At 57.5% G+C, this 57671-nt stretch carries 47 protein-coding genes (2 of these 47 only partly in view); 15 read left to right on the forward strand and 32 right to left on the reverse strand.

Annotated features, from left to right (window positions below; genetic code table 11):
- Positions 1 to 752 carry the final stretch of a phosphoenolpyruvate carboxykinase (ATP) gene (gene pckA / locus IM282_RS08765; RefSeq protein ID WP_046620356.1) on the forward strand. 865 nt of this gene lie to the left of the window's left edge, so 752 of the gene's 1617 nt are visible here — the last part of the coding sequence; its start codon lies beyond the left edge, outside the window; its stop codon occupies positions 750 to 752.
- Between the two features lie 529 nt (positions 753 to 1281).
- Here pckA and envZ read toward each other — a convergent pair.
- Together envZ and ompR are read right to left on the reverse strand one after the other, a co-directional pair.
- On the reverse strand, positions 1282 to 2628 hold the full coding sequence (gene envZ, locus IM282_RS08770; RefSeq protein ID WP_003861615.1) for a two-component system sensor histidine kinase EnvZ: 1347 nt from the start codon (positions 2626 to 2628) through the stop codon (positions 1282 to 1284).
- A complete protein-coding gene (gene ompR, locus IM282_RS08775) occupies positions 2625 to 3344 on the reverse strand; it encodes a two-component system response regulator OmpR (protein ID WP_001157751.1) in 720 nt (239 codons plus the stop codon). Before ompR ends, envZ begins: the two co-directional genes overlap by 4 nt.
- A 228-nt stretch (positions 3345 to 3572) precedes the next feature.
- On the opposite strand from ompR, the gene greB reads away from it, so the two are divergent.
- From greB to feoC, 5 genes are all read left to right on the forward strand, one after another.
- Positions 3573 to 4046, forward strand: coding sequence for a transcription elongation factor GreB (gene greB, locus IM282_RS08780; protein ID WP_022649631.1), 474 nt, complete (start codon positions 3573 to 3575; stop codon positions 4044 to 4046).
- A gap of 87 nt (positions 4047 to 4133) precedes the next feature.
- Positions 4134 to 6464: a Tex family protein gene (locus IM282_RS08785; RefSeq protein WP_063850332.1), complete on the forward strand. Its 2331-nt coding sequence runs from the start codon at positions 4134 to 4136 to the stop codon at positions 6462 to 6464.
- 336 nt (positions 6465 to 6800) lie between these two features.
- Complete coding sequence (feoA, locus tag IM282_RS08790; protein ID WP_022649633.1) at positions 6801 to 7028, forward strand: ferrous iron transporter A; 228 nt, start codon at positions 6801 to 6803, stop codon at positions 7026 to 7028.
- 30 nt (positions 7029 to 7058) lie between these two features.
- Positions 7059 to 9377, forward strand: coding sequence for a Fe(2+) transporter permease subunit FeoB (feoB, locus tag IM282_RS08795; protein WP_192970325.1), 2319 nt, complete (start codon positions 7059 to 7061; stop codon positions 9375 to 9377).
- Between the two features lie 11 nt (positions 9378 to 9388).
- The gene (feoC, locus tag IM282_RS08800) at positions 9389 to 9625 is read left to right on the forward strand and encodes a [Fe-S]-dependent transcriptional repressor FeoC (protein WP_017384148.1); all 237 of its coding nucleotides are present in this window, start codon (positions 9389 to 9391) and stop codon (positions 9623 to 9625) included.
- Here the strand turns inward: feoC and bioH are convergent.
- The gene (gene bioH / locus IM282_RS08805) at positions 9600 to 10382 is read right to left on the reverse strand and encodes a pimeloyl-ACP methyl ester esterase BioH (RefSeq protein ID WP_023298786.1); all 783 of its coding nucleotides are present in this window, start codon (positions 10380 to 10382) and stop codon (positions 9600 to 9602) included. The genes feoC and bioH overlap by 26 nt on opposite strands.
- A 36-nt stretch (positions 10383 to 10418) precedes the next feature.
- Here bioH and gntX point away from each other — a divergent pair, with 36 nt between their 5' ends.
- From gntX to gntT, 3 genes are all read left to right on the forward strand, one after another.
- Positions 10419 to 11099: a DNA utilization protein GntX gene (gntX, locus tag IM282_RS08810; RefSeq protein WP_023298787.1), complete on the forward strand. Its 681-nt coding sequence runs from the start codon at positions 10419 to 10421 to the stop codon at positions 11097 to 11099.
- Positions 11100 to 11160: 61 nt separating this feature from the next.
- Entirely contained in the window at positions 11161 to 11736 is a 576-nt protein-coding gene (nfuA, locus tag IM282_RS08815; RefSeq protein ID WP_003861601.1) for a Fe-S biogenesis protein NfuA, read from the forward strand.
- Positions 11737 to 12041: 305 nt separating this feature from the next.
- Positions 12042 to 13358, forward strand: a complete 1317-nt coding sequence (gntT, locus tag IM282_RS08820; RefSeq protein WP_022649637.1) for a gluconate transporter — start codon at positions 12042 to 12044, stop codon at positions 13356 to 13358.
- Positions 13359 to 13445: 87 nt separating this feature from the next.
- Here the strand turns inward: gntT and malQ are convergent, their stop codons facing one another.
- A complete protein-coding gene (malQ, locus tag IM282_RS08825) occupies positions 13446 to 15524 on the reverse strand; it encodes a 4-alpha-glucanotransferase (protein ID WP_192970326.1) in 2079 nt (692 codons plus the stop codon).
- Between the two features lie 9 nt (positions 15525 to 15533).
- Positions 15534 to 17927 carry a maltodextrin phosphorylase gene (gene malP / locus IM282_RS08830; RefSeq protein ID WP_032626817.1) on the reverse strand — a complete coding sequence of 798 codons (2394 nt, stop codon included), beginning with the start codon at positions 17925 to 17927 and terminating at the stop codon, positions 15534 to 15536.
- Positions 17928 to 18500: 573 nt separating this feature from the next.
- On the opposite strand from malP, the gene malT reads away from it, so the two are divergent.
- Positions 18501 to 21206 (forward strand): HTH-type transcriptional regulator MalT, encoded by a 2706-nt coding sequence (malT, locus tag IM282_RS08835; protein WP_022649640.1) that lies wholly within the window; start codon positions 18501 to 18503, stop codon positions 21204 to 21206.
- A 97-nt stretch (positions 21207 to 21303) separates the two neighbouring features.
- Here the strand turns inward: malT and IM282_RS08840 are convergent, their stop codons facing one another.
- Genes IM282_RS08840 through glpE form a run of 3 tightly spaced genes read right to left on the reverse strand, consistent with a single transcriptional unit; the run spans position 21304 to position 23289 of the window.
- Entirely contained in the window at positions 21304 to 22062 is a 759-nt protein-coding gene (locus tag IM282_RS08840) for a DeoR/GlpR family transcriptional regulator (protein WP_022649641.1), read from the reverse strand.
- Positions 22063 to 22078: 16 nt separating this feature from the next.
- Positions 22079 to 22909, reverse strand: coding sequence for a rhomboid family intramembrane serine protease GlpG (gene glpG, locus IM282_RS08845; protein WP_022649642.1), 831 nt, complete (start codon positions 22907 to 22909; stop codon positions 22079 to 22081).
- A gap of 47 nt (positions 22910 to 22956) precedes the next feature.
- On the reverse strand, positions 22957 to 23289 hold the full coding sequence (glpE, locus tag IM282_RS08850) for a thiosulfate sulfurtransferase GlpE (RefSeq protein WP_022649643.1): 333 nt from the start codon (positions 23287 to 23289) through the stop codon (positions 22957 to 22959).
- 285 nt (positions 23290 to 23574) lie between these two features.
- Between glpE and glpD the strand changes: the two genes are divergently transcribed.
- Positions 23575 to 25083 carry a glycerol-3-phosphate dehydrogenase gene (glpD, locus tag IM282_RS08855; RefSeq protein ID WP_023298790.1) on the forward strand — a complete coding sequence of 503 codons (1509 nt, stop codon included), beginning with the start codon at positions 23575 to 23577 and terminating at the stop codon, positions 25081 to 25083.
- A gap of 90 nt (positions 25084 to 25173) precedes the next feature.
- Here glpD and glgP read toward each other — a convergent pair whose 3' ends face one another.
- From glgP to asd, 6 genes are all read right to left on the reverse strand, one after another.
- Positions 25174 to 27621, reverse strand: coding sequence for a glycogen phosphorylase (glgP, locus tag IM282_RS08860; RefSeq protein ID WP_023307123.1), 2448 nt, complete (start codon positions 27619 to 27621; stop codon positions 25174 to 25176).
- An 18-nt stretch (positions 27622 to 27639) separates the two neighbouring features.
- Positions 27640 to 29073, reverse strand: coding sequence for a glycogen synthase GlgA (gene glgA / locus IM282_RS08865; RefSeq protein WP_022649646.1), 1434 nt, complete (start codon positions 29071 to 29073; stop codon positions 27640 to 27642).
- The gene (gene glgC, locus IM282_RS08870; RefSeq protein ID WP_003861582.1) at positions 29073 to 30368 is read right to left on the reverse strand and encodes a glucose-1-phosphate adenylyltransferase; all 1296 of its coding nucleotides are present in this window, start codon (positions 30366 to 30368) and stop codon (positions 29073 to 29075) included. Before glgC ends, glgA begins: the two co-directional genes overlap by 1 nt.
- Positions 30369 to 30385: 17 nt before the next feature.
- Positions 30386 to 32359 carry a glycogen debranching protein GlgX gene (gene glgX, locus IM282_RS08875; protein ID WP_192970327.1) on the reverse strand — a complete coding sequence of 658 codons (1974 nt, stop codon included), beginning with the start codon at positions 32357 to 32359 and terminating at the stop codon, positions 30386 to 30388.
- Positions 32356 to 34542: a 1,4-alpha-glucan branching enzyme gene (glgB, locus tag IM282_RS08880; RefSeq protein ID WP_023298793.1), complete on the reverse strand. Its 2187-nt coding sequence runs from the start codon at positions 34540 to 34542 to the stop codon at positions 32356 to 32358. Before glgB ends, glgX begins: the two co-directional genes overlap by 4 nt.
- 239 nt (positions 34543 to 34781) lie before the next feature.
- On the reverse strand, positions 34782 to 35885 hold the full coding sequence (asd, locus tag IM282_RS08885; protein WP_048966827.1) for an aspartate-semialdehyde dehydrogenase: 1104 nt from the start codon (positions 35883 to 35885) through the stop codon (positions 34782 to 34784).
- A 178-nt stretch (positions 35886 to 36063) separates the two neighbouring features.
- Here asd and yhgN point away from each other — a divergent pair, with 178 nt between their 5' ends.
- Positions 36064 to 36657 (forward strand): NAAT family transporter YhgN, encoded by a 594-nt coding sequence (yhgN, locus tag IM282_RS08890; protein WP_003861574.1) that lies wholly within the window; start codon positions 36064 to 36066, stop codon positions 36655 to 36657.
- Positions 36658 to 36762: 105 nt separating this feature from the next.
- Here yhgN and gntU read toward each other — a convergent pair whose 3' ends face one another.
- From gntU to IM282_RS08915, 5 genes are all read right to left on the reverse strand, one after another.
- Positions 36763 to 38103 carry a gluconate transporter gene (gene gntU / locus IM282_RS08895; protein WP_003861572.1) on the reverse strand — a complete coding sequence of 447 codons (1341 nt, stop codon included), beginning with the start codon at positions 38101 to 38103 and terminating at the stop codon, positions 36763 to 36765.
- 3 nt (positions 38104 to 38106) lie between these two features.
- Entirely contained in the window at positions 38107 to 38634 is a 528-nt protein-coding gene (gntK, locus tag IM282_RS08900) for a gluconokinase (protein WP_003861569.1), read from the reverse strand.
- 126 nt (positions 38635 to 38760) lie between these two features.
- Complete coding sequence (gntR, locus tag IM282_RS08905; RefSeq protein ID WP_003861567.1) at positions 38761 to 39756, reverse strand: gluconate operon transcriptional repressor GntR; 996 nt, start codon at positions 39754 to 39756, stop codon at positions 38761 to 38763.
- A gap of 91 nt (positions 39757 to 39847) precedes the next feature.
- Positions 39848 to 40543 (reverse strand): pirin family protein, encoded by a 696-nt coding sequence (locus IM282_RS08910; RefSeq protein WP_003861565.1) that lies wholly within the window; start codon positions 40541 to 40543, stop codon positions 39848 to 39850.
- A 123-nt stretch (positions 40544 to 40666) separates the two neighbouring features.
- Positions 40667 to 41704: an oxidoreductase gene (locus IM282_RS08915; RefSeq protein ID WP_022649651.1), complete on the reverse strand. Its 1038-nt coding sequence runs from the start codon at positions 41702 to 41704 to the stop codon at positions 40667 to 40669.
- Between the two features lie 257 nt (positions 41705 to 41961).
- Between IM282_RS08915 and yhhY the strand changes: the two genes are divergently transcribed.
- A complete protein-coding gene (gene yhhY, locus IM282_RS08920) occupies positions 41962 to 42450 on the forward strand; it encodes an N-acetyltransferase (protein WP_023298796.1) in 489 nt (162 codons plus the stop codon).
- Between the two features lie 100 nt (positions 42451 to 42550).
- Here the strand turns inward: yhhY and ggt are convergent, their stop codons facing one another.
- Complete coding sequence (gene ggt, locus IM282_RS08925) at positions 42551 to 44296, reverse strand: gamma-glutamyltransferase (protein WP_192970328.1); 1746 nt, start codon at positions 44294 to 44296, stop codon at positions 42551 to 42553.
- A gap of 122 nt (positions 44297 to 44418) precedes the next feature.
- Here ggt and IM282_RS08930 point away from each other — a divergent pair, with 122 nt between their 5' ends.
- A complete protein-coding gene (locus IM282_RS08930) occupies positions 44419 to 44790 on the forward strand; it encodes a DUF2756 family protein (RefSeq protein WP_023298798.1) in 372 nt (123 codons plus the stop codon).
- On the opposite strand, the gene ugpQ is transcribed toward IM282_RS08930, so the two are convergent.
- The 10 genes from ugpQ to livK all read right to left on the reverse strand — a co-directional run bounded on the left by ugpQ (position 44780) and on the right by livK (position 54846).
- Complete coding sequence (gene ugpQ, locus IM282_RS08935) at positions 44780 to 45520, reverse strand: glycerophosphodiester phosphodiesterase (protein ID WP_192970329.1); 741 nt, start codon at positions 45518 to 45520, stop codon at positions 44780 to 44782. The two genes, IM282_RS08930 and ugpQ, sit on opposite strands and share 11 nt — an antisense overlap.
- Positions 45517 to 46587 carry a sn-glycerol-3-phosphate import ATP-binding protein UgpC gene (locus IM282_RS08940; RefSeq protein WP_192970330.1) on the reverse strand — a complete coding sequence of 357 codons (1071 nt, stop codon included), beginning with the start codon at positions 46585 to 46587 and terminating at the stop codon, positions 45517 to 45519. The genes ugpQ and IM282_RS08940 overlap by 4 nt, the downstream gene beginning before the upstream one ends.
- A 1-nt stretch (position 46588) precedes the next feature.
- The gene (gene ugpE, locus IM282_RS08945) at positions 46589 to 47434 is read right to left on the reverse strand and encodes a sn-glycerol-3-phosphate ABC transporter permease UgpE (protein ID WP_023298800.1); all 846 of its coding nucleotides are present in this window, start codon (positions 47432 to 47434) and stop codon (positions 46589 to 46591) included.
- Positions 47431 to 48318, reverse strand: coding sequence for a sn-glycerol-3-phosphate ABC transporter permease UgpA (gene ugpA, locus IM282_RS08950; RefSeq protein ID WP_022649658.1), 888 nt, complete (start codon positions 48316 to 48318; stop codon positions 47431 to 47433). Before ugpA ends, ugpE begins: the two co-directional genes overlap by 4 nt.
- Before the next feature lie 129 nt (positions 48319 to 48447).
- Positions 48448 to 49764 carry a sn-glycerol-3-phosphate ABC transporter substrate-binding protein UgpB gene (gene ugpB, locus IM282_RS08955; RefSeq protein ID WP_022649659.1) on the reverse strand — a complete coding sequence of 439 codons (1317 nt, stop codon included), beginning with the start codon at positions 49762 to 49764 and terminating at the stop codon, positions 48448 to 48450.
- Positions 49765 to 50010: 246 nt separating this feature from the next.
- Complete coding sequence (livF, locus tag IM282_RS08960) at positions 50011 to 50724, reverse strand: high-affinity branched-chain amino acid ABC transporter ATP-binding protein LivF (RefSeq protein ID WP_023298801.1); 714 nt, start codon at positions 50722 to 50724, stop codon at positions 50011 to 50013.
- A 1-nt stretch (position 50725) separates the two neighbouring features.
- Positions 50726 to 51493, reverse strand: coding sequence for a high-affinity branched-chain amino acid ABC transporter ATP-binding protein LivG (livG, locus tag IM282_RS08965; RefSeq protein WP_022649661.1), 768 nt, complete (start codon positions 51491 to 51493; stop codon positions 50726 to 50728).
- Positions 51490 to 52767, reverse strand: a complete 1278-nt coding sequence (locus tag IM282_RS08970; protein ID WP_006812275.1) for a high-affinity branched-chain amino acid ABC transporter permease LivM — start codon at positions 52765 to 52767, stop codon at positions 51490 to 51492. Before IM282_RS08970 ends, livG begins: the two co-directional genes overlap by 4 nt.
- The gene (gene livH / locus IM282_RS08975; protein ID WP_022649662.1) at positions 52764 to 53690 is read right to left on the reverse strand and encodes a high-affinity branched-chain amino acid ABC transporter permease LivH; all 927 of its coding nucleotides are present in this window, start codon (positions 53688 to 53690) and stop codon (positions 52764 to 52766) included. The genes IM282_RS08970 and livH overlap by 4 nt, the downstream gene beginning before the upstream one ends.
- Before the next feature lie 46 nt (positions 53691 to 53736).
- A complete protein-coding gene (gene livK / locus IM282_RS08980; protein ID WP_022649663.1) occupies positions 53737 to 54846 on the reverse strand; it encodes a high-affinity branched-chain amino acid ABC transporter substrate-binding protein LivK in 1110 nt (369 codons plus the stop codon).
- Positions 54847 to 55270: 424 nt separating this feature from the next.
- On the opposite strand from livK, the gene panM reads away from it, so the two are divergent.
- Positions 55271 to 55654 carry an aspartate 1-decarboxylase autocleavage activator PanM gene (panM, locus tag IM282_RS08985; RefSeq protein ID WP_022649664.1) on the forward strand — a complete coding sequence of 128 codons (384 nt, stop codon included), beginning with the start codon at positions 55271 to 55273 and terminating at the stop codon, positions 55652 to 55654.
- Between the two features lie 200 nt (positions 55655 to 55854).
- Here the strand turns inward: panM and livJ are convergent, their stop codons facing one another.
- The gene (gene livJ / locus IM282_RS08990; protein WP_015571474.1) at positions 55855 to 56955 is read right to left on the reverse strand and encodes a branched chain amino acid ABC transporter substrate-binding protein LivJ; all 1101 of its coding nucleotides are present in this window, start codon (positions 56953 to 56955) and stop codon (positions 55855 to 55857) included.
- A gap of 197 nt (positions 56956 to 57152) precedes the next feature.
- Positions 57153 to 57671: the 3' end of a 4-aminobutyrate--2-oxoglutarate transaminase gene (locus IM282_RS08995; protein WP_192970331.1), read on the reverse strand. 747 nt of this gene lie beyond the right edge of the window; 519 of the gene's 1266 nt are visible here — the last part of the coding sequence; its start codon lies off the right edge, out of view — the gene reads right to left on this strand; the stop codon is at positions 57153 to 57155.

Here is a 57671-nt window from a genome sequence, read left to right on the forward strand (position 1 = left end):
TTCGCCTGTCTGAAGAGGCAGAGCCGGATATCTACCACGCGATTCGCCGCGATGCGCTGCTGGAAAACGTCACCGTGCGTGCCGATGGCTCTGTCGACTTCGACGATGCGTCCAAAACCGAAAACACCCGCGTCTCTTACCCGATTTACCACATCGACAACATCGTGAAGCCGGTGTCGAAGGCGGGCCACGCCACGAAGGTGATTTTCCTGACCGCGGACGCGTTCGGCGTGTTGCCGCCAGTTTCCCGCCTGACCGCCAGCCAGACGCAGTACCATTTCCTCTCCGGCTTTACCGCTAAGCTGGCGGGTACCGAGCGCGGTGTGACCGAGCCAACCCCAACCTTCTCCGCCTGCTTCGGCGCGGCGTTCCTGTCGCTGCACCCGACGCAGTACGCGGAAGTGCTGGTGAAACGCATGCAGGCATCCGGCGCACAGGCGTACCTGGTGAACACCGGCTGGAACGGGACGGGCAAACGTATCTCCATCAAAGATACACGCGCCATCATCGACGCGATTCTGGATGGTTCATTGGATAACGCCGAGACCTTTACGCTGCCGATGTTCAATCTGGCGATCCCAACAGAGCTGCCTGGCGTGGATACGCGTATCCTCGATCCGCGTAACACCTACGGTTCACCGGAACAGTGGCGCGAGAAGGCAGAATCGCTGGCGAAACTGTTTATCGAAAACTTCGAGAAGTATACCGACACCCCGGCGGGTGCTGCGCTGGTGAGTGCGGGACCAAGGTAAAAGCAAAAAGGCAACGAAAGTTGCCTTTTTAATGTTTTCTCCCTCTCCCCGTGGGCTGAGGGATCCCCAGTAATTTTTTTATGCAGAAGCAATAAAGTTGCTTTCTAAATGACTGAGGGCTGTCAGCGATGCCCTGGTCCGGCTGTAAATCGCTGAGGCGTTTCCTGCAGGCCGGGGCGAGGCGCAGGGATGCGCCGAGAGGGCGGCTTTACAGGGACGTTGCATCCGCCCGTACCCGATAAGCCGGAAGGAATAAGCCGAGGGCACCGCGAAGCGGCGATTTACCGCCGGGAGCCCGGGTCGCCAGGGTGGTGGCGACTGAGCCACCCTGGCACGTTCACCGGTCATGTCGTTACAGAGTAGCAAGGAACATAAAGTGAACGGAATGACCACCACCGCCGTATATTCCCCTCACCCTAACCCTCTCCCCGGAGGAGCGAGGGGATTGCTCAGTGCTCGCATTAATTTGTGGGGAACCCTCAGCCCCGTGGGAGAGGGCCGGGGTGAGGGCATCAGGCCCCACCCTTTTTTAACTCTCTTTCACCTGCCCCCGTAAAACCGGCACCGGTAACCATGCGCGAATGCTCAAACCACCCCGTTCGCTGGTGCCAATTTCCAGCAGTCCGTTATGGTTATCAACAATACGCTGCACAATCGCCAGGCCTAAGCCGGTTCCGCTGGTGCTGCGCGCGCTGTCGCCGCGCACAAACGGCTGGAACAGGTGCTTACGCTGCTCAGGCTTGATGCCCGGGCCATCGTCTTCCACCTGGAACCAGGCGCGGTTGAGTTCCGTACCGCTGCTGACTTTGATCCAACCGTTGCCGTAGCGCGCCGCGTTGACCACCATATTCGCCACCGCGCGTTTGATGGAGAGCGGGTGCATACGTACCTGAATCTCGCCCGCCTGAAGGTCGGTCGCAATTTCACGTTCATAACCGCTTTCGGCAGCAACAACTTCGCCCAGAACCGCGTTCAGATCCGCCATCTCCATCGGCATCTCCTGCCCGGTACGCAGGTAGTCGATAAACTGCTCGATGATGGCGTTACACTCTTCGATATCCTTGTTGATGGACTCTGCAAGATAACCATCCTGCTCGCCCATCATCTCTGTTGCCAGCCGGATACGTGTCAGCGGGGTGCGAAGGTCATGGCTAACCCCCGCCATCAGCAGCGTACGGTCGTCAGCCAGCTGTTTAACGCCTGCCGCCATGTGGTTAAAAGCACGCGTTACCGAGCGCACTTCCGATGCGCCATACTCGCGCAGCGGCGGTGGGATAATACCTTTACCAACCTGCAATGCCGCATGCTCCAGGTCGACCAGCGGTCGGTTCTGGATACGAATAAACAGCCATGCGCCGCCGATAGCCAGCAGCATGATCGCCAGGGTGTATCGGAACAGCGGTGAGAAGTCGCCCTGATGAATCTCGGTGAGCGGAACACGCACCCAGATGTTGGGTGACAGCCAGGTTTTCAGCCAGACAACCGGCGAGCTTTTATTGACCTCAACGCGCACTTCCGTCGGGCCGCCAAGCTGCTGCGCCATCTGCTGGCTAAGGAATTCATAGTGCTGCGCCCAGCGCAGGCCGGCATCTTCCGCCGCTTCGTTCGAATAGAGAGAAATGCCCAACTCACGGTAGATTTCCCGACGGAATGCCGGGGGAACAACCAACTGCGTGCCGTCCTCCAGTTGCAGTTTGTCGGTCATCAGCATACGCACTTCGTATGCCAGCACCTTATTAAACTGCTGAAGGCTCGGCAGGATCGCAAAGTTCAGCACCACCAGGTAGGTCGTCACCAGGCTGACAAACAGCAGGGTGACGATCAATAACAGCGTGCGGGCAAACGAACTTCGCGGCGAGAAGCGCATTCGCCTCATGCTTTAGAGCCGTCCGGGACAAACACGTAGCCCAGACCCCACACGGTCTGAATATAACGAGGATGCGCCGGATCTTCTTCCACCATGCGGCGCAGACGAGAGATCTGCACGTCGATAGAACGTTCCATTGCGGAGTATTCACGACCGCGCGCCAGGTTCATCAGCTTGTCACGTGAAAGCGGTTCACGCGGGTGGCTGACCAGCGCTTTCAGTACCGCAAACTCGCCGCTGGTGAGCGGCATTGGCTCATCTTCACGGAACATTTCACGGGTGCCGAGGTTCAGCTTGAACTTACCGAATGCAATGACGGCCTCTTCCTGAGACGGCGCGCCCGGCAGCTCGTTCGCCTGACGACGCAGCACGGCGCGAATACGCGCCAGCAGTTCACGCGGGTTGAACGGCTTAGGAATGTAGTCATCAGCGCCAATCTCAAGGCCGACGATACGGTCAACTTCTTCACCCTTCGCCGTCACCATGATGATTGGCATCGGGTTGCTCTGGCTACGCAGACGACGGCAAATAGAGAGCCCATCTTCGCCAGGCAGCATCAGGTCCAACACCATCAGGTGGAAGGATTCACGCGTCAGCAGACGATCCATCTGTTCCGCGTTCGCGACGCTACGAACCTGGAAGCCCTGCTCGGTCAGATAACGTTCCAGCAGCGCACGCAGGCGCATGTCGTCATCTACGACCAGAATTTTGTAGTTCTCTTGCATTGTGTGTACTCCCAAAGGTTCGGATAAGCCTGGAACAGCGTATTCTAAAAAAGTGCACGGGTTCGACCAGCAAATTCTGGTATAAATTCTAGACGAAATTGTTACAAAGCATATTTAACAGCAGCTTATCTGTTCATTTCATCACATAAATCATTATTAATCTTGTCTGTTACACTGTGCGCTACGTATTGTGCGCAAAGACAGTTAACCGGCATTAAAGGCAGCACCATGAAAACGCCTCTGATCACCCGCGAAGGGTACGAAAAACTCAAAAAAGAGATGGATTACCTGTGGCGCGAAGAGCGTCCGGAAGTGACCAAAAAAGTCACCTGGGCCGCAAGTCTGGGCGACCGCAGCGAGAATGCGGACTATCAGTACAATAAAAAGCGACTGCGCGAAATCGATCGCCGGGTACGCTACCTGACGAAGTGCCTCGAGAATCTCAAAATTGTCGATTACTCCCCGCAGCAGGAAGGTAAAGTGTTTTTCGGCGCGTGGGTCGAAATTGAAAACGACAACGGCGACACCCTGCGTTTTCGTATCGTTGGCTATGATGAAATTTTCGGTCGTAAGGATTATATTTCTATCGATTCACCCATGGCCCGCGCCCTGCTGAAAAAAGAGGTGGGCGATTTAGCCGTTGTCCAGACGCCCGCGGGTGAAGCAAGCTGGTACGTCAACGAAATCGAGTATGTTAAATAGTCCGAGAGCGCCCTCCCCGGCTGGCATTTTTTGGTGTCAGCCCGTATAACTATCCCCCTGATTTTCGATCCACAAGATGAACTGACCATGATGAAAGAGTCGCTCTGCCGCATTATTGCGGGTGATATTCAGGCCAGAGCCGAACAGGTAGAAGCTGCCGTTCGTCTGCTTGATGAAGGGAACACCGTGCCGTTTATTGCACGTTATCGTAAGGAAGTCACCGGCGGTCTGGATGACACGCAGCTGCGTAACCTTGAGACCCGTCTGGGCTATCTGCGCGAGCTGGAAGACCGACGTCAGGCGATCCTCAAATCTATCGGCGAGCAGGGCAAGCTGACCAGTGACCTGGAAAAAGCCATTAACGGTACCCTGAGCAAAACCGAACTTGAAGATCTCTATCTGCCGTACAAACCGAAGCGCCGCACGCGCGGGCAGATTGCGATCGAAGCCGGCCTTGAGCCGCTGGCCGACCTGCTGTGGAACGAGCCGTCTCACGATCCGGAAACCGAAGCCGCCAGATTTATCGACGCCGAAAAAGGCGTAGCGGACACCAAAGCCGCGCTGGACGGCGCTCGCTACATTCTGATGGAGCGCTTCGCCGAAGACGCGGCGCTGCTGGCCAAAGTGCGTGATTACCTGTGGAAGAACGCCCATATCGTCTCCACCGTGGTGTCCGGCAAAGAGGACGAAGGCGCGAAATTCCGCGACTACTTCGATCACCACGAACCCATTTCTACCGCGCCGTCTCACCGCGCGCTGGCGATGTTCCGCGGTCGTAACGAAGGCGTGCTGCAGCTCTCCCTGAATGCCGATCCGCAGTTTGACGAGCCGCCTAAAGAGAGCCACTGTGAGCAGATCATTATGGATCACCTCGGTCTGCGCCTGAACAACGCCCCGGCGGACAGCTGGCGCAAAGGCGTGGTGAGCTGGACCTGGCGCATCAAGGTGCTCATGCACCTCGAAACCGAGCTGATGGGCACCGTGCGCGAGCGCGCCGAAGACGAAGCGATCAACGTCTTCGCCCGTAACCTGCACGACCTGCTGATGGCTGCGCCGGCTGGCCTGCGCGCCACCATGGGTCTCGATCCGGGTCTGCGCACCGGCGTGAAGGTGGCCGTGGTTGACGGCACCGGCAAGCTGGTTGCCACCGACACCATTTACCCGCACACCGGTCAGGCAGCGAAAGCGGCTATCGTGGTCGCCGCGCTGTGCGAGAAGTACAACGTTGAGCTGGTTGCCATCGGTAACGGTACGGCGTCCCGCGAAACCGAACGTTTCTATCTCGACGTGCAGAAGCAGTTCCCGAAAGTGACGGCGCAGAAAGTGATCGTCAGCGAAGCGGGGGCATCTGTCTATTCCGCCTCTGAGCTGGCAGCGCAGGAGTTCCCGGAACTGGACGTTTCCTTGCGCGGTGCGGTCTCTATCGCCCGTCGTTTGCAGGATCCGCTGGCGGAGCTGGTGAAAATTGACCCGAAATCCATCGGCGTGGGCCAGTATCAGCACGACGTGAGCCAGACGCAGCTGGCGCGCAAGCTGGATGCGGTGGTGGAAGACTGCGTTAACGCCGTCGGCGTGGACCTGAACACCGCTTCCGTTCCGCTGCTGACCCGCGTAGCAGGCCTGACCCGTATGATGGCGCAGAATATCGTCGCCTGGCGTGATGAGAACGGTCAGTTCCAGAACCGCCAGCAGCTGCTGAAGGTGAGCCGTCTGGGGCCGAAAGCTTTTGAGCAGTGCGCGGGCTTCCTGCGCATCAACCACGGCGATAACCCGCTGGATGCCTCTACCGTTCACCCGGAAGCCTATCCGGTTGTCGAGCGTATCCTGGCCGCCACCCAGCAGGCGCTGAAAGACCTGATGGGCGACAGCAGCGCGCTGCGTAACCTGAAAGCGGTGGATTTTACCGACGAACAGTTCGGCGTGCCGACGGTCACTGACATCATCAAAGAGCTGGAAAAACCGGGCCGCGATCCGCGTCCTGAGTTTAAAACCGCGACCTTTGCTGACGGCGTGGAAACCATGAACGACCTGCTGCCGGGCATGGTGCTGGAAGGGGCGGTAACCAACGTCACCAACTTTGGCGCGTTTGTGGATATCGGCGTGCATCAGGACGGTCTGGTGCATATCTCTTCCCTCGCCGACAAGTTCGTTGAAGATCCGCACACCGTGGTCAAAGCGGGCGACATCGTGAAGGTGAAAGTGCTGGAAGTGGATCTTCAGCGTAAGCGTATCGCCCTGACCATGCGTCTGGACGAGCAGCCGGGCGACACTAACGCGCGCCGTGGCGGTAATGGCGGTGGCCGTGAACAGCAGCGTCCGGCAGCGAAAGCCGCGAAGCCACGCGGACGTGACGCACAGCCAGCAGGCAACAGCGCGATGATGGATGCTCTGGCAGCGGCGATGGGTAAGAAACGCTAATCCTGTAAATGCCCCTCACCCTAACCCTCTCCCCAAAGGGGAGAGGGAACTTGAACACCCTCGCCCCTTTGGGGAGAGGGCCGGGGTGAGGGGAAAAATTATATCGTAAAATATGAAACCGATTGCATATCCATATTTAAACCGCTATTTATCACTCCATTAACAAATACGCTTTTTATTCCTTCCCGGGTATTCCCGCAAATATTGAGCAAGGTCAAGCAGACCGCAAATTAATACGATTAACAACATCCCGTCACATTTTTATTATTGCTGATAAAAACTATTCTCATTATCATCGCAGTGTTGATTATTTAACCTCTCGTGGAATCAGGCGCTATGCAATTCACTCCAGAAAGTGCGTGGAAAATTATCGGTTTTACCCGTGAGATAAGCCCGGCCTATCGGCAGAAGCTACTGTCACTGGGCATGCTACCCGGCTCATCATTCCAGGTGGTGCGCGTGGCGCCGTTGGGCGATCCTGTTCATATCGAAACCCGACGCGTTAATCTGGTTCTGCGTAAAAAAGACCTCGCATTAATTGAAGTTGAATCTTTATCCCGTTAACAAGCCAGCGGTTTCAGTGAGTCTAAAACAATGAAAAAATTAACTATTGGCTTAATTGGCAATCCTAATTCCGGCAAGACAACCTTATTTAATCAGTTAACCGGCGCACGCCAGCGTGTGGGAAATTGGGCAGGCGTAACGGTTGAACGCAAAGAAGGCCAGTTCACAACGACAGATAATCAGGTCACGCTGGTTGATTTACCGGGGACCTATTCACTCACCACAATTTCATCTCAGACCTCTCTCGATGAGCAAATTGCCTGCCACTATATTCTGAGCGGCGACGCGGATCTGCTCATCAATGTGGTGGATGCCTCCAATCTCGAACGAAATTTGTACCTCACGCTACAGCTGCTGGAGCTGGGGATCCCCTGCATCGTGGCGCTTAACATGCTCGACATCGCCGAGAAGCAAAAGCTGCGCATCGACGTCGACGCCCTCTCCGCCCGTCTGGGCTGCCCGGTGGTTCCGCTGGTTTCTACCCGCGCGCGCGGCATTGACGCCCTGAAGCTGGCAATTGACCGCCACACGGGCAATGCCGACGTCGAACTGGTGCACTACGCCCAGCCGCTGCTGCGCGAGGCCGGGCAGCTGGCGCAGGAGATGGACAACGCCATGCCCGCCAGACAGCGCCTGTGGCTTGGCCTGCAAATGCTGGAAGGCGATATCTACAGCCGCGCCTACGCAGGCGATGCGGCGGATAAACTGAGCGTTGCACAGGCTCGCCTGAGCGACGAGCTGGATGACCCGGCCCTGCATATTGCGGATGCGCGCTATCAGGCCATCGCCGCTATCTGTGACGTGGTCAGCAATGCATTAACCGCTGAACCCAGCCGCTTCACCGCCGCCGTGGATAAGATTGTGCTCAACCGCTTCCTCGGTTTGCCAATCTTTTTACTGGTGATGTACGTAATGTTCCTGCTCGCTATAAACATCGGCGGTGCATTACAACCCATCTTTGATGGCGGCTCTGTCGCTATCTTCGTGCACGGTATTCAGTGGCTGGGCTACACCCTCCACTTCCCGGAATGGTTGACCATCTTCCTTGCGCAGGGGATCGGCGGCGGGATCAACACCGTCCTGCCGCTGGTACCGCAGATCGGCATGATGTACCTGTTCCTCTCCTTCCTTGAAGATTCCGGTTACATGGCACGCGCCGCCTTCGTGATGGACCGCCTGATGCAGGCGCTTGGGCTGCCGGGGAAATCCTTCGTGCCGCTGATTGTCGGTTTTGGCTGTAACGTGCCGTCAGTCATGGGCGCGCGTACGCTGGACGCACCGCGCGAACGCCTGATGACCATCATGATGGCGCCGTTCATGTCCTGCGGCGCACGTCTGGCGATCTTCGCGGTCTTTGCCGCGGCGTTCTTTGGTCAGGAAGGGGCGCTGGCCGTCTTCTCCCTGTATGTGCTGGGTATCGTGATGGCTATTCTCACCGGCCTGATGCTGAAGCACACCATCATGCGTGGCGAAGCGTCGCCGTTCGTGATGGAACTGCCGGTTTATCACGTTCCGCACCTGAAAAGCCTGATTATTCAAACATGGCAGCGCCTGAAAGGCTTTGTTCTGCGCGCCGGTAAGGTGATTGTAGTGGTCAGCATTTTCCTGAGCGCCCTGAACAGCTTCACCCTGAGCGGCCAGGCAGCGGACAACATTAATGACTCTGCCCTTGCCTCCGTTAGCCGGATCATTACGCCGGTCTTCAAACCGATTGGCGTACAGGAAGACAACTGGCAGGCAACCGTGGGCCTGTTCACCGGCGCGATGGCAAAAGAAGTGGTTGTCGGCACCCTGAACACGCTCTACACCGCGGAAAACATCCAGGAAGAGGAGTTCAACCCGGCAGAGTTCAGCCTCGGTGACGAACTTCTGGGTGCAGTAGAAGAGACCTGGCAGAGCCTGAAAGACACCTTCAGCCTGAGCGTGCTGGCGAACCCGATTGAAGCCAGCAAAGGCGACGGCGTAATGGCGACCGGAGCAATGGGCGTGATGGGCCAGAAATTTGGCAGCGCGTCGGCGGCCTACAGCTACCTGATCTTCGTCCTGCTCTATATTCCGTGCATCTCGGTCATGGGCGCCATTGCCCGTGAGTCCAGCCGCGGCTGGATGGGCTTCTCCATTCTGTGGGGGCTGAACATTGCCTACTCGCTGGCGACCGTGTTTTATCAAACCGTCAATTACAGCCAGCATCCGCGCTACAGCCTGGTCTGTATCCTCGCGGTGATCCTGTTTAACGTGATGGTGATTGGCATGCTGCGCCGGGCACGTAGCCGCGTTGACGTTAACCTGCTGGCAACGCGCAAAACCCCAACGACCTGCTGTAGTAGCCCTGCGGGCGACTGTCACTGAGGGGAAAAAAGATGGCATCGTTGATTCAGGTCCGTGACTTACTGGCGTTACAGGGACGAATGGAGGCGAAGCAGCTCAGCCTCAGCCTGCATACGCCGCAGCCGATGATCGATGCCATGCTGGAAAGGCTGGAGGCGATGGGGAAAGCCGTGCGCATTCAGGAAGAGCCGGACGGTTGTCTGTCCGGCAGTTGTAAAAGTTGTCCGGAAGGTAAAGCCTGCCTCAGGGAGTGGTGGACGCTTCGCTGATAAAATTGGACAGCGCCGAACAAAACTCAGCAGGATGAGAGATGAACGGCGCATGTGCCGCTTTGGCAACCACCATTGATTCACTCTCCGGCCACAGCGCATCCAGCAGCGGAACCACCTTGCGCGGGACCAGCCCATCCAGATAGCCATAAATACGCAGATGCGGCACCGTCAGTGACGCCAGCGGCTCACGCAGATCGGCCGTTTTCAGGATCTCCAGTCCACCGTTCAGCACCTCAACCTCCGGCATCGGCAGGGAAAGCACCGTCTGCTTCAGCATCCGCGCGTCCTGACGGGCGGTTTCAGTTCCCATCGTCTGCAACGCCAGGAAACGCTCCACCGTCCGCTGGAAATCTTCGCTCAACTGGTGCTGGAACCCGGCCAGCACCTCGGGTTTGATGCCCGGCCACGCCTCGCGGGCGCTGAAACAGGGTGATGAGGCAACGGTGATCAGCGCCTGCACCCGCTCAGGATGGCGCAGCGCAATCTGGCTTGCCACCAGCCCGCCCAGGCTCCAGCCGAGCCAGACGGCTTTTTGCGGCGCCGCTTCCAGAACCTGCTCCGCCATGTCCTCGAGCGTCATCGCGCCGTAGCCGTGGCTACGGCCATACCCCGGCAGATCCACCAGGTGTACCGTAAATTGCGAGGCCAGTTCCTCACTTATGCAACGCCACACTTCGGCGTTCAGTCCCCATCCGTGCAGCAGCACAAGATGACAATTTCCCGTTCCAACGGTCTGCCACCACAGCGTCTTCATCAGTTAACGTTCTCTTTTTTCACATGGAGGTTGCGTATGCTAACAGTGCCCGGCTTGTGCTGGCTATGCCGAATGCCACTTGCGCTGAGCGCGTGGGGCGTCTGTTCCGTTTGCACGGGAGCGCTGGGTTACCTGAAGGGCTGTCCGCAATGCGGCTTGCCTGCCGTAAGCCAGACGCTCCCCTGTGGTCGATGCCTGAAAAAAGCGCCGCCGTGGAGCGCGCTGGTGGCGGTGGATGATTACGTTTTGCCGCTGAGTCGTCTGGTTCATCAGTTTAAGTTTTCCAGCCAGTTCGCGCTGGCGCAGCCACTGGCACGCCTGTTATTACTGGCGGTATTGCAGGCGCGAAGAACGCGTGGGCTACCGTCGGTCGACACGCTCGTGAACGTGCCACTCTTTCAGCGTCGGCACTGGCGGCGGGGATACAATCAGAGCGACCTGCTGTGCCGTCCGCTCGCCCGCTGGCTGGGTTGCCGGTACCCCGCCTCTGCGCTGAAACGTATTCATGCCACTGCCGTTCAGCACCGGCTCAACGCCCGGTCGCGCAAAAGAAACCTGAAAAACGCCTTTCGCCTTGAATTGCCGGTCAACGGTCTCCATATCGCGATTGTGGATGATGTCGTCACCACGGGCAGTACCGTGGCTGAACTTTCCCGACTGCTTTTGCAAAGCGGCGCCGCGTCAGTTCAGGTATGGTGTCTGTGCCGTACCTTGTAGCCCTTCTTCAATGGGCGTATGATTATACCCAGGTAATTTAGTCAACTATTAGGCCAAAGCTATGATCCGTATTTCCGATTCTGCACAAGCGCACTTTGCCAAACTGCTGGCAAATCAGGAAGAAGGGACGCAGATCCGCGTGTTTGTGATCAATCCAGGCACTCCGAATGCAGAATGTGGTGTCTCTTATTGTCCTCCGGATGCTGTGGAAGCAACTGACACTGCCCTTAAATTTGAACAGCTCACCGCATACGTTGATGAGCTGAGCGCGCCGTATCTTGAAGATGCGGAGATTGATTTCGTCACCGACCAGCTGGGTTCGCAGCTGACGCTGAAGGCGCCAAACGCGAAGATGCGTAAAGTCTCTGACGATGCCCCGCTGATGGAGCGTGTGGAATATCTGCTGCAATCGCAGATCAACCCGCAGCTGGCCGGCCACGGTGGACGTGTTTCCCTGATGGAAATCACCGAAGATGGTCTGGCGATCCTGCAATTCGGCGGCGGCTGTAACGGCTGCTCCATGGTCGATGTAACCCTGAAAGAAGGGATCGAGAAGCAGCTGCTGAACGAATTCCCGGAACTGAAAGGCGTGCGCGATCTGACCGAACACCAGCGCGGCGAGCACTCTTACTACTAATTCAGTGCCCGTCTGTATTGCCCGGTGGCGCTGCGCTTACCGGGCCTGCTTTTTCTTGCCTCCCCCTCTATATGTTGACCTGCGTCTCATAATTCAAATTTTGCCTCCCTGGGTGATTCTCAATCACGTCATGTTACCCGTATCATTCCCATGGGCACTCAACACCCTTATAACAGCCGACTAAACTTATCGTTTTCGCAGGCATCAGTATGAGTGCCGTTAATACTCTGTTCCCAGTTGGGACAACCGGAATTTGTCGTTGAAACAATGACGTTACCCATAACAATTCAAAGGCCAGGTCAATCATGCCATTAGTCATCGTCGCTATCGGTGTTGTGTTATTACTGCTCTTGATGATCCGCTTCAAAATGAACGGATTTATCGCTCTGGTTCTGGTGGCACTTGCAGTCGGTCTGATGCAGGGAATGCCGCTGGTTAAAGTTATCAGCTCCATTAAAGCCGGTGTCGGCGGTACGCTCGGCAGCCTGGCGCTGATCATGGGCTTCGGCGCCATGCTCGGTAAAATGCTCGCGGACTGCGGTGGCGCGCAGCGTATTGCCACTACCCTTATCGATAAATTTGGCAAGCAGCACATCCAGTGGGCGGTGGTGTTAACCGGTTTTACCGTCGGTTTCGCACTGTTCTATGAAGTGGGCTTCGTCCTGATGCTGCCGCTGGTGTTCACCATCGCCGCTGCCGCCAACATCCCGCTGCTGTTCGTGGGCGTGCCGATGGCTGCGGCGCTGTCCGTCACCCACGGCTTCCTGCCGCCGCATCCGGGTCCAACGGCTATCGCTACCATCTTCCATGCCGACATGGGTAAAACCCTGCTGTTCGGTACGATTCTGGCGATCCCAACGGTTATCCTGGCCGGTCCTGTTTATGCGCGCTTCCTGAAAGGCATTGATAAGCCCATCCCGGAAGGCCTGTACAGCGCCAAAACCTTCACAGATGCAGAGATGCCTGGCTTTGGCGTCAGCGTCTGGACCTCTCTGGTGCCGGTGATCCTGATGGCAATGCGTGCCGTAGCAGAGATGGTTCTGCCGAAAGGTCACGCGTTCCTGTCCGTTGCGGAGTTCCTGGGCGACCCGGTGATGGCAACGCTGATTGCGGTCCTGATCGCCATGTTCACCTTCGGTCTTAACCGTGGTCGTTCCATGGATCAGATCAACGACACGCTGACCTCTTCCATCAAAATCATTGCCATGATGCTGCTGATCATCGGCGGTGGCGGCGCGTTTAAGCAGGTGCTGGTCGACAGTGGCGTGGATAAATACATTGCTGCCATGATGCATGAAACCAACGTATCGCCGCTCCTGATGGCATGGTCTATTGCCGCGGTGCTGCGTATCGCGCTGGGCTCTGCAACCGTTGCGGCGATTACCGCGGGTGGTATCGTTGCGCCGCTGATTGCGACCACGGGCGTAAGCCCTGAGCTGATGGTTATCGCGGTCGGTTCGGGCAGCGTGATTTTCTCCCACGTGAACGATCCGGGCTTCTGGCTGTTCAAGGAGTACTTCAACCTGACTATCGGTGAAACCATCAAGTCCTGGTCCGCGCTGGAGACCATTATTTCGGTGTGTGGCCTGGTCGGGGTGCTGCTGTTGAATATGGTGGTCTGATGCCCTAAGTCGGGTGGCGGCTACGCCTTACCCGACCTACATGAGCACGACCTGATAATAAAAAACCCGCCACTGGCGGGTTTTTTATTATTTCTTCGCGGCTGCTTTTCGCCGTTTATCCAAATCCTTAATCAACCTGTTCACCCCGTCATCGGCGAACATCGCTTCAAGCGTAGTGGACAGCTTGCGACGCCAGTTTTTGTACTGATAGCTGGTACCGGGTATGTTTACCGGCTCCGCCATATCAATCCAGTCTTCCGGTTGCAGACCGAGCAACGCGCTGTTGCTGTCGGCAATATAGCGCTGTAAGCCCCGGTTAAGCGTTGGCGTCATCGACATCAGCGACGCCTTATGCCCGGCGCGCTTTGGCAGACAGCCATGCTTATGCAGCGCATCCAGCAGCCCCTGTTTCGCCAGCTCGCGATCCTGATACAACCCACGCAGAACCTCTTCATCCGGGTAGAGACCCAGCGTTTTGCCGAGCGTCAGGTCGCCGCTTTCCCAGTAGCCTCTGAGCGTAGGAAGATCATGCGTCGTCGCGACTGCCATTGACTGTTCAGGGTACGCTTTCGGCGCGCGGAAGGTTTTCTCATGGTCGTTTTCAAAATAGAGCACTTTGTAGGAGTAAACCCCGCTGTCGCGGAGCTTGCTGACAATCTCAACCGGCACGGTACCGAGATCTTCGCCAATCACCATGCACTGATGACGTTTACTCTCCAGCGCGAGGATTGAGAGCAGATCGTCCACCGGATACTGCACGTACGCCCCGTGATCGGCCGTTTCACCGTACGGGATCCACCACAGACGCAGCACAGACATGACATGGTCGATACGCAACGCGCCGCAGTTCTGCATGTTAGCGCGCAGCAGATCGATAAACGGCTCGTAGGCACGCGCCGCTATCACGTGCGGATCCATCGGCGGCAAGCCCCAGTTCTGACCAAGCGGGCCCAGAATATCCGGCGGCGCACCGACGGAGGCTTTCAGACAGTAAAGTTCACGGTCACACCAGGTCTCCGCCCCGCCTTCCGCCACGCCGACGGCCAGATCGCGATACAGACCGATCGGCATGTTATAGCCCTGACTCACCTGCCAGCAGGCAGCAAACTGGCTGTACGCCAGCCACTGCAACCAGAGATAGAAATCCACCTCGTCGGCATGCGTCTCACAAAACGCCTTCACTTCCGGGGTATCCACGGACTGATACGCTTCCGGCCACACCGGCCAGCCCCAGCGCATCTCATCCTCCTGGACCTGATACGCATGCAGCGCATCAAACGCCGCCTGCCAGTAAAGGCTCTCGCCTTCCTGCATCACAAACTGGCGGAAGGCTGCCATCTGCTCGTCGTCACGCTTCGCAAAGCCCTTCCAGGCCAGACGCAGCGCCGCCATTTTCAGCGCGGTCACGGAGGCATAATCGACCCAGTCCGCATCGCGGGCCTGTTTCAGCATCTGTTGGGTGGTGTCCAGCTTCCACCACGCCTGCGCCTCTTTGCTGTTTTTGAAATCGTCTAACGCGTTAACGTCGATGTAGATCACGTTCAGCCAGCGGCGGGAAGACGGGCTGTACGGGCTGGCGCTTTCCGGATTCGCCGGATAGAGGGCGTGGATCGGGTTGAGACCGATAAATGCCCCGCCGCGCTCACCAACAGATGCCAGCATCTTTTTCAGGTCGCCAAAATCGCCAATGCCCCAGTTGCTGTCTGAACGCAAGGTGTAAAGCTGCACACAGGCGCCCCACAGCTTTTTGCCTTCGAGTAGCGCCTGCGGCTCATAGCAGCGCTTCGGCGCGACGATCACCCGACAGTGGAAGCGGCTGTCATTCTGGGTGAGCGTCAGGCTGTGATAGCCCTCCGGCAGCTTCGCCGGAAGGGTGAGGGTTTTGCCGCCGGTGGCATGGCCTTTATGCTGATGCCCCTCTTCGGTGGTGAGCAGCCAGCTGAACTCGCCGCGTCCTTCCACCGCCAGCGGCATCTTTTTGCCCGCGGTAAAGACCTTCACGTTCGGCACCGGCGCTCCCGACGCTTTCGCGTCGGTTTTGTGCATGGCATCCAGCAAACGTCTTTTGGTGTCCGCACCAATAGACTGCGGTTTGCCGTGCGCATTGATGTAACTGAGGCTAATTCCCGCCGCCTGCGCGGCACTGTCCAGACGTTTACTCTCCATCGCGCTTCCTTAGCGTTTTGCCTGCCAGATACGAGCCTGATAATCACGGATTGAGCGGTCAGAGCTGAACATACCGCAGCGCGCGGTGTTCAGGATACACGCGCGGGTCCAGGCATCCTGGTCACGGTACAGCACGTCGACCTGCTTCTGCGCTTCAACGTAAGCGGTGAAGTCCGCCATCACCAGGTACGGGTCGCCGCCCTGTTTGTCCATGCTGTGCAGCATCTGGTCAAACGCGTGCTTGTCGCCGTCGCTGTACTTCCCGCTTTCCAGCTCTTTCAACACCGCATCCAGCACTTTGTCTTTTTTACGCCATTTCACCGGGTCGTACCCTTTGGCTTTGATGGCTTTCACTTCTTCAACAGTATGGCCGAAGATAAAGATGTTCTCTTCGCCGACCTTCTCGGCAATTTCGACGTTCGCACCGTCCAGCGTGCCGACGGTCAGCGCGCCGTTCAGGGCCAGCTTCATGTTGCCGGTGCCGGACGCTTCTTTACCGGCGGTAGAGATCTGCTCGGAAATATCCGCCGCCGGGATCAGCATTTCAGCCGCAGAGACGCAGTAGTCCGGCAGGAATACCACCTTCAGCTTGTCGCCCACTTTCGGATCGTTATTGATCGCCGCCGCCACTTTATTAATGGCAAGGATAATGTTTTTCGCCAGGTAGTAGCCCGGCGCCGCTTTCGCACCGAACAGGAACACGCGCGGGACGCGGTCGGCCTGAGGGTTCTCGCGGATCTCTTTGTACAGCGCCAGAATGTGCAGCAGGTTCAGGTGCTGACGTTTGTACTCGTGCAGGCGTTTGATCTGGATATCGAAAATCGCATTTGGGTTAATTTCAATTCCGGTACGCATTTTCACGAACTCGGCCAGACGTACCTTGTTCTCCAGCTTAATGGCGCGGTACTGCTCGCGGAACTTCGCGTCGTCAGCGTATTTTTCCAGGTTGATGAGCTGGTCCAGATCGTTGGCCCACTCTTTCTTCAGGGTCTTGTCCAGCAGGCCGGCCAGCAGCGGGTTGCACTGTTTGATCCAGCGACGCGGCGTAATGCCGTTGGTCACGTTGTGGAATTTGGTCGGCCACAGCTGGTGGTATTCCGGGAAGAGATCTTTCACCACCAGATCCGAGTGCAGCGCGGCCACGCCGTTCACCGCAAAGCCGCTTACCACGCACATGTTCGCCATGCGCACCTGTTTGTTGTGTACCACGGCCAGCTTCGCCCAAACGGCCTTATCGCCCGGCCAGGTTTTCTCCACCAGCGTTTTGAACTGGTCGTTAATCTTATTGATGATCTGCATATGGCGCGGCAGCAGCGTTTTCACCAGCTTCTCATCCCAGCACTCCAGCGCTTCCGGCATCAGGGTGTGGTTGGTGTAGGCGAAGGTGCGGCTGGTGATGGCCCAGGCGTCGTCCCAGCTCAGCTGATGCTCGTCGATCAGCACACGCAGAAGTTCCGGGATGGCAATGGTTGGGTGCGTGTCGTTGAGCTGAATAACTTCGAAGTCCGGCAGCTGCGCCAGCTTGCGGCCCGCCAGGTGGTGGCGGCGCAGAATGTCCGCCACGGAGCAGGCGCACTGGAAGTATTGCTGCATCAGGCGCAGCTTTTTACCCGCCAGATGGTTGTCGTTCGGGTAGAGCACTTTGGTCAGCTTCTCGGCGTCGATACCCTGCTGCTCGGCGCGCAGGAAATCACCGTCATTGAATTTAGTCAGGTTGAATGGATGCGCGTGCTTCGCCTGCCACAGACGCAGCGGCTGCGCCACGCCGTTACGGTAGCCGAGCACCGGCAGATCCCAGGCTTCACCGGTAATGGTGAACGCTGGTTCCCAGAGCCCCTGCTTCGTGACTTTCCCGCCAATCCCGACCTGCACATCCAGCTGTTCGTTGTGGCGGAACCACGGGTAAGTATTACGATGCCAGTCGTCCGGCGCTTCCATCTGGTGGCCGTCAGCGAACGACTGGCGGAACAGACCGTACTGGTAGTTCAGACCATAGCCAATGGCCGACTGGCCCACGGTTGCCATGGAATCCAGGAAGCAGGCTGCCAGACGTCCCAGACCGCCGTTACCCAGCGCCGGATCAATCTCTTCTTCCAGCAGATCGGTCAGGTTGATGTCGTGTTCTTTCAGCACATCGCCGACGTCCTGATACCAGCCAAGGTTCAGCAGATTGTTACCCGTCAGACGGCCAATCAGGAACTCCATTGAAATGTAGTTGACGTGACGCTGGCCTTTCACAGGCTTCGTCGCGGGCTGAGCGTCCAGCTGCTCTGCGAGCGCCCCGCTCACCGCCTGCCACCACTGGTGAGGCGTCATCTCGTTTGCAGCATGAAGGCCAAAACGCTGCCACTGACGCGTCAGGGCAGCCTGGAATTGAGCTTTGTTGAAAGTAGGCTGTGACATAGGGAATCGGCATCCTGTAGAGAGAAAACACATTTGGCGCTAGTGTGCCTGGCTCATTGCGCCTCTTCCTCCTCCTGTCGGGGATTAGGCAGGGAGGAGTAGCGGGGATGAGCATAAAAGTGTGATCGAGGCCACTGTGTAAGTGTGCACTTCGCTGAAAAAGCGATCCCGGAAGAGCGTCAAAGAAATGAAATGCAGTTTCGGAGGAAATTAATCATCGCTGAAATGATTACTTACGTAGAATAATATTTCTCACGTACAGCGGCTTTCCAGCAACACTATTAAGCCAGAGCAACTTTCCCCAAAGTTAATTAACTTCACCGTCATTATCTCTTTCTGAAACCAGTTTCAGCGCAACCGCGCGCCATGCAGACAAGCCAGTAACAGCGCGGCATCCAGCCATTTATGAAAAGTTCCACCAATGATGAGAATGTTTTGTGACAGAGTGCAAATTCAGAGCCTCCAAACCCAGACATAACTTGCAATAGTTCCTCTATTGGCCGAACTTATAGATATTAATTACGAAGCGCAAAAAAAATAAATTCTCTCGTTCCCCACAGTGAAGTGAAAACTATGTTGATTCCGTCCAAATTAAGTCGCCCGGTTCGTCTTGACCATACTGTGGTCCGCGAGCGCCTGCTGGCTAAACTTTCCGGTGCGCATAATTTCCGACTGGCGCTGGTTACGAGTCCTGCGGGTTATGGAAAAACAACGCTCATTTCGCAATGGGCGGCAGGTAAAAGCGATCTTGGCTGGTACTCCCTGGATGAAGGTGATAACCAGCAGGAGCGTTTTGCCAGCTATTTAATTGCCGCGATTCAGCAGGCAACCAACGGACACTGCGTCACCAGCGAGGTGATGGTGCAAAAGCGCCAGTACGCCAGCCTGTCCTCTCTGTTCTCCCAGCTGTTTATCGAACTGGCCGAATGGCATCGCCCGCTGTATGTGGTGATTGATGATTATCATCTGATCACCAACCCGGTTATTCACGAGTCGATGCGGTTCTTCCTGCGCCATCAGCCGGAAAACCTGACGCTGGTCGTCCTGTCGCGCAACCTTCCGCAGCTGGGCATTGCCAACCTGCGGGTGCGCGATCAGCTACTGGAAATTGGCAGTCAGCAGCTGGCCTTTACCCATCAGGAAGCGAAACAGTTCTTTGACTGCCGTCTGACTTCTCCGATTGAGGCGTCGGAAAGCAGCCGCCTGTGTGATGACGTTGCAGGCTGGGCCACGGCGCTTCAGCTGATTGCCCTTTCCGCGCGGCAAAACAATAGCCCAACGCACCAGTCCGCGCGCCGCCTGGCGGGCATCAACGCCAGCCACCTGTCGGATTATCTGGTGGATGAGGTACTCAACAGCGTAGACCTCACTACCCGCCATTTCCTGCTGAAAAGCTCCCTGCTACGTTCGATGAACGATGCGCTGATTGTGCGCGTCACCGGTATTGAAAACGGGCAGCTTCAGCTCGAAGAGATTGAACGTCAGGGTTTGTTCCTGACGCGAATGGACGATCCCGGCGAATGGTTTAGCTACCATCCGCTGTTTGGCAGCTTCCTGCGCCAGCGTTGCCAGTGGGAGATGGCCGCAGAGCTGCCAGAAATTCACCGCGCCGCCGCCGAAAGCTGGATGGCGCAAGGTTTCCCGAGCGAGGCTATCCACCATGCGCTGGCCGCCGGAGATGCCGGTATGCTGCGCGATATTCTGCTCAACCACGCGTGGGGACTGTTCAACCACAGCGAACTGACGCTGCTGGAAGAGTCGTTAAAAGCGCTGCCGTGGGAGAGCCTGCTGGAGAATCCGCGTCTGGTGCTGCTCCAGGCCTGGCTGATGCAGAGCCAGCATCGCTACAGCGAAGTGAACACCCTGCTGGCGCGCGCCGAGCAGGAGATGGAAAGCGAGATGGATGCCACCCTGCACGGCGAATTTAACGCCCTGCGTGCGCAGGTGGCGATTAACGACGGCGACCCGGAAGAAGCCGAACGGCTGGCGATGGTCGCGCTGGATGAGCTGCCGCTGGCGAATTTCTACAGCCGTATTGTGGCCACCTCGGTACACGGCGAAGTGCTGCATTGTAAGGGCGACCTCACGCGTTCGCTTTCGCTCATGCAGCAAACCGAACAGATGGCCCGCCGCCACGATGTCTGGCATTACGCCCTCTGGAGCCTGATCCAGCAAAGCGAGATTTTATTTGCTCAGGGGTTCCTGCAGGCCGCCTGGGAAAACCAGGAGAAAGCGTTCCAGCTGATCCGTGAACAGCATCTGGAACAGCTGCCAATGCACGAGTTCCTGTTGCGTATTCGCGCTCAGCTGCTCTGGGCATGGTCGCGTCTGGATGAAGCAGAAAGCTGCGCCCGCCAGGGCCTGAATGTGCTTTCGAGCTTCCAGCCGCAGCAGCAACTCCAGTGCCTGGCCCTGCTGGTGCAGTGCTCGCTGGCGCGAGGCGACCTGGATAATGCCCGCAACCACCTTAACCGCCTGGAAAACCTGCTCGGCAACGGGCAGTACCATAGCGACTGGGTCTCCAACGCCGATAAGGTCCGGGTGATTTACTGGCAGATGACCGGCGATAAAAAGTCCGCCGCTAACTGGCTGCGTCACACGCCTAAACCAGAATTTGCCAATAACCACTTCCTGCAAAGCCAGTGGCGCAATATTGCCCGCGTGCAGATCCTGCTGGGTGACTTCGAGCCTGCCGAAATCGTGCTGGAAGAGTTAAACGAAAACGCCCGCAGCCTGCGCCTGATGAGCGATTTAAACCGCAACCTGCTGCTGTTAAACCAGCTTTACTGGCAGGCGGGACGTAAAAACGATGCCCAGCGCGTGCTGCTGGAAGCGTTGCAGCTGGCGAACCGCACCGGGTTTATCAGCCACTTTGTGATTGAGGGTGAAGTGATGGCCCAGCAGTTGCGCCAGCTGATTCAGCTCAACACGCTGCCGGAACTCGATCAGCATCGCGCCCAGCGCATTCTGCGCGAGATCAACCAGCACCATCGCCACAAGTTTGCGCACTTCGATGAGAACTTTGTTGAACGTCTGCTGAACCATCCGGAAGTACCGGAGCTTATCCGCACCAGCCCGCTCACACAGCGTGAATGGCAGGTGCTGGGGCTGATCTATTCAGGCTACAGCAACGAGCAGATAGCCGGTGAGCTGGCGGTGGCGGCAACCACCATCAAAACGCACATTCGCAATCTGTATCAAAAGCTGGGCGTGGCGCACCGTCAGGACGCGGTGCAGCATGCGCAGCAGTTGTTGAAGATGATGGGGTACGGAGTTTAGTTTTGTGCGGCCTGATGCCCTCACCCCGGCCCTCTCCCACAGGGAGAGGGAGAACAATTTGTAGATCGGGTAAGCGCAGCGCCACCCGACACAACCGCTAGCACAACTCCAGCTGCAAATTGTTATCCTTAATCACCTGCAACACGCCCGCCGGCGGCATCTCGTCGGTGTAGACCGCATTCACCATGCTAATGCTGCCCATGTTGACCATCGCATTGCGGCCAAATTTCGAGTGATCCACCACCAGCATCACGTGGCGCGAGTTCTCAATAATCGCGCGCTTGGTGCGCACCTCGTGGTAATCAAACTCCAGCAGCGAGCCGTCGGTGTCGATGCCGCTGATCCCCAGAATGCCGAAGTCGAGGCGGAACTGAGAGATAAAATCGAGCGTCGCTTCGCCGATAATGCCCCCGTCGCGGCTGCGCAGTTCGCCGCCCGCGAGGATGATGCGAAAATCGTCTTTCTGCATCAACGTGTTGGCCACGTTCAGGTTGTTGGTCACCACGCGGAGGTTCTCATGGTTCAGCAGCGCATGGGCGACCGCTTCCGGCGTGGTGCCGATATCAATAAACAGCGTCGCGCCGTTCGGGATCTGGCTCGCCACTTTACGGGCGATACGCTCTTTCTCTGCCGTTTGCGTCGCCTTACGGTCATGCCATGAGGTGTTCACCGAGCTGGACGGCAGCGCCGCGCCGCCGTGATGGCGCAGAATACGGTTCTGATCGGCCAGGTCGTTGAGGTCACGACGGATGGTTTGCGGGCTGACGGCAAACTGCTCCACCAGCTCTTCAGTACTGACGTATCCCTGTTTTTTTACCAGTTCGATAATGGCGTCATGACGTTGTGTTTGTTTCATGAAATATCCCTGGGAATTATGTTCGTTTTCGCGCATGGAGCGTATCGGCCAGCGCCATCGCCAGCCCGACCGCCAGGCCGGTAACGTGCGCACCATTGGCGATAGACATACCAAACAGATCAAACCATCCGGCAATAAGCCATATTAACGCAAAGGTTATTAATCCACGTTGTAAATAGATGCCGCTTTCCGGGTCGCGCTCGCCTCTGAGCCAGGCGTAACCCATCAGGGCGTACACCACGCCGGATAACCCGCCAAACCACGGACCGCTGAATTTATGCTGCACATAGCCGCTTAACAGGGCGCTGATAAGGGTGATCACAATCAGCTTGCCGCTGCCGAGCCGCTTCTCCACCGCCCCGCCGAGATACCACCACCACAGCAGGTTAAAGAGGATATGCATCACCGAGAAGTGCATCAGCGCATGCGTGAAGTAGCGCCAGACGTCAAATTGCAGGGAGGGATCGTACGGCCATGCGAGGGCAATCATCACGCTCTGATCGCCCACCACGCTCATAATAATGAAGACGATGATGCAGGCTGCCATCAAAAGCAGCGTAAATGGTCCTGCGCGCTCGCGGAGGGTGGCGAGAAACGGAAAACGTTGATAGTGCAGGCCACTGTCGGTCTGGCCAGATTGCCAGCTTGCTGCCAGATAACGCGGGTCGCCCGGGTTTTCCAGGAAACGCGCCAGCTCGGCGTTCACGCGCCCAGCCTGGCTTTCGTCTGCCAGCCAGACATCCGTCTGTGTATGCTGCTGAATAGTCAGGATAATGCCCTGCGTCGCCATATAGTCGACAAACGCCTGGGCGACGCGCGGGTTGCTAAAAGAGGTGATCATCAACATGGGCAGCGGTCGCTTATTTCCACACAAAAGGGGACAGTATAGCGGGATCAGCGCTCAAACGCGTATTCAACTTCTGCCGGGAAATGACGATGCCATGCATCGAAGCCGCCATCGACGCTGTATACCGCGTCGTAACCCTGCTGGAGCAGATACTGCGCCGCGCCTTTACTGCTGTTGCCGTGATAGCACATCACCATCACCGGCGTGTCGAAGTCGTTATCGCGCATAAACGCGCCCAGCGTGTCGTTGGTGAGATGGAACGCGCCCGGCGTGTGGCCCATCGCAAAGCTCTGCGGATCGCGGATATCCACCAGCACCGCGGTTTTCTGGTGCATCTTCTGATGGGCTTCTTCTACGTTAATACATTCAAACTGATCCATGGTGTTCTCATCTTATATTCAGGTGTGGTGCGGTTTTCCCCTCACCCTACCCTCTCCCGGAGGGAGAGGGAAACGGATCACCCTCTCCCCGTGGGAGAGGGCTGGGGTGAGGGCATCAGACCGCACCATTTTACCCCGTAGTGTACGTCCTGGCGGCGGGTAAACGCCATTATGTTATCCATATCACTCTAAATTGTTTTTTTGATGTTACCAAAAGCGCGTTCCTTTGCTATTATGAGCGATATCGAACATTTTTGAGCTTTAACGAAAGTGCATGAGGGTGTTATGGAAACCAAAGATCTGATTGTGATAGGCGGGGGCATCAACGGTGCCGGTATTGCGGTTGATGCCGCAGGACGCGGTTTATCCGTGCTGATGCTGGAAGCTAACGATCTCGCCTGCGCGACGTCGTCCGCCAGCTCCAAGCTGATCCACGGAGGCCTGCGCTACCTGGAACACTACGAATTCCGCCTGGTCAGCGAAGCGCTGGCCGAACGCGAAGTGCTGCTGAAAATGGCTCCGCATCTGGCGATCCCGATGCGCTTCCGCCTGCCTCACCGCCCGCACCTGCGTCCGGCGTGGATGATCCGCATCGGCCTGTTCATGTACGATCATCTGGGTAAACGCACCAGCCTGCCGGGTTCGACCGGTTTGCGTTTTGGCTCAGAATCGGTCCTTAAGCCTGAAATCGTGCGCGGTTTCGAATATTCTGACTGCTGGGTGGACGATGCGCGTCTGGTGCTGGCTAACGCGCAGATGGTCGAGAAGAAAGGCGGCGAGGTGAAAACCCGTACCCGCGCGACCGCCGCGCGCCGCGAAAACGGCCTGTGGATCGTGGAAGCGGAAGACGTGGATACCGGCGAGAAGTTTAGCTGGAAAGCGCGCGGCCTGGTGAACGCCACCGGCCCGTGGGTAAAACAGTTCTTCGATGACGGTATGCACCTGCCTTCTCCGTACGGCATCCGCCTGATCAAGGGCAGCCACATTGTGGTGCCGCGCGTGCATACCCAGAAGCAGGCTTATATCCTGCAAAACGAAGACAAGCGCATCGTGTTTGTGATCCCGTGGATGGACGAGTTCTCCATCATCGGCACCACTGACGTGGAGTACAAGGGCGATCCGAAAAACGTTGAGATTGAAGAGAGCGAAGTCAGCTACCTGCTGAAAGTGTACAACGCACACTTTAAGAAACAGCTGGCGCGCGATGACGTGGTCTGGACCTACTCCGGCGTGCGTCCGCTGTGTGATGACGAGTCTGACTCACCGCAGGCCATCACCCGTGACTATACGCTTGATATTCATGACGTGGACGGTCAGGCGCCGCTGCTGTCGGTGTTTGGCGGTAAGCTCACCACCTACCGTAAACTGGCGGAGCATGCGCTGGAGAAACTGGCGCCGTATTACAAAGGCATCGGCCCGGCGTGGACGAAAGGCGCCGTGCTGCCTGGCGGCGATATCGGCAATAACCGCGACGATTACGCCGCGAAGCTGCGTCGCCGCTTCCCGTTCATTACCGAAGGAATGGCGCGCCACTACGCCCGCACCTACGGCAGCAATACCGAACTGTTCCTCGGTGACGCAAAAGAGATTGCCGATCTGGGCGAGCATTTTGGCCATGAGCTGTACGAAGCGGAACTGCGCTACCTGGTGGAACACGAATGGGTGCGCCGTCTGGACGATGCCATCTGGCGTCGTACTAAAGAAGGGATGTGGCTGAATGCCGAGCAGCAGTCTCGCGTGGCGCAATGGTTGCAACAGCATGCGGGAAAGCGTGAATTGTCACTGGCGTCCTGAGGGTGACAAAAAATGCCCGGTGGCGCTGCGCTTACCGGGCCTACAGGATCGAGTAGGCCGGGTAAGGCGGAGCCGCCACCCGGCTTTGTTTTACAACCTCACCGGATCAATATGCCAGATATTCTCGGCATACTCTTTGATGGTCCTGTCTGACGAGAAGTATCCCATGTTGGCGATGTTATGCATCGCGGCGCTGGTCCACTTCTCCTGCTGACGGTACAGTTCGTCCACCTTATCCTGACAATCCACGTAGCTGCGGTAATCCGCCAGCACCTGATAGTGATCGCCAAAGTTAATCAGCGAGTCCACCAGGTCACGATAGCGCCCAGGCTCCTCAGGGTTAAACACCCCGGTGGCGATTTGCGTCAGCACCTGGCGTAACTCTTCATCCTCTTCATAATACTCACGCGGCGAGTAGCCCTGCTTGCGAAGCGCCTCTACCTCTTCCGCCGTATTCCCGAAGATAAAGATATTCTCCGCGCCCACATGCTCCAGCATTTCGACATTTGCGCCGTCCAGCGTGCCGATGGTCAGCGCGCCGTTCAGGGCAAACTTCATGTTGCTGGTGCCGGATGCTTCCGTCCCCGCCGTGGAAATCTGCTCTGAGAGATCCGCCGCCGGAATAATCAGCTGCGCCAGGCTTACGCTGTAGTTCGGGATAAACACCACTTTCAGCTTGTCACCAATGTCCGGATCCTGGTTCACTACCTTCGCCACATCGTTGATAAGATGAATGATGTGCTTCGCCATGTAGTACGCGGAGGCCGCCTTACCGGCAAAGATTTTCACGCGCGGCACCCACTCCGCTGTCGGGTCAGCCTTAATGCGGTTGTAGTGAGTGATGACGTGCAGGACGTTCATCAGCTGACGCTTGTACTCGTGGATACGTTTGATCTGCACGTCGAACAGCGCTTTCGGGTTCGCCACCACGTTGAGATGCATCGCCAGCCAGACTGACAGCCGTTTCTTGTTCAGCAGCTTGGCTTCCCGTACGGCTTTGTTCACCGTCGGAAAATCAATGTGTTGCTCAAGCTCGCTCAGCTGGCTCAAATCGGTGCGCCAGGTGCGGCCGATATTTTCGTCCAGCACGTCAGACAGCGGCTGGTTCGCCAGCGCCAGCCAGCGGCGCGGGGTGACGCCGTTGGTCACGTTGCAGAAACGCGTCGGGAAGATCTTCGCAAAGTCTGCAAACAGCGACTGCACCATCAGGTTCGAATGCAGCTCTGAAACTCCGTTGACCTTATGGCTGATCACCACCGCCAGCCAGGCCATGCGCACGCGGCGACCATTGGATTCATCAATGATCGAGGCGCGGCTCAGCAGGCCGGTATCGTTCGGGTACTGCTCCTGCAAGGTCTTGAGGAAGTAGTCGTTGATCTCGAAGATGATTTGCAGGTGACGCGGCAGAATTTTGCCGAGCATATCCACCGGCCACGTCTCCAGCGCTTCACTCATCAGCGTATGGTTGGTGTACGAGAACACCTGGCAGGTCACTTCAAACGCGTCATCCCAGCTGAACTTATGCTCGTCAATCAGCAGGCGCATCAGCTCAGGGATCGACAGCACCGGATGGGTATCGTTGAGGTGAATCGCCGTTTTCTCCGCCAGATTCGCATAGGTTTTGTGCAGCTGATAGTGACGGCTAAGGATATCCTGAATCGTTGCCGAGACGAGGAAATACTCCTGACGCAGGCGCAGCTCGCGGCCCGAGTAGGTCGAGTCATCCGGATACAGGACGCGGGACACGTTCTCAGAGTGGTTTTTATCTTCCACCGCCGCGAAGTAGTCACCCTGATTGAATTTACCGAGGTTGATCTCGCTACTGGCCTGCGCGTTCCACAGACGCAGCGTGTTGGTCGCATCGGTGTCGTAGCCGGGGATAATCTGGTCATAGGCCACGGCGAGGATCTCTTCGGTTTCCACCCAGCGGGATTTTTTCCCTTCCTGCTGAATACGCCCGCCAAAACGCACCTTGTAGCGCGTGTTGTGGCGCTTGAACTCCCACGGGTTACCGTACTCCAGCCAGTAGTCCGGCGACTCTTTCTGACGCCCATCAACGATGTTCTGCTTGAACATGCCGTAGTCGTAGCGAATACCGTACCCGCGTCCCGGCAGCGCCAGCGTCGCCAGTGAATCGAGGAAGCAGGCGGCAAGACGCCCGAGACCACCGTTACCCAGCCCCGGGTCGTTCTCTTCGTCAATCAGCTCTTCTAAGTCCAGCCCCATCTCTTCCAGTGCGTTTTTGACGTCGTCATAAATCCCGAGCGATAACAGCGCATTGGAGAGGGTGCGACCAATCAAAAACTCCATCGACAGGTAATACACCTGTCGCGTCTCCTGCGAGAGCTGGGCGCGGTTGGAGCGCAGCCAGCGTTCGACCATACGGTCACGCACCGCAAACAGCGTGGCGTTCAGCCACTCATGTTTGTTGGCAATAACGGGATCTTTCCCAATGGTAAACATCAGCTTATAGGCGATGGAGTGTTTCAACGCCTCAACGCTGAGCGTGGGGGAAGAGTAGCTAAATGGAGCATTCATATCAGTAACTTCGCCTCGTTACATCAAGCGTTGATAAAGGTCGCGGTAGGACTGCGCCGCAACGTGCCAGCCAAAGTCCATGGACATCGCCTGACGTTGTACGTAACGCCACAGGGATGGACGGGACCACAAGACGAAAGCACGCCGGATCGCCCGAAGTAGCGACCAGGCATTACTGTCCTCGAAAACAAACCCGCTGGCGATACCATCCGCCAGGTTTTCCAGGGAGCTGTCAGACACCGTATCCGCCAGCCCGCCCGTGCGGCGTACCAGCGGCAGCGTGCCGTATTTCAGACCATAGAGCTGCGTCAGGCCGCAGGGCTCGAAACGGCTCGGCACCAGAATCACGTCTGCGCCGCCCATGATGCGGTGCGAGAACGCTTCGTGATAGCCAATCTGCACGCCCACCTGCCCCGGATGTTCCGCCGCGGCCGCGAGGAAACCTTCCTGCAATACCGGGTCGCCCGCGCCGAGCAGCGCCAGCTGCCCACCCTGCTCCAGTAATCCCGGCAGCGCTTCCAGCACCAGATCCAGCCCTTTCTGGCTGGTCAGGCGGCTGACCACCGCAAACAGCGGTACCTTGTCGTTGACCTTCAGCCCCATCGCAATCTGTAGCTGACGCTTGTTCTCCGCTTTGTCCTCCACGGAGTCGCGACCATAGCGCGCTGCCAGCAGGAGGTCCGTTTCCGGATTCCAGATCTGTTCATCCACGCCGTTCAGAATGCCCGACAGACGACCTTCACGGTGGCGCTGTTGCAGTAGCCCTTCCATACCGTAACCGAACTCCGGCTGGGTAATTTCCCGCGCGTAGGTTGGGCTGACCGCCGTGATGTGGTCGGCGTAGTACAGACCGGCCTTCAGGAAAGAAATCTGTCCGTTAAACTCCAGTCCGTGCATGTTAAAGAACGACCATGGCAGATCGATGTCATTCATATGATGCGCGTAATACATGCCCTGATACGCCAGGTTGTGCACCGTAAACACCGATTTCGCCGGGTGTCCTTTCGCCGCCAGATATGCAGGAGCCAGCCCCGCATGCCAGTCGTGCGCGTGCACCACGTTCGGACGCCAGAACGGATCCAGCCCGACGGCCATCTCCGCCCCCACCCAGCCGAGCAGGGCAAAGCGCAGCACGTTATCGGTATAGGCGTACAGGTTGGTATCGTGATACGGGCTGCCGGGTCGGTCGTATAAATGCGGCGCATCAATCAGGTAAATCCCTACGCCATTGTAATGTCCAAACAGCAGGGTGATACGTCCCGCGAAGGTCTCGCGGCGGGTAACAACCTTCGCATCGGGAATACCACGCCGGATATCCGGAAAAGCGGGTAACAACACGCGGGTATCCACCCCTCCGGCAATTTGCGCCGCCGGTAATGCACCAAGAACATCCGCCAGTCCGCCCGTTTTTAACAACGGGAACATCTCAGAACATACGTGTAAAACCTGCATCATCGCTCCTGTTTGATTTGCAGCTTCCGCAACATTTCCCGTGTTACTAACACGATCCCCTCTTCCGATCGGTAGAAACGACGTGCATCTTCTTCCGCGTTTTCCCCAATCACCATCCCTTCGGGAATGACGCAGGCACGGTCGATAACGCAGCGACGCAGACGACATGAGCGCCCTACCCAGACATCCGGCAGCAGGACTGCCGAATCGATATTACAGAATGAGTTTATACGCACGCGCGGGAACAGCACGGACTGCACCACCACCGAACCGGAGATAATGCACCCGCCAGAGACCAGCGAGTTCAGCGTCATACCGTGGCTGCCGGAGCGATCCTGGACGAACTTCGCCGGCGGCAGCGATTCCATATGGGTGCGAATCGGCCAGTTCTGGTCGTACATATCCAGTTCAGGCGTCACGGACGCCAGATCGAGGTTGGCTTTCCAGTAGGCTTCCAGCGTGCCGACGTCGCGCCAGTAAGGTTCCGCATTTGGATCGGACTGCACGCAGGACAATGGGAAAGGATGTGCATACGCCATGCCAGCTTTGGTAATTTTCGGGATGATGTCTTTACCGAAGTCGTGGCTGGAGTTTTCGTCTTTGTCGTCTTCTTCCAGCAGCTCATAAAGATAATCGGCATCAAAGACATAGATCCCCATGCTGGCGAGCGATTTGGTGTCGTCTCCCGGCATGGTTGGCGGATTCGCCGGTTTTTCGACAAAGTCGATAATCTTGTCGTCGCCATCTACATGCATCACGCCAAACGCGGTTGCTTCTGCAACAGGCACCGGCAGACACGCCACGGTGCAGCGCGCACCTTTTTCGACGTGGTCGATCAGCATGTGGGAGTAATCTTGCTTGTAGATGTGGTCCCCGGCGAGGATAACGATGTATTCCGCGTTGTAGCGGCGAATGATGTCGAGGTTCTGGGTCACGGCATCCGCCGTGCCGCGGTACCAGTTCTCCCCGTGAACGCGCTGCTGCGCCGGGAGCAGATCGACAAACTCGTTCATCTCTTCGCTGAAGAATGACCAGCCGCGCTGAATGTGCTGCACCAGCGTGTGCGACTGATACTGGGTAATGACGCCAATACGGCGAATGCCTGAGTTCAGGCAGTTGGAGAGTGCAAAATCGATAATACGGAACTTACCACCAAAGTGAACGGCCGGTTTGGCGCGCTTGATGGTCAAATCTTTCAGACGGGTACCACGCCCGCCCGCGAGGATCAGGGCAACTGTTTTTAATGGTAGCTGGCGCGCCAACATTAACGGATCGTTCTTCTCTAATCTAACCATGACTAACTCCTTTTTTATCATCTTTGGAATACGCACACTCCGTGCGCAGGCCCGTGCCAGACAGCCATAACAACCGGATTATCCGCTCCGGCAAAGGGAGGAATGGCTCGCCATTCCCCGTCAGGTAAAACAATCTCTGCGACGTCATCCGTCGCGTTCAGCGTCACCAGCCACGCATCCGAAAGCAGGATTTGCAGACAGGGTATGCCGTGTTGCCACTCTTGCGCGCTTAACGGTTGCGCGTCTTTATTCAGCCAGCGAACGTTGCCGTCGCCCTCTTCCCACCAGCAGTCGGCGGTGAGCGCGGGGATGTGCTGGCGAAGATGGATCAGCGCCGCGGTGAAATGGGTCAACCCGCTGTTCGCTTCTTCCCAGTTGAGCCAGGTCAGGGTGTTGTCCTGGCAATAGGCGTTGTTGTTGCCGTGCTGGCTGTGACCGTGCTCATCGCCTGCCAGCAGCATCGGCGTGCCCTGCGACAACAATAGCGTCGTCAGCAGCGCATGAACGCTGGCGCGTCGCCGCTCGATCACATCCAGACTTCCGCCTAACCCTTCTATACCATGGTTAAAGCTATGGTTGTTGTTAGTCCCATCGCGATTCTCTTCGCCGTTTGCCTCATTGTGTTTCTGATTGAAACAAACGCAGTCGCGCAGCGTAAAACCGTCGTGCGCCGTCACCAGATTAATGGTGGCCGACGGACGTTTGCCGTCACGCTTAAAGAGATCGCTGGAGCCGGCAAAGCGACCGGCAAACTCCCCCAGCGACAGATCGCGCGTCAGCCAGAAGCGGCGGACGGCATCGCGGAAGTGGTCGTTCCACTCGGCAAACAGCGGCGGGAAGTTCCCCACCTGATAACCGCCCTCGCCGATGTCCCAGGGCTCCGCAATCAGCTTCACCTTTGAAAGCACCGGGCAGTTTTTGATGGCCTCAAACAGCGGCGCCTGCTGGCTGAACGCCGGGGTGCGCCCCATTACCGGCGCCAGGTCGAAACGAAAACCGTCCACGTGGAACGTCTCAACCCAGTATTTCAGGCACGCGTACGCGTAATGCGTAACGGCCGGATGACTGAGGTTGAGGGTGTTACCGCACCCGGTCCAGTTCTCGTAATCGCCGTCGTCCCTGATCCAATAATAGCTACGGTTATCGATTCCGCGCTGTGAGAGCGTCGGGCCATCAAGATCGCTTTCTGCACTGTGGTTCAACACCACGTCCAGAATGACCTCGATACCCGCCGCGTGAAGCGCCTTCACCGCATCGCGAAACTCATCCCGCGCCTTCTCCGGATGCACCGCGTAGCGCGGGTCGAGGGCGAACATCGCCAGCGGGTTGTAGCCCCAGTAGTTGCTTAACCCAAGACGCTGCAGCCGCGGCTCGCTGGCAAAATGCGCCACGGGCAACAGCTCCAGGGCGGTGATCCCTAAGTGCTTCAGGTACGCGACCATCGTCGGATGCCCAAGCGCTTTGTAGGTACCGCGCATCTCTTTGGGGATTGACGGATGCAGATACGTCAGCCCTTTGACGTGGGCTTCATAAATAACGGTGTTGCTCCACGGCGTGCGCGGCGGGGCATCGTCTTCCCAGTCGTAGAGATCGTGTACCACCACGCTTTTGGGCGCGACGGGTGCGCTGTCGCGGTGGTCTGGTTCGCCGTAGCCAACGTGGAACAGCGGGTCGTCTTTAAACTCACCGTCCACACGGTGCGCACATGGGTCAATCAGCAGCTTCGCCGGGTTAAACCAGTGCCCCTGAGAGGGCTCCCAGGGGCCGTGTACGCGAAAACCGTAGTGCATCCCCGGCCGTCCTCCGGGCAGGTAGCCATGCCAGGTATCCCCCGTGCGCGCCGGTAAATCGTAACGGTGTTCGTTACCTTCCCCGTCAAACACACAGAGTTCCACCCGCTCAGCATGGGCAGAAAAGAGCGTAAAGTTCACCCCCTTTCCGTCAAAACTCGCCCCGAGCGGTTCGGGTTTACCTGCCGAGAGCTGCGTCATTCTCCCTCCCGCACCAGCCAGATTGTGCTCAGCGGCGGCAGCGTCAGGCCAAGGGAGTTCGGACGACCGTGGCTTTCGATGGCGTCGCTCTGTACCAGGCCACCGTTACCGGCGTTGCTGCCGTGGTAGTGCATGGAGTCGGTGTTAAGGATTTCGCGCCATTTGCCCGGCTGGTTTATGCCGAAGCGGTAGTGTTCGCGCGGTATCGGCGTGAAGTTGCTGGCAACAATGATCTCGTTACCGGCTTTATCACGTCGTACAAAGACAAACACCGAGCGCTCGTGGTCGTCCACCACCAGCCACTCAAAGCCGTACGGATCGAAGTCCAGCTCGTGCAGCGCTTTGTGGTGGCGATAGGTCAGGTTCAGGTCGCGAACCAGACGCTGCACGCCGTGGTGCCAGTTGTCCGCGCCTTCCAGCAGATGCCAGTCAAGGCTGGTGTCGTGGTTCCATTCGCGCCCTTGCGCAAATTCGTTGCCCATAAACAGCAGCTTTTTGCCCGGGAAGGCGAACATCCAGCCGTAATAGGCGCGCAGGTTGGCAAACTTCTGCCACGCGTCCCCCGGCATGCGGTCGAGAACGGATTTCTTGCCGTGTACCACTTCATCGTGCGACAGCGGCAGCATGAAGTTTTCGGTGTAGTTGTAGAGTAGCCCGAAGGTGAGCTTATCGTGGTGATACTGACGATAAACCGGGTCAAGCTTCATGTAGTCGAGCGTGTCGTGCATCCAGCCGAGGTTCCACTTGTACCAGAAGCCCAGGCCGCCCATTGCCGGTGGACGGGAAACGCCCGGGAAGTCGGTTGACTCTTCCGCCATGGTCACGGCGCCTTCCACCTGCTCGCCGATAATGCGGTTGGTGTTGCGCAGAAACTCAATCGCTTCGAGGTTTTCACGCCCGCCATACTCGTTTGGGATCCACTCACCCTCTTTGCGGCTGTAGTCGCGGTAGATCATCGACGCCACTGCATCGACGCGCAGGGCATCAATGCCGAAACGTTCGATCCAGTACAGCGCGTTCCCGACCAGGTAGTTTGACACTTCACGGCGACCGTAGTTGTAGATCAGCGTGTTCCAGTCCTGGTGATAGCCTTCGCGCGGATCGCTGTGCTCGTACAGCTTCGTACCGTCAAACTCTGCCAGCGCAAAATCATCCGACGGGAAGTGGCCCGGCACCCAGTCGAGGATCACGTTCAGTCCGGCGGCGTGCGCGGCATCAATGAAATAGCGGAAGTCATCGCGCGTGCCGAAGCGGCGCGTAGGCGCATATAGCCCGGTCGGCTGATAGCCCCAGCTACCGTCGAACGGGTGTTCGTTGATTGGCAGCAGCTCCAGATGGGTAAAGCCCATCCATTTGGCGTACGGCACCAGCTGGTCCGCCAGCTCGCGATAGCTCAGCCAGAAGTTGTTATCGGTGTGGCGACGCCAGGAGCCGAGATGCACTTCATAGACGGAGATCGGCGCATCAAAGCGGTTGGCCTGCTTGCGCTCCTCGCTCTGGACAACCTTCTCCGGCAGGCCGCAAATCAGCGAGGCGGTATTCGGGCGCAGTTCGGCCTCAAAGGCGTACGGGTCGGATTTAATACGCAGCTTGCCGTTGGCATCGATCATCTCGAATTTGTAGAGCTGACCGTTGTGCGCGCCGGGGATAAACAGCTCCCAGATACCGGTTTCCCGGCGCAGGCGCATGGGGTGACGACGACCGTCCCAGTAGTTGAACTGCCCGACGACGGAGACGCGCTGGGCGTTTGGCGCCCATACGGCAAAGCGCGTGCCGGTGATACCGTCCATGGTATCCGCATGGGCACCCAGCGTTTCGTAGGGGCGTAAATGGGTCCCTTCGGACAGCAGCCAGGCGTCCATCTCTTTTAAGAGCGGGCCGAAGCTATAGGGATCGTCAATCAGGTTTTGCTGACCGTGCCAGATAACGGCAAGCTGATAACGAAAAGGATTTTTACGGCGGGGCATGACGCCCGAGAAGAAGCCACGCGAGTCGAGGCATTCCAGATTACCCACCTTGCGGCCGGTTTTGGGTTCGATAACCCACACTTCTGTTGCATCCGGTAACAGCGCCCGAACTTCCAGTCCGGCCTCTGTACGGTGCATCCCTAGCACAGAAAAGGGGTCGGCAAAGTGACCCGCAATAAGCGCATTAATCACGTCTCTCGAAATACGATCGGACATGGTATTCATCCTGTTTTTTTATGTCGCCCTTTTTACGCGCTCCGGGACGACTTTTAATGTGACCTAAACGGTGCAGTTAATCCTCTCTGCTCCGCCCTACCCTCAGGTGAGAAATAAATCTTCCTTAAAGCATAGCCAACGTCGTGGGCCCTCCTGATAAAAAATAAGACATCTGCGTTTTACTCCATGTAGTACGCAAAAAAAGGGGGTGACATTCACCCCCGGTGTTTAACAAATTATTACGCCAGCTGGCGCAGCATGCGGCGCAGCGGCTCGGCGGCACCCCAAAGAAGCTGGTCGCCAACGGTGAACGCGGAGAGGTACTCCGGTCCCATGTTCAGCTTGCGCAGGCGGCCAACCGGAGTGGTCAGCGTGCCGGTAACGGCTGCCGGGGTCAGTTCGCGCATGGTGATATCGCGATCGTTTGGCACCACTTTCGCCCACGGGTTGTGCGCGGCCAGCAGCTCTTCCACGGTCGGAATAGACACATCTTTTTTCAGTTTAATGGTGAAAGCCTGGCTGTGGCAGCGCAGCGCGCCGATACGCACGCACAGACCGTCAACCGGAATGGTGTTCGCGGTGGCGAGGATTTTGTTGGTCTCAGCCTGGCCCTTCCACTCTTCGCGGGTCTGGCCGTTATCCAGCTGTTTGTCGATCCACGGGATCAGACCGCCGGCCAGCGGTACGCCAAAGTTATCCACCGGCAATTCGCCACTGCGGGTGAGCTGAGTGACTTTACGCTCGATATCGAGGATCGCGGACGCCGGGTTTGCCAGCTCGGTCGCGACGCTCTGGTGCAGCTGGCCCATCTGGGTCAGCAGCTCGCGCATATGACGCGCGCCGCCGCCGGACGCCGCCTGGTAGGTCGCTACGGAGACCCACTCCACCAGATCCTGTGCGAACAGGCCGCCGAGGGACATCAGCATCAGGCTGACGGTGCAGTTACCGCCAACAAACGTTTTCACGCCGTTGTTCAGGCCGTCGGTAATGACATCCTGGTTAACCGGGTCGAGAATGATGATGGCATCGTCTTTCATACGCAGCGAAGAGGCCGCGTCAATCCAGTAGCCCTGCCAGCCGCTTTCACGCAGCTTCGGATAAATTTCGTTGGTATAATCGCCGCCCTGGCAGGTCACAATAATGTCGAGTGCCTTCAGCGCTTCCAGATCGTAAGCATCCTGCAACGTGCCTGTGGTACCACCAAAGGACGGTGCAGCCTGGCCGAGCTGGGAAGTGGAGAAGAAGACCGGGCGGATGGCGTCGAAATCGCACTCTTCAACCATGCGTTGCATGAGTACAGAGCCGACCATACCGCGCCAGCCGATAAAACCAACGTTTTTCATAGCATTTTTTTCCTGCAAGGGGTGTGTGCTGATTGTGCAAGCCAGTATTGAACTGGGATATGCTTCACATTACAAAATGCTGCCAAAGTCGCAAGCGAAATTAATCGATGATTGCCCGGCAATCAGAAAAAGTGCTAATCATCGCAATGACCACAATAAGTATCAGGGATAATTTAAGATGAGTGAAATCATTTCCGCAGCGGTTTTATTGATCCTGATTATGGATCCGCTCGGTAATCTGCCGATCTTCATGTCGGTGCTGAAGCACACCGAGCCGAAGCGCCGTCGGGCGATCATGATCCGCGAGCTGCTCATCGCCCTACTGGTGATGTTTATCTTCCTGTTCGCCGGTGAAAAAATCCTCGCTTTCCTGAACTTACGTGCCGAAACGGTCTCCATTTCCGGCGGGATCATTTTGTTCCTGATTGCCATAAAGATGATTTTCCCGAGCGCGGAAGGCAGCAGCAGCGGCCTGCCTGCGGGTGAAGAACCGTTTATCGTGCCGCTGGCGATTCCGCTGGTCGCCGGGCCAACGATTCTGGCGACGCTGATGCTGCTGTCGCATCAGTATCCGAATCAGATGAGCCACCTGGTCATTGCCCTGCTGATCGCCTGGGGCGGGACATTTATTATCCTGTTGCAGTCGTCGCTGTTCCTGCGCCTGCTGGGCGAGAAAGGGGTGAACGCCCTTGAGCGCCTGATGGGGCTGATTCTGGTGATGATGGCGACGCAGATGTTCCTGGATGGGATCCGGGCATGGATGAAAGGGTGAAGATGTAAAAAAGCCGGGTGGCGCTTACGCTTACCCGGCCTACGGGACCTGATTTTTTTGTAGGTCGGGTAAGGCGAAGCCGCCACCCGACAAAATACGGTCTCGTTAGCTCAGCAGCGTAAACGCAATCATCCCGACAACCGCACCCGTCGTGCCGAGGATGGTTTCCATCAGCGTCCAGGTTTTGAGGGTTTGCGCTTCGGTTGCGCCGGTAAATTTACCGAACAGCCAGAAGCCTGCGTCGTTCACGTGAGAAACCACAATCGAACCGCCCGCGATACAGATAGAGAGCGCCGCCATCTGCGCGCCGGAGTAGTTCAGCTGTTCAATCACCGGCATCACCAGCCCCACCGCGGTTAAGCACGCCACGGTCGCGGAGCCCTGAATGATACGCACCGCCGCGGCCAGCACGAAGCAGGTGACCGCAATCGGCAGGCCCATTCCGGTCAGCGCTTCGCCCAGCGCCGGACCCACACCGGAATCCACCAGCACCTGCTTGAACACGCCGCCCGCCCCGATCACCAGCAGAATAATACCCGCCGGTTGTAGCGCGGCACCGCATATCTCCATCACGCGATCTTTTGGCATGCCCTGACGCATCGCCAGGCCGTAAATTGCCACCAGACACGCCACCAGGATCGCAGTGAATGGATGGCCAATAAATTCGAACCATTCGTAAGCGGTTGACCCCACCGGCACAAAGCGGGCAGCGATGGTTTTCAGGCCCACCAGCACCAGCGGCAGCAGGATCAGCGACAGACTGAAGCCGAAGGACGGCATTTTACCCTCGCCCAGGTGCGGCTCGGTGATGTCGTCCGGAATGTGCAGTTCAACGTAGCGGCTAATGAAGTTGCCCCACAGCGGACCGGCGATAATCATCCCCGGGATCGCCGCACACAGGCCAATCAGGATCATCCAGCCAAAGTCAGCATGCATCTGGGAGGCCAGCAGCATCGGCGCAGGCCCCGGCAGCAGAAACGCCGCCGCCGCCGCCACGCCCGCAAACAGCGGAATGACCAGCTTCACGAGGTTGGTACCGGTATGGCGTGCCATGGAGAACGCCACGCTAATCAGCAGCACCACCGCCACTTCAAAGAACAGCGGCAGCGCGCAAATCAGACCAGCCAGACCAATCGCGTAGTGCGCACGGCTGTGTCCGAAGGATTTCAGCATCTTGACGGCAATCTGATCGACCGCGCCCGTCTCGTGCAAAATCTTGCCAAACATCGCGCCGAGCGCGACTACGATGGCCAGGAAGCCGAGCGTGCCGCCCATCCCTTTTTCCATCGTCGCCGCAATTTTGTCGAGCGGCATTCCGGAAAAGAGACCGGCACCAATAGAAACCACCATCAAAGCAACGAAGGCGTGCATACGTGCCTTCATCACTAAAAACAGCAGCAGCAATACGGAACCCACTGCTGTCAAAACTAGCGTTAATGTACTCAAAACTTACTGCCTTTTATTAATAACCTCGATGGTGCTGGCAACAACACCTTCCAGCGGCTGATCGATATCAACCACTAAGACATCCTGCTCGTCAGCACCCGGCTCCTGCAACGCTTCGAACTGCGTTACCAGCATCTGGGTTTTGAAGAAGTGGCCTTTACGCGCCTTCAGGCGGCTTTCAATTACCCCGAAATCGCCTTTCAGGTAGATGAAAGAGAGGTTCGGGTTGCCATCGCGCAGCAGGTCGCGATAGGTTTTTTTCAGCGCGGAACAGACTATCAGGGAGACTTTATTGGTGCGCTGCATCGCGAACGCGGCATCATTCAGCGCCTGCAACCAGGGTTTGCGGTCGTCGTCATTCAGCGGCTCGCCGGAAGCCATTTTCATGATGTTGCTGCGCGGATGGAGGAAGTCACCATCAAGAAACGCAGCCTGGAGTTGATGCGCCACTTCGCTCGCCACGGCAGATTTACCGCTACCGGACACGCCCATCAGGACGTAAACGTGGTGATCGTGATTAGTCGTGCTCAAAGGGTGTCCCTCAGTCAATTGTTACGGGTAACAGTTATCGGTAACATTGTCCTGCCGGGGCATAAGAGAAGCAATATCCAAACGTGCGTGAAGTGAATAAGTGTGAGCTACTTCAAATTTGTCGGATTAAATAGATCCACCCGGTGACAAGGTGAAACCTAAATCTAACATTTTAGGGGTAACTGCCTCACCACGAATGCGCGCCAGCAGGCGTTCTGCACCAATGCGGCCCATGCGTTCACGCGGGGTCAGGACGCTTGCCAGACGCGGCTCCATCACCTGGCCAATATCGTGGCCGTGGAAGCCGGCAATCGCCATATCATCCGGGATTTTTAAACCCAGACGCTGACACTCAAACGCGGCGCCGACCGCTAGGTCATCGTTGGTACAGAAAATACCGTCCAGTTGCGGATACTCGCGTCGCGCCTGACGCATCAGCTCAATACCCGACGTATAAGAGGAAGATTGCTCCACCATCACGCTGTACGGGGTTAAACCGGCGTCGAGCATCGCCTGCTCGTATCCCTTCTGTTTGATGATAGTACGTTCATCCAGACGCGCACCCAGATAGGCCACATGGCGATGACCGCGGGCGATGATCGCCGCCGTCATCTGACGCGCCGCTTCAAAGTTATCGAACCCCACGGCGATGTCGAGGCACGGCGACTGGCTGTCCATCAGCTCCACCACCGGAATGCCTGCCACTTCAATCATTTTCAGCGTGCGCGGGGTGTGAGTACGTTCCGTTAAAATCAGGCCGTCAATGTTCCAGGAAAGCATCGATTCAAGACGTTCCTCTTCCAGTTCCGGCTTGTACCCATAGTGGGCGAGCATGGTCTGATAACCAAAGGCATCGGTCACGCTTTCGATGCCACGCAGCACTTCAGCGAAAACCTGGTTGGTTAAGGAAGGAAGCAGGACGCCCACCGCACGGCTGGTCGCATTAGAGAGAATATCGGGCGCGCGGTTGGGGATATAACCCAGTTCATCAAGGGCGGCGGCAATCTTGCCACGCAACGCCACGGAAACCTGCTCCGGGTTACGTAAAAAACGGCTGACCGTCATTTTGGTCACACCGACGCGATCGGCGACATCCTGAAGTACGGGGCGTTTCTTTTTCATCGTCCTGAGAAATCTTGAAGTGAGAGATTTGCTCAGTTTATCACGGACAAAGCTCAACCTTCCCCGTTTAAAGGGAAGGTTGAGAAATTATTTAGACCGGCGGCAGATCAAACAGCAGAATTTCACTTTCGCTGTCGGCATGCACGGAGAGCGCCTGCTCATCCCAGACTGCCAGGCCATCGGCGGTGGTGGCTTTGGTGCCGTTGATGGACACCTCGCCTTTCACCACCTGGATCCAGACGCGGCGGTTGGCGGCGATCTGGTGCACAGACTGTTCATCTTTCGCCAGCGCCCAGCGGTACAGCTCCATATCCTGATGCACTTTCAGGGAACCTTCACGCGCATCCGGGGAGAGCACCAGCTGTTTACCCTGTTTCGCATCGAAGCGGCGCTGTTCGTAGCGTGGCGTGATGCCGGTCTCTTCTGGAATGATCCAGATTTGATACAGGTGCAGTTTTTCCGTTTTGCTCGGGTTGTACTCAGAGTGACGCACCCCGGTCCCCGCGCTCATAATCTGGAACTCGCCCGCCGGAACCTGCTCTTTATTGCCCATGCTGTCCTGGTGCTCAACCGCCCCTTCCAGCACATAGGTCAGGATTTCCATGTCCTTGTGCGGGTGGGTACCGAAGCCCTGGCCTGCATCAATCACGTCGTCGTTAATGACGCGCAGCGCGGAGAAGCCCATGAAGTTCGGGTCGTAGTAGTCGGCAAACGAGAATGAATGCCATGAGTCCAGCCAGCCATGATTCGCGTGACCACGTTCGTTTGCTTTGCGTAAGTAGATCATTGTTTTCACCCTCAGTTCGTTTCGATGGAGTAAGTGTGGACGCAAACGCTCAGGGATCATAGAGGGTGAAAATTGACTCCTCTGTTCAAAAATTTAGAACAAGCGCAAAGGAGCCATTTTTGCTTATCTGGCGAGGGTTACCGTGGCAGGGGAAGCCTGTTCGAAGGCCCGTTCAAGGATTTCCAGGTTCGTCAAAACGTCAGATTCCTTGACGTAATTCGGCGTGCCGCTGGAGAGGGTTTCATACAGCGCATCGTAGACGCGTCCATAATCGCCCGTTTCCGGCTTCAGCTCTTCCCTGACCGTCAGGCCCTCGTCGTTCACGTACTCCAGCACGCCCACGGAATCATCTGCCGCAAAGCCCGGTTCGCCCGGCATGATGTTGGCCTTCAGGCTGGTCTCCTGCTGGTCGATGCCGTACTTGATAAAGGAGCCTTTCTTGCCGTGAACGATAAATTTCGGGTAGTCGATTTTCACCAGATGACTGGTTTTGACGATGGCTTTGAGATCGCCGTAGAACAGCTGTGCTTCGAAGGTATCGTCCGGATTGGCCTTATTGCGCAGGCTGCGGATGTCGTACGCCACGTGGTCCGGGCGGCCAAACAGGGAGATGATCTGGTCCATGGTGTGTACGCCCAGACCGTAGAACGAACCGTCCTGCGGCAGGCCGGGTTTGGTTTCTGCCACAGGGCGGTAGTAATCGAAGTGGCTTTCGATTTCAACGATCTCGCCGAGCTTGCCGCTTTCGATTGCCTTTTTTGCCGTCAGGAAGCAGCTGTCAAAGCGACGGTTCTGGTACGGCGTGACGGTCAGGCCTTTGCTTTTCGCCAGCGCAAAGAGTTCCTTCGCTTCGGCGATGGTCGGGGTGAACGGTTTTTCCACCAGCACGTTTTTACCCGCTTCCAGCGCGCGTTTCGCGTAGTCAAAGTGGCTGTCGGCGTGGGTACAGACCACCACCAGCTTCACCTGCGGATCATTTAACACTTCATCAAGATCGCTGGTGAAATGAATATGGGAATACTGCGGAGACTGCTCTTCTGGCTTCGCGCGGCGGCGATAGATATGGGCCACGTGCCAGGTCTCTTTTCGGTTAAGAACATACGGAAGGTGGTAACGCGTGGTGCTTTTGCCAAATCCAATAAATGCACAATGTAGTGTCATGGCTCAGTCCTTTTGGAAGGTTACTGAGTCTAACCATAACAAAAAAAAAGCCAGCGAGAAGCTGGCTAAAGTAATACTGGAAGCAATGTGAGCAATGTCGTGCTTTCAGGTTCCCGTAGGAGGTCTTCCTGAATGCAGAGCAATAATAATCATTCTCATTCGCACTTGTCCAACACTTTTTGCAAAAAATAGCGATTGACTCAACTTTTAAAGTCACTGATGTTGGAAGGGACTTTTAACTGACTGAGGAACAAGGAATGAGTGAGATAGTGATACGCCACGCTGAACCGAAAGATTACGACGCCATTCGTCAGATCCACGCCCAGCCGGAGGTGTACCACAACACGCTACAGGTTCCTCATCCCTCAGAGCAGATGTGGCATGACCGGCTAACCGATCAGCCCGGTATCAAGCAGCTTGTCGCCTGTATTGATGATACCGTCGCCGGGCATCTGTGCATTGCCGTAGCCCAGCGTCCGCGCCGCAGCCACGTTGCCGATTTTGGAATTTGTGTGGGTGCGCAGTGGCAAAACCGGGGCGTCGCCAGCGCGCTGATACGCACCATGATTGATATGTGCGACAACTGGCTGCGCGTCGACCGCATCGAGTTAACGGTGTTTGTCGATAACGCACCGGCAATCGCGGTGTACAAAAAGCACGGGTTTGAGATTGAAGGCACCGGCAGGCGCTATGCCCTGCGCAACGGCGAGTACGTGGACGCGTATTATATGGCGCGTATGAAGTAACCCCTCACCCCGACCCTCTCCCCGAAGGGGCGAGGGAGAAAAGACCGCACCGTGCAATCCCCTCTCCCCTATGGGGAGAGGGTTAGGGTGAGGGGAGCCCTCAATACCCCGCCGTTAAATCATCCACCGACCGCGGATCCGACGCGCCAAACAGTGCCCCGTCCGGCCCGACCATAATGCTCTGGGTGCTGCCCATCGCCTCCTTCACCGCCACCTTCTGCCCGCGCTGCTCAAGCAGCTTGAGGGTATCCGGGCTAAAGCCCTTCTCCACGCGCAACTCGTCCGGCAGCCACTGGTGATGGAAACGCGGCGCATTGGTCGCTTCGGCGACGTTCATCCCAAAGTCGATGCTGTTCACTACCATTTGCAACACGGTGGTGATAATCCGGCTCCCGCCCGGGCTGCCGGTCACCAGCCAGGTTTTGCCGTCTTTCACCACGATGGTGGGCGACATGGACGACAGCGGGCGCTTCTTCGGCCCGACCGCATTTGCATCGCCGCCGACCAGCCCGTAGACGTTCGGCACGCCCGGCTTGGCCGAGAAGTCATCCATCTCGTTGTTCAGCAAAATACCGCTGTTGCCCGCCACAATCCCGGTGCCGAAGGTGGTGTTGAGCGTGTATGTCACCGCCACCGCGTTTCCGTCTTTGTCCACGACCGAGAAGTGGGTGGTCTGGTTACTTTCATACGGCGCCAGCTTGCCCGGGCGGATCTCGCTGGACGGTTTAGCCTTGTTGATGTCGATCTCATCGGCAATCGATTTGGCATAGGCTTTGTTAGTCAGCGCCTGCCACGGCACCTTCACGAAATCCGGATCGCCAAGATATTCCGAGCGGTCCGCGTAGGCGCGCTTTTCCGCCTCCGCCATCACCTGCATGGCATCGGCACTACCGAAGCCGAACTTGTGCATATCGAAGTTTTCCAGAATATTGAGGATCTGCACAATGTGAATGCCCCCGGAGGACGGCGGCGGCATGGAGAAGACCTCGTAGCCGCGATAGGTGCCGCTAATCGGCTCGCGCTCCACCGCCTTATATTCCGCCAGATCCGCTTTGGTGATCAGCCCGCCGTTCTTCTGCATCTCGTCGGCAATTTGATCGGCAATCGGCCCCTTATAGAAGGCGTCCGGACCGTTTTCGGCAATCAGTTCGAGACTTTTTGCGAGGTTCTTCTGCACCAGCTTATCGCCCTTTTTCAGCGGCTCGCCGTCTTTCCAGAAGATAGCCTTGCTGTTTTCATGATTGGGAATAACTTCGCTGCCGTAGGTTTTGAGGTCGTCCGCCAGCGCGTCGTTGACGACGAAGCCGTCGCGCGCCAGCCTGATGGCAGGCTGTACCACTTTATTCAGCGGCAGCGTGCCGTATTTTTCCAGCGCCAGCGAGAACCCCGCAACGGTGCCCGGCGTGCCGGAGGCAAGGTGCGAGGTCAGGGATTTTTTACTGTCCGGATTGCCCTGATCGTCGAGGAACATATCGCGGGAGGCCTGATTCGGTGCCATCTCACGAAAGTCGATGGCCGTAGTTTTACCGTCTTTCGTGCGCAGCATCATAAACCCGCCGCCGCCCAGGTTCCCCGCCTGTGGATGCGTCACCGCCAGCGCGTACCCGACCGCGACCGCCGCATCCACCGCGTTACCGCCCTGTTTAAGAATATCGACGCCCACCTGAGTTGCCAGCGCGTCAACCGAGGCCACCATGCCGTGCGTCGCCCGCTCGGGATGAAAAACATCCTCCTCCACGCCGTAAGAGACCGGAGGAGCGGCGGGCGGGTTGGCCGCCACGGTAAATGTGCCGCCTGCCATCAGCGCAGCGATGGCGACCCAGCGCAAAAAGGTTGGTTTCATCATTATTGTTCTCCAGGTGAAGGGGCCTATATTCCCCGCTTAAGCCTGGTTCACAACTCTTAAAAAATCATCGTTATGCCGGAATCAGGATAAACTTAAGAGAAGCCTCAAAGGAGGAGATAACCATGAAACGATTACCGATCCTGATCGCGCTGCTTCCGTTCGCCGCGCTCGCACAGCCGATAAACACGCTGAACAACCCGAACCAGCAGGGCTATGTCATTCCGAGCCAGCAGCGTATGCAGACGGAGATGATGAGCCAGCAACAGCAGCAGAAAGGGATGCTTAATCAGCAGTTAAAGACGCAGACCCAGGTGCAGCAACAGCACCTGCAAAACCAGATGAACGCTAATACCCAGCGCGTGCAGCAGGGCCAGATGCGCGAGCAGCCGCTGTCAAACTCAAACGGTGGGATGTTAGGGGGCGGGGTGTCGCAAAGCAGCGGTCAGCAGCATATGCTGCCGACCCAGCAGAACGGCAGTATGCTTAATAAATAAAGTTCGGCCCGATCTGGTCAATCGCATCGGTACAGATGCTGTCCACGCCCCAGCGCAGCAGCTCGGCCGCACGCTGGGGTTTGTTGACGGTGTAGACCAGGATATACAGACCGGCCTCTTTTAACAGCATCACGCGCGCTTCATCCAGCAGCTTATGGTTGAGGTGGATCGACACGCAACCTAAGCGGGCAGTCAGCGCGCGCCAGTCTTCTCGCCACTCATCCAGCAGCAGCCCGCGCGGCAGCTCTGGTACGGCCGCCTGTGCCGCTTCCAGCGCGTCGATGTCAAACGACGACAGCAGCGGTACCGTCATCCCTTCCCACAGCTCACGCGCGGCCAGCGCGATGACTTTGCCCGTCAGCGGCCCGGTGCCGGTGGTCGGTTTGATTTCGATGTTGGCCATCATGCCGTGCTGGCGGCAGCGGTCCGCCACTTCCGCCAGCAGCGGCAGCGGTTCACCTTTGAATTCCCCGCTGAACCAGCTTCCGGCATCCACCTTCAGCAGATCGCGCCACGGCAGTTCGCCCGCCACGCCCCAGCCGTTGCTGGTGCGTTCAAGGTTGTCGTCATGCAGCAGGAAAATTTCGCCGTCCTTCGACAGCTTGGCATCGAACTCGATCATCGTGTGGCCGTAGCGCGCGCCAGCGTCAATTGCCGCCAGGGTGTTTTCCGGCGCCAGTTTACCGCCGCCACGGTGGGCGACAATGTGGGGGTAAGGCCAGTTGCTCATACTCGTTGTCCTGTTTCACCGTCAAATAAGTGCAGGTGATTTTCCGGCATATGCAGCCACAGCGTGCTGCCTACCTTCGGGCGCTCCTGATGCGGCAGGCGCACCACCAGCTTTTGTTCGCCCCAGCGTCCGTGCGCCAGGTTGTCTGCGCCCAGCATCTCCAGCGTGTCCATCACCAGCGGCACGCCGCCGTCCGCCTGAGACGTCAAACCAATATGCTCCGGGCGGATACCGAGCGTCATCTTACGCCCGGCGTAGCCACGATAGTACCAGTTGATCGGCAACGCCATCCCGCTTTCCAGCTCAAAATGGGTTCCTGCAGCATTGATCCGCCCGTCCAGCAGGTTCATCGCCGGGCTGCCGATAAAGCTCGCCACAAAACGGCTGGCCGGTTTTTCGTAGACTTCCACCGGGGTGCCAATCTGCTCGGCGATGCCTTTGTTCATCACCATCACGCGCTGGGCGAGAGTCATGGCCTCTACCTGATCGTGGGTCACGTAGAGGGACGTGGTTTTCAGGCGGCGATGCAGCTGCTGTAGCTCAAGGCGCATCTGCACGCGCAGCTTGGCGTCGAGGTTTGACAGCGGTTCGTCGAACAGAAAGACTGCCGGGTCGCGCACGATGGCGCGCCCCATCGCCACGCGCTGACGCTGGCCGCCGGAAAGCTCACGCGGGCGACGCTTGAGCAGGCCGTCCAGCTCCAGAATGCGCGCGGCTTCTTTCACGCGCTCCTCGATATGGCCTTTGCCCATGCCGCGAATTTTCAGCCCCCAGGCCATGTTCTCTTCCACGCTCATGTGCGGATAGAGAGCGTAGTTCTGGAACACCATCGCGATGCCGCGATCTTTGGGTTCCATCTCGGTAACGCGCTGGCGGTCAATCCAGATATCCCCGGACGTCACGCGTTCCAGCCCCGCCACCATGCGCAGCAGCGTGGATTTCCCACAGCCGGACGGACCGACCATGACGATAAATTCCCCGTCCGCCACGTCGAGCGTCAGCGGCTGAATGACCTGGGTTTTGCCGTCCCAGCTTTTGGTTACTGCCTGTAATTTTAAACCTGCCATCTTATTTCTCACTGTCCACTAAACCACGCACAAACGCACGCTGCATGGCTAAAACGATAACGACCGGGGGGATAAGGGTGAGCAGCATCGCCGCCATTACCTGGTTCCAGAGGGTGGTGCCTTCGCCGGTGGCGATCATGCCTTTGATGCCTGCCACGGCGGTGCCGAGGTTGACGTCCTGAACGATCAACAGCGGCCACAGGTACTGGTTCCAGCCGTAGATAAAGGTGATCACAAACAGCGCCGCAAGGTTGGTTTTCGACAGCGGCAGCACGATGTCGCGGAAGAAGCGCATCGGCGAGGCGCCGTCAATACGCGCGGCTTCAATCAGCTCATCCGGCAGGGTCATAAAGAACTGGCGGAACAGGAAGGTGGCGGTCGCCGAGGCCATCAGCGGCAGGGTTAAGCCCGCGTAGCTGTCGAGCATCTTCAGGTTGGCGATCACCTCCACCGTCGGGAAGATACGCACCTCTACAGGCAGCATCAGGGTGATGAAAATCATCCAGAAAAACAGGTTACGCAGCGGAAAGCGGAACCAGACGATGGCGAAGGCCGAAAGCATCGACACCGTGATTTTGCCGACGGTGATGCCGAACGCCATGATGAAACTGTTGAGCATCATCAGCCAGAACGGCGCGCTGTTGGCCCCCACGCCCTGGGTCCAGATAGTTTTCATGTTCTCGAAAAGATGCCCGCCGGGGACGAGCGTCATCGGCGTGTCGAACACCGCTTTGGTGTCCAGCGTGGCGGCGACGAAGGCCACGTACAGTGGAAACAGGATGACGAGGATGCCCAGGATCAGCAGGGTATGGCTGAAAATCGTCAGCCCGCGACGGTTCTCAATCATTGGTAGCGCACCTTACTTTCAACATAGCGGAACTGCACCACCGTCAGGATGATGACGAGGAACATCAGCACCACGGACTGGGCGGCAGAGGCAGAGAGATCAAGCCCGGCAAAGCCTTCGCGGTAGATCTTGTAGATCAGCGTCGTCGTCGCCTGTACCGGACCGCCCGCAGTGGCGGCGTCGATCACCGGGAAGGTGTCGAAGAAGGCGTACACCAGGTTGACCACCAGCAGGAAGAAACTCACCGGGGCGATCAGCGGCAGCGACAGTTTGAAGAAGCGACGAACGGGCCCTGCGCCGTCAATCGCGGCGGCCTCCACCAGCGAACGCGGGATAGACTGTAGCGCGGCGAAGAAAAACAGGAAGTTATAGCTGATCTGCTTCCACACCGAGGCGAACACCACCAGGAACATCGCCTGACCGCTGTTCTGGGCGTGGTTCCAGTCGTAGCCAAACTCGCCCAGGAAGTGGGTAATCAGCCCGCGCCCCGGGTTAAACAGGAAGATCCACAGCACGGCGGCCACGGCGGGAGCCACAGCGTAAGGCAGCAGCATCAGGGTCTGATACAGACGGCTGCCGCGCACTACGTAATCCACCAGCGCGGCGAAGAACAGCGACGCGACAAGACCGCTGACGGTGACCAGCGCGCTGAATTTGATCGTCGTCCAGAAGGAGTCCAGGTAGTAGCTGTCATGGAACAGCGCGGTAAAGTTGTCCAGCCCGACAAACTGGCTGGAAAGCCCGAACGGATCGACGCTTTGTACCGAGTACCACAGCGCTTCGCCCGCAGGCCAGATAAAGAAGATAACGGTGATGACCAGCTGCGGCGCGACCAGCAGGTACGGCAGCCAGCGGGAACGGAACACCGGACGGGATGATGACATAGGTTAGCTCAAGTAGGTTTTCGCCCCTCACCCCGGCCCTCTCCCCATAGGGGCGAGGGAGAAAAGACGGCTCCGTGCAGTCCCCTCTCCCCTATGGGGAGAGGGTTAGGGTGAGGGGTAAGATTTTAATTAAGACTTCGTCGACTGCTCAAAGCGGCGTAACAGTTGGTTGCCGCGCTCTACCGCTGAATCCAGCGCCTGCTGAGGCGTTTTCTTCCCGGTCCAGACGCTTTCCAGCTCTTCATCAACGATGGTGCGGATCTGCGGCATGTTGCCCAGACGCAGGCCTTTGGTGAACGGCAACGGCGGCTTGTTCAGCATCTGACGCGTCGCGATGTCCGCGCCCGGGTTCTTGCTGTAGAAGCCCTGCTCCCGGGTCAGGTCGTACGCGGCTTTGGTGATCGGCAGGTAGCCGGTCTTCTGGTGCCACTCGGCGGCGTTTTCCGGCTTCGCCAGGAAGTCGAGGAACTCGGCCACGCCTTTGTAGGTGCCGTTGTCTTTACCCTGCATCACCCACAGGCTCGCCCCGCCGATGATGGCGTTCTGCGGCGCGCCTTTTACATCAGCGTCGTACGGCATCATGCCCACGCCGTAGTTGAATTTGGCGTAGTGACGGATGTCCGCCAGCGAACCGGAAGACGCGGTAGTAATGGCGCAGTCACCGTTGTAGAACTTCTCGGTGGATTCGTCTTTGCGCCCGAAATAGCTGAAGTCGCCCTTCTTGTTCAGATCGGCCAGCAGCGCGATGTGCTTCACCTGCTCCGGCTTGTTAAATTCCAGAACCGCGTCGGTGCCATCGAAGCCGTTGTTTTTGGTGGCAACCGGCAGGCCGTGCCAGGCGCTGAAGTTTTCAATCTGGATCCAGCCCTGCCAGCCGCTGGCGTAGCCGCACTTCATCCCCGCCGCTTTCAGCTTCGCGGTGTACTCCGCCAGATCCTGCCAGGTTTTTGGCGGCTGTTCCGGATCTAAACCGGCTTTTTTGAAGGCATCTTTGTTGTAGTACAGCACTGGCGTGGAGCTGTTAAACGGTTGGGACAGCAGGTGGCCGGTTTTGGAATCGGTGTAGTAACCGGAGACGGTCGGCACGAACTGGGATTCGTCAAAGTTGATGCCCGCGTCTTTGAACACTTCATAGACCGGCTTGATGGCTTTGGAGGCCATCATGGTCGCGGTGCCGACCTCATAAACCTGTAACAGGGCTGGCGCATTGCCGGTACGGAAGGCGGCGATGCCCGCGCTCAGGCTCTGCTCGTAGTTGCCTTTGTACACCGGCACAATTTTGTAATCCGGGTGGGTGTCGTTGAAACGTTGCGCCAGGGAGTCAACCTCTTTACCCAACTCCCCTTCCATAGAATGCCAGAACGGAATGGTGGTCACAGCCATTGCGTTCGTCGCAAAAGCCAGACCGATTGCCAGACCCAAAGCTGTGTGTCGTAACGATGTCATTGTCATCTCTCTTATTATGCCGGATGCGCGATATCACGCGTTTTGTGCTCGCGAGGTAACATGACATGCTCGAATGACAGAAAAATAACTGTTTGTTTACAGATAGGTGACAGCCAGGCGTCAGAGGGATGATGGTTGTGTGAAGGGGTTAATATGAAAAAAAGCCGGGTGGCGGCTTCGCCTTACCCGGCCTACATGGTATCCGTAGGCCCGGTAAGCGCAGCGCCACCGGGCGATACAGACGGCTTAGCCGCCCAAATACGCGCTCCGCACCGCTTCGTTCGCCAGCAGCGCATCGCCGGTATCGGAGAGCACCACGCGGCCGTTCTCCAGCACGTAGCCACGGTCAGCGAGCTTCAGCGCCTGGTTGGCGTTCTGCTCGACGAGGAAGATGGTCATCCCCTCTTTGCGCAGCTGCTCGATGGTGTCGAAAATCTGCTGAATGATGATAGGCGCCAGCCCGAGCGACGGTTCATCCAGCAGCAGCAGACGCGGCTGGCTCATCAGCGCGCGGCCAATCGCCAGCATCTGTTGCTCCCCGCCGGACATGGTGCCCGCGCGCTGAATTCGCCGCTCCCACAGGCGCGGGAAGAGTTCGTATACCCATTTGATGCGGGTCTGGTATTCATCCCGGTGGGCGAAGAAACCGCCCATCGCCAGGTTCTCTTCCACCGTCATACGTGAGAAGACGCGGCGCCCTTCCGGGACGATCGCTACCGCTTCACGCATAATTTTAGCCGTCTGCCAGTCGGTAATATCTTTGCCGTCAAACACAATCCGCCCGCTGGTGGCGCGCGGATCGCCGCACAGGGTGCCGAGCAGCGTGGTTTTCCCCGCGCCGTTGGCGCCAATCAGGGTGACGATCTCGCCCTGATTGATATGCAGGCTGACGTCGTGCAGCGCCTGGATCTTGCCGTAGTGCGCATTGACCTTGTCGAACGTTAACATCGCTTTTTCCATCTTATGCCTCACCAAGGTATGCGCGGATCACGTCCGGGTTGCTGCGGATCTCTTCCGGCGTGCCGTTCGCCAGCGGCGTGCCCTGGTTAACCACGTAGATACGGTCCGAAATGCCCATCACCAGCTTCATGTCATGCTCAATCAGCAGGATGGTGGTGTCGTGATGATCGCGAAGCTCGGCAATCAGCTCGTCCAGCTCTTTGGTCTCTTTCGGGTTAAGGCCCGCCGCCGGTTCGTCGAGCATCAGGATCTCCGGCTGGGTCACCATGCAGCGCACGATCTCAAGGCGACGCTGGTCACCGTAGGCGAGGTTGCTCGCCTGACGGTTGGCGTGCTGGAGCAGGCCGATACGGTCGAGCCAGGTGGCGGCGCGATCGAGCGCCTCCTCCTGCGCGCGGCGGAAGGCCGGGGTTTTCAGCAGGCCGGAAAAGAGGCCGGTTTTGAGCTGCTGATGTTGCGCCACCAGCAGGTTCTCAATCACCGTCATCTCCCGGAACAGACGCACGTGCTGGAAGGTACGCACCACGCCCATGCGGGCAATCTGCTGGCCCGGCAGCCCTTCGAGGTGCTGGTCGCGCAGCATGATGGTGCCACCTGTCGGCTTGTAAAAACCGGTCAGGCAGTTGAATACTGTGGTTTTCCCTGCGCCGTTCGGGCCAATCAGGGAGACAATCTCTTTCTTGTGCAGATCCAGATTCACATTGTTGACCGCCAGCAGGCCACCAAAACGCATCATCAGACCGTTAACGGATAATAATGGCTGACTCATGCCTGCTCTCCTTTCGCTTCCGCGCTCTTAAGCTTCAGCTGTGGACGCGTCATCGGCAGCAAGCCCTGCGGACGCCAGATCATCATCAGCACCATCAAGCCACCCAGCATCAGCATGCTGTATTCGTTAAAGTCGCGCATCAGCTCGCGCGAGACCACCAGCAGGATGGCCGCGAGGATCACGGCGAACTGGGAACCCATCCCGCCGAGCACCACAATCGCCAGCACGAAGGCCGATTCGGCAAAGGTGAACGATTCCGGGCTGACGAAGCCCTGACGCGCGGCAAACAGCGTTCCGGCGAAACCGGCAAACGCGGCGCTGATGGTAAACGCGGTCAGCTTGATACGGGTCGGATTCAGGCCCAGGGAACGGCAGGCGATCTCATCCTCACGCAGCGCTTCCCATGCGCGGCCCAGCGGCATGCGCAGCAGACGGTTGATCACAAACAGGGTAATCACCACCAGCAGCAGCGCCACCAGGTAGAGCCAGATCACGCGGTCGGACGGGTCGTATTTGATGCCAAAGAAGTTGCTGAAGGTATCCCAGCCGCCTTCGCGGGCGGTACGGCTGAACTCCAGGCCGAAGAAGGTCGGTTTCGGGATCTGGCTGATGCCGTTCGGACCGCCGGTCACTTCGGTATTGTTGAGCAGCAGGATACGGACGATTTCGCCGAAGCCTAAGGTCACAATCGCCAGGTAGTCACCGCGCAGGCGCAGCACCGGGAAGCCGAGCAGGAAGCCCGCGGCGGCAGAGACCAGCCCCGCCAGCGGCAAACAGGTCCAGAAGCCGAGGCCGTAATAATGGTTCAGCAGCGCGAAGGTGTACGCGCCGATGGCGTAGAACCCGCCGTAGCCCAGCACCAGCAGGCCAGACAGCCCCACCACCACGTTCAGACCTAGCCCCAGAATCACGTAGATCATGGTCAGGGTGGCAATATCCACCGTCCCGCGCGATACCATAAACGGCCACGCCACGGCAGCCACCAGCAGCGCCACAAGGAACAGCTTCTGCTTCACGGTTGTACCGTCGATCGCCGGAAGGACGAATTTCGGCCCGGAGACGTTCTTCAGCGTCTTCTGGAACAGCGGACGCAGCAGCTGGAACAGGAACACCACGCCAGTACCGATAAACACCCACTGCCAGCGGATGTCGGGGGCGGTATCCACCACCAGCTTCGTGCCGTCCAGCCCTAACTGGACGCCCATAAAGACGCCCGCCAGGACGAAGAACATGGCGGCAGAAAGCAGCGCCATCGCAAAATGCATCGGTTTCATACTTTCTCTACCTCCGGACGGCCCAGAATACCGGTAGGCATCACCAGCAGAACCAGAATCAGCAGGGCAAACGACACCACATCTTTATATTCGGTGCTCAGGTACGCCGAGGAGAGCGCTTCGGCCACGCCCAAAATCAGGCCGCCAATCATCGCGCCCGGAATGCTGCCGATACCGCCCAATACCGCGGCAGTGAAGGCTTTCATCCCGGCCATAAAGCCGATGTACGGGTTGATTACGCCGTAGAACTGGCCGAGCAACACGCCCGCCACCGCCGCCATCGCTGCACCGATCACGAAGGTCAGGGCAATCACGCGGTCGGTGTTGATCCCGAGCAAGCTCGCCATCTTCAGGTCTTCCGCGCAGGCGCGGCAGGCGCGTCCCATGCGGGAGTAGCGGATGAAAACGGTCAGGGCCAGCATCGCCAGGAAGGTCACAATCCAGATAACCAGCTGCATGGTGGTGACAGAGGCAGAGAAGTTTTCGCTGGCCCCCACAATCCACTGGCCGTTAAACAGGCTTGGCAGCGCCACGTCACGCGAACCTTCTGTCAGGCTGACGTAGTTTTGCAGGAAGATGGACATACCGATGGCGGAGATCAGCGCAATAAGGCGCTTGGAGCTGCGCACCGGCCGGTAGGCCACCCGTTCGATGCTCCAGCCGTAGGCGCTGGCAATCACAATCGCGCCGACAAACCCGGCGGCCACCAGCAACCAGCTGCTGTCGATGCCCATCATCATCAGCGCAGCGATGATCATAAAGGAGACGTAGCTACCGATCATGTACACCTCGCCGTGGGCGAAGTTAATCATGCCGATAATGCCGTAAACCATCGTGTAGCCGATGGCGATCAGCGCGTAGGTGCTTCCCAGCGTGACGCCGTTAAACATCTGCTGCAAAAAGTAGAGAAACTGCTCGGACATATGCAAACCTTTTTATATCCGCCCGGTAAACCGGGCGGTGGGATTATTATTTGGCGACCGAGGACGAACCGTCGGCGTGCCACTTAAAGACACCAAATTCAAATCCCTTCAGATCGCCTTTCTCATCCCAGTTCAGCGGCCCAATCACGGTGTTCGCCCCGTGTGCTTTTAAATCTTTCACCAGATCCAGCGGCTCTTTGCTGCCGGTGCGATCCATGGCCGTGGCCAGCGACTGCACGGCCGCGTAGGTGATCCAGACGTATGGGCCACTCGGATCTTTCTTCTGTGCCTTGAGCGCATCCACGATAGCTTTATTCGCCGGATCCTGGTCATAGCGTTTTGGCATCGTCACCAGCATGCCTTCGGCAGAATCGCCCGCGATGTTCGACAGGGAGGCATTACCGACGCCCTCAGGCCCCATAAACTGGGTTTTCAGACCGGTGGCGCGCGCCTGGCGCAACATCTGCCCCATTTCCGGGTAGTAGCCGCCGTAGTAAACGAAGTCGATATTCTCTTTTTGCAGGCGGGCGATCAGCGCGGAGAAGTCTTTCTCACCGGCGGTAATGCCGTCGAAGAAGACGATATTCGCCCCGCCTTTTTTCAGGCCGTCCTGTACGGAGCGCGCCAGGCCTTCACCGTACTGCTGTTTGTCATGAATGATGGCAATGCGCTGTGGCTTAACGGTTTCGAGGATGTATTTGGCGGCGGTTGGCCCCTGCGAGGAGTCCAGACCGGCGGTACGCATAATGTGCTGGTAACCGCGCTGGGTCAGTTCCGGGTTGGTGGCGCCCGGGGTGATCATCAGGATGCCTTCGTCTTCGTAGATATCAGACGCAGGCTGCGTGGAGGAGGAACACAGGTGCCCGATGACGTACTGGATACCGTCGTTAACGATTTTGTTGGCGACCGCGACGGCCTGTTTTGGATCGCAGGCGTCGTCATACTCTACGCCCACCAGCTTGTCGCCTTTGATGCCGCCTTTAGCATTGATATCTTTGATGGCCTGACGCGCGCCGTTGAACTCCATATCGCCCCACTGGGCAACGGGGCCGGACATCGCACCCACTACCGCAACTTTAATGTCGTCTGCCATAGCGGCATGCGAGATCGACAGTGCGACCATCCCCGCGATTAACGTCTTCGCGTTCCTTTTCATCTCAGAATCCCCATTCGTGAAGTGATGTTTATATTTTGTTTTATTATGGTTAAAAAGCATTCTGTACTTTTAATGAACAACGCTATTTTTACCAGTGCCTTTAATGGTTTAGCGCAGGTTTTTAACAAAAACCAGACTAATATCTCTATTTTTCAGGCGATTAAGCAAAGATAATATTCTGAAATCAGACGGAGATAAACAAATAAAAGCGCAGTTTGCAGCATAAAATAACGGTACAAAGCGCCGAATAAATCACTACCATTCAGGTTAAAATTCTGCTTATTTTTCGATCCATGTGTTTTCAAACTGCCCATCGCGTTGCCAAAAAACTAATCACCTGGTAAATGGGAAGAAAAAGAGAAAGTGCCTGAGCAATTAAATTGAGTACACTGGCCGTACTCTTTTTGATTTGGACAAGCAGCTAATGAAACTGACTATCGTGCGTCTGGTGACCTTTAGCGACCAGGATCATATCGACCTGGGCAAGATCTGGCCGGAATATTCTTCTTCATCGCTGGCCGTCGATGAGAACCACCGCATCTATGCCGCGCGCTTTAACGAGCGCCTGCTGGCCGCCGTCCGCGTAACGCTGAGCGGCACGGAAGGGGCGCTGGACTCCCTGCGCGTGCGCGACGTGACCCGTCGTCGCGGGGTCGGGCAGTATTTGATTGAAGAGGTGATCCGCGAAAACCCGAGCGTGACCTCCTGGTGGATGGCCGACGTGGGCGTGGAGGATCGCGGCGTAATGGCGGCGTTTATGCAGGCGTTAGGGTTTACGGCGCAGGCGAACGGGTGGGAGAAGCGCTAAAAGAAAGCCGGGTGGCGGCTGCGCCTTACCCGGCCTACATTCATTATCTGCCGCATTTTCCCAGGCTGATTGTAGGCCCGGTAAGCGAAGCGCCACCGGGCAAAAGCGGGGCTGTGCGGCCTGATGCCCTCACCCCGGCCCTCTCCCACGGGGAGAGGGAGAAAACATTAAAAAAGGCAACTTACGTTGCCTTTTTGCTTTTATTTGGCGTCTGTCGCCGTGCCGTTGGCATGCCAGTCAAACACGCCGAACTCGAAGCCCTTCAGGTCGCCCTTCTCATCCCAGGACAGCGGCCCCATCACGGTTTCCACCGAGTTCGCTTTCAGCCAGGTGGCAATCTCCGCCGGATCGGCTGACTGGTTCAGGCCCGCTTGCAGAGACTGCAACGCTGCGTAAGTGGTCCAGACGAACGCACCGCTTGGATCCTGTTTCTTCGCCTTGATGGCATCTACAACAGGTTTGTTCGCAGGCACCTGGTCGTAGTTTTTCGGTTTGGTCACCAGCAGCCCTTCAGCAGACTCACCCGCGATGTTAGACAGGGAAACGTTCGCCACGCCTTCTGGCCCCATGAACTGTGTCTTCAGACCCGCCGCACGCGCCTGACGCAGGATCTGCCCCATTTCCGGGTGGTAGCCGCCGTAATAAACGAAGTCGATATTCTCTTTCTTCAGACGCGCTACCAGAGTCGAGAAGTCTTTCTCACCGGCGGTGATACCGTCAAAGAACACCACGTTGGCATTCGCTTTTTTCAGGTTATCCTGCACCGCACGGGCCAGGCCTTCGCCGTACTGCTGTTTGTCATGAACAATCGCGATGCGCTGCGGCTTCACTTTTTCAACAATGTATTTCGCGGCGGTTGGCCCCTGATCCGAGTCCAGACCGGTGGTACGCAGGATCAGCTTATAGCCGCGCGCGGTCAGCTCTGGTGCCGTCGCAGCTGGAGTGATCATCAGAATGCCTTCGTCTTCGTAGATGTCAGACGCGGGCTGGGTGGAAGAGGAGCACAGGTGACCGATAACGTATTTGATCCCGTCGTTTACCACTTTGTTCGCCACCGCGACCGCCTGTTTCGGGTCACAGGCATCGTCATATTTTACGATTTGCAGCTTTTCGCCCTTGATGCCGCCCTTAGCATTAATGTCTGCAACCGCCTGTTCCGCGCCCGTAAATTCCTGGTCGCCGTACTGTGCTACCGGACCGGACATCGCGCCCACCACGGCCACTTTAATATCGGCCTGCGCCATAGTGCTGAATGCCAACGCGATACATCCTGCCAGTAACGCTTTACCCTTCATGTTCATCCTGAGATTCCCCATTATTATGGTTATAACGATTGTTGTGATGTTGTTGTGTAGCGCTTTATTTCAATTATAGGCGTGCTGTTCGCGCTTTTTCAGCATACTCTGCTAAAACATACCCCATTTTTATGATTTTGGAATAGCTAATTTGAAATGAAAATATGATAAGCCCGACCTTCATTTCAGCCGGGCTTTTGGCTTTATCGTGTCAGCGAGGCGGAAATAATATCCAGCGCTTTACGGAACTGCGCTTCGGGGATGGTGAGCGGGTAGAGGAAGCGGATAACGTTGCCGTAGACGCCGCAACTCAAAAGCAGCAGCCCTTCGTTCAACGCGCGCTCCTGAACCTGACGGGTAAATTCCGGCGACGGCTGTCCGGTTTGCGGATCGGTAAATTCCACCGCCACCATCGAGCCCTGTCCACGGATATCGGCGATCCAGGGACAGCCATCCTTCGCTTTAGTCAGCACCTCGACAAGATGATGGCCGAGATGAGACGCGCGCGTGCAGAGATCTTCCTCGTCAATCACGTCCAGCACCGCATGGGCCGCCGCAATCGCCAGCGGGTTACCCGCGTAGGTGCCGCCCAGTCCGCCCGGAGCGGGCGCGTCCATCACCTCTGCCCGGCCAGAGACGGCAGAGAGCGGCATTCCGCCCGCCAGGCTTTTCGCCATGGTGATCAGATCGGGCTTCACGCAGTGGTTTTCCATGGAGAATAG

Origin of the sequence: Enterobacter cloacae complex sp. P29RS (assembly GCF_014893445.1) — a bacterium.
GTDB classification, from domain to species: domain Bacteria; phylum Pseudomonadota; class Gammaproteobacteria; order Enterobacterales; family Enterobacteriaceae; genus Enterobacter; species Enterobacter intestinihominis.

Bases quoted from the DNA above. Each gene is read 5' to 3' on its own strand.
- envZ (WP_003861615.1), bottom strand. From the start codon at position 2,628: ATGAGGCGAATGCGCTTCTCGCCGCGAAGTTCGTTTGCCCGCACGCTG.
- ompR (WP_001157751.1), bottom strand. From the start codon at position 3,344: ATGCAAGAGAACTACAAAATTCTGGTCGTAGATGACGACATGCGCCTG.
- greB (WP_022649631.1), top strand. From the start codon at position 3,573: ATGAAAACGCCTCTGATCACCCGCGAAGGGTACGAAAAACTCAAAAAA.
- IM282_RS08785 (WP_063850332.1), top strand. From the start codon at position 4,134: ATGATGAAAGAGTCGCTCTGCCGCATTATTGCGGGTGATATTCAGGCC.
- feoA (WP_022649633.1), top strand. From the start codon at position 6,801: ATGCAATTCACTCCAGAAAGTGCGTGGAAAATTATCGGTTTTACCCGT.
- feoB (WP_192970325.1), top strand. From the start codon at position 7,059: ATGAAAAAATTAACTATTGGCTTAATTGGCAATCCTAATTCCGGCAAG.
- feoC (WP_017384148.1), top strand. From the start codon at position 9,389: ATGGCATCGTTGATTCAGGTCCGTGACTTACTGGCGTTACAGGGACGA.
- bioH (WP_023298786.1), bottom strand. From the start codon at position 10,382: ATGAAGACGCTGTGGTGGCAGACCGTTGGAACGGGAAATTGTCATCTT.
- gntX (WP_023298787.1), top strand. From the start codon at position 10,419: ATGCTAACAGTGCCCGGCTTGTGCTGGCTATGCCGAATGCCACTTGCG.
- nfuA (WP_003861601.1), top strand. From the start codon at position 11,161: ATGATCCGTATTTCCGATTCTGCACAAGCGCACTTTGCCAAACTGCTG.
- gntT (WP_022649637.1), top strand. From the start codon at position 12,042: ATGCCATTAGTCATCGTCGCTATCGGTGTTGTGTTATTACTGCTCTTG.
- malQ (WP_192970326.1), bottom strand. From the start codon at position 15,524: ATGGAGAGTAAACGTCTGGACAGTGCCGCGCAGGCGGCGGGAATTAGC.
- malP (WP_032626817.1), bottom strand. From the start codon at position 17,927: ATGTCACAGCCTACTTTCAACAAAGCTCAATTCCAGGCTGCCCTGACG.
- malT (WP_022649640.1), top strand. From the start codon at position 18,501: ATGTTGATTCCGTCCAAATTAAGTCGCCCGGTTCGTCTTGACCATACT.
- IM282_RS08840 (WP_022649641.1), bottom strand. From the start codon at position 22,062: ATGAAACAAACACAACGTCATGACGCCATTATCGAACTGGTAAAAAAA.
- glpG (WP_022649642.1), bottom strand. From the start codon at position 22,909: ATGTTGATGATCACCTCTTTTAGCAACCCGCGCGTCGCCCAGGCGTTT.
- glpE (WP_022649643.1), bottom strand. From the start codon at position 23,289: ATGGATCAGTTTGAATGTATTAACGTAGAAGAAGCCCATCAGAAGATG.
- glpD (WP_023298790.1), top strand. From the start codon at position 23,575: ATGGAAACCAAAGATCTGATTGTGATAGGCGGGGGCATCAACGGTGCC.
- glgP (WP_023307123.1), bottom strand. From the start codon at position 27,621: ATGAATGCTCCATTTAGCTACTCTTCCCCCACGCTCAGCGTTGAGGCG.
- glgA (WP_022649646.1), bottom strand. From the start codon at position 29,073: ATGCAGGTTTTACACGTATGTTCTGAGATGTTCCCGTTGTTAAAAACG.
- glgC (WP_003861582.1), bottom strand. From the start codon at position 30,368: ATGGTTAGATTAGAGAAGAACGATCCGTTAATGTTGGCGCGCCAGCTA.
- glgX (WP_192970327.1), bottom strand. From the start codon at position 32,359: ATGACGCAGCTCTCGGCAGGTAAACCCGAACCGCTCGGGGCGAGTTTT.
- glgB (WP_023298793.1), bottom strand. From the start codon at position 34,542: ATGTCCGATCGTATTTCGAGAGACGTGATTAATGCGCTTATTGCGGGT.
- asd (WP_048966827.1), bottom strand. From the start codon at position 35,885: ATGAAAAACGTTGGTTTTATCGGCTGGCGCGGTATGGTCGGCTCTGTA.
- yhgN (WP_003861574.1), top strand. From the start codon at position 36,064: ATGAGTGAAATCATTTCCGCAGCGGTTTTATTGATCCTGATTATGGAT.
- gntR (WP_003861567.1), bottom strand. From the start codon at position 39,756: ATGAAAAAGAAACGCCCCGTACTTCAGGATGTCGCCGATCGCGTCGGT.
- IM282_RS08910 (WP_003861565.1), bottom strand. From the start codon at position 40,543: ATGATCTACTTACGCAAAGCAAACGAACGTGGTCACGCGAATCATGGC.
- IM282_RS08915 (WP_022649651.1), bottom strand. From the start codon at position 41,704: ATGACACTACATTGTGCATTTATTGGATTTGGCAAAAGCACCACGCGT.
- yhhY (WP_023298796.1), top strand. From the start codon at position 41,962: ATGAGTGAGATAGTGATACGCCACGCTGAACCGAAAGATTACGACGCC.
- ggt (WP_192970328.1), bottom strand. From the start codon at position 44,296: ATGATGAAACCAACCTTTTTGCGCTGGGTCGCCATCGCTGCGCTGATG.
- IM282_RS08930 (WP_023298798.1), top strand. From the start codon at position 44,419: ATGAAACGATTACCGATCCTGATCGCGCTGCTTCCGTTCGCCGCGCTC.
- ugpQ (WP_192970329.1), bottom strand. From the start codon at position 45,520: ATGAGCAACTGGCCTTACCCCCACATTGTCGCCCACCGTGGCGGCGGT.
- IM282_RS08940 (WP_192970330.1), bottom strand. From the start codon at position 46,587: ATGGCAGGTTTAAAATTACAGGCAGTAACCAAAAGCTGGGACGGCAAA.
- ugpE (WP_023298800.1), bottom strand. From the start codon at position 47,434: ATGATTGAGAACCGTCGCGGGCTGACGATTTTCAGCCATACCCTGCTG.
- ugpA (WP_022649658.1), bottom strand. From the start codon at position 48,318: ATGTCATCATCCCGTCCGGTGTTCCGTTCCCGCTGGCTGCCGTACCTG.
- ugpB (WP_022649659.1), bottom strand. From the start codon at position 49,764: ATGACATCGTTACGACACACAGCTTTGGGTCTGGCAATCGGTCTGGCT.
- livF (WP_023298801.1), bottom strand. From the start codon at position 50,724: ATGGAAAAAGCGATGTTAACGTTCGACAAGGTCAATGCGCACTACGGC.
- livG (WP_022649661.1), bottom strand. From the start codon at position 51,493: ATGAGTCAGCCATTATTATCCGTTAACGGTCTGATGATGCGTTTTGGT.
- IM282_RS08970 (WP_006812275.1), bottom strand. From the start codon at position 52,767: ATGAAACCGATGCATTTTGCGATGGCGCTGCTTTCTGCCGCCATGTTC.
- livH (WP_022649662.1), bottom strand. From the start codon at position 53,690: ATGTCCGAGCAGTTTCTCTACTTTTTGCAGCAGATGTTTAACGGCGTC.
- livK (WP_022649663.1), bottom strand. From the start codon at position 54,846: ATGAAAAGGAACGCGAAGACGTTAATCGCGGGGATGGTCGCACTGTCG.
- panM (WP_022649664.1), top strand. From the start codon at position 55,271: ATGAAACTGACTATCGTGCGTCTGGTGACCTTTAGCGACCAGGATCAT.
- livJ (WP_015571474.1), bottom strand. From the start codon at position 56,955: ATGAACATGAAGGGTAAAGCGTTACTGGCAGGATGTATCGCGTTGGCA.